Here is a 56,946-nt window from a genome sequence, read left to right on the forward strand (position 1 = left end):
CACAAGCCGTAGATGTCGGTGGATTCAACTATCAGATCGAAAGTTACGACCGCTTCCACGAAGAAAACCCGGACCTACCGCTAACCAGTACGGAAGACGGTTCCGCTTTCATGATCCGTGGCGAATATGTAACAGACAGGTCAAAGAACCTGATGGACTCATACGACACACAGTGTGCCGACTGGGGAGCAACACATCGCAGAGCCTGGAAAGCCGTAGCAGAACGTCCCTGGATGGCCGGTTGCTTCTACTGGACCGGGTTCGATTATCATGGCGAACCCACTCCGTTCAGATGGCCTTCCGTCAGCTCTTTCTTTGGCATTATGGACTTATGCGGATTCCCAAAAATGGCTTATTACCTGCATCAGGCACAATGGGTAAAAGATAAACCTGTTCTGGAACTGGTACCTCATTGGAACTGGCCAGCCGATTCCATCGGAAAGCCCATCAAAGTGATGGCTTTAAGCAACGCCGACAAGGTAAAACTATTACTGAACGGTAAAGAAATCTCCGAACAAACGGTAGATCCGTACGAAATGAATACCTGGTCTGTCCCTTACAAACCGGGAAAACTGGAAGCGATCGGTTACAAAAATGGAAAGATTGTTTCACGTACCAAAGTGGAAACAACCAAAGAAGCCGTTCAGGTTCGCCTGACTCCTGACCGCAACAGCCTGGCAGGTGATGGCCGGGACGCTATGCCTATAACTGTTGAAGTTGTAGACTCTAAAGGTCGCCACGTACCGACAGCCGATAACAGGATCGAATTCACCGTTGCAGGTCCGGCAAAAATCATTGGTTTAGGAAATGGTAATCCGAACTGCCATGAACCGGAAAAAGGAAACAAACGCAGCCTGTTCTATGGTCTTGCCCAGGTTATCATCCAGAGCATGGAAGGTTCCGGGCCGATCACCCTGACAGCCTCGACTCCGGGATTGAAACCGGCAACCATCACGATCAATGCCACCCAGGCAGCCCTTGCCCCATTCGTTCCGGCAGAAAATCCGCCGATGTTACTGAATAAATGGGCGGCCTCTCCCCTTTCTACAGAAAAGCCCGATGCCACTCGCCAGATAGCAGATAACGATATGAATAGCTGGCAGCCTATTTCCGGCGGTGATCTGATTAAGTTGGAGAATGCCAACTTCGTTATTTTACGTGCTACATTCAATCCTTATCAGGCTCATCGGGAAGAAGGCGGAAGTATCCTGTTCAAACAATTGTCAGGGAAAGCCGAAATCTGGCTCAACAGCCAACTGATCGGCTCTAAAACAACAGATAAGGAAGAAGATTTCACGGTTGTATTCCCGGCAGTCAAAGATAGATGCGACCTACGTGTCCTGCTGAATGGTACAGCGGGTGAAGCTGTAGGCTTAAAAGGCAATGTAACAGTCCGGACGAAACGGGCTACAAAATAATAAGTGAAATAAAGGCCTGACGAAACAAATCCGTCAGGCCTTTTTTATATCTATTATAGAACTTATCTAACCAGCTTCAACTCTTCGATCAGACGCGGGCATTTTCCCCATTTGTCGATCATATAAAGTACATATCGGATATCGACGGCAATACAACGTTGCAGATCCGGTTCAAAAGCGATATCACCGCTCATCGCTTCCCAGTTTCCATCGAAAGCAAGGCCGATCAAACGGGCGTTTTTATCGAATACCGGGCTACCAGAGTTACCGCCTGTGATGTCGTTGTTCGACAGGAAGCAAAGCTGCAATTCACCCTTTTCATTGGCATACTGGCCAAAGTCTTTGCTGCGGATCAGGTCGAGGATCTCAGGTTGTACCCAGAACTCGTCATCTTCCGGATTCTCTTTTTCCAGGATTCCTTTCTCTGTTGAATAATAGTCATACCAGGCTGCATCATACGGATGGTATCCGCCGATGGAACCGTAGCTCAGGCGCATGGTAAAGTTTGCATCCGAAGAAAGAGCCTGGTCAGGATACATTTCTTTGAGTCCTGCAAAATAAAGGCGCTCACCTTTTTCAATATCGTAATGAGCGTCTCCCATCAATTGCTGCAACTCGAACAGGGAGATCAATGTAGACAGGCTTAACTCTGCTGCCGGATCTTTCTTCAGTTTGGCATACAATTTCGGATTCTTGAGCATCTTCTCTATATTATCATACGATAAGAGTGAGGTCTTTTTAAAGACATCCGCTGCATACTTAGCGTAGTTTCCTTTGTATTTCTTATCTACTTTCTTATATATGTCCGGAAGATACTGAGCCGGAACACGTTCTTTAGCCACTTTCATCATGGCAGCCAGCACCTTCTGGTCGAGCGCAGCGTCATAATCCTTAAAGAAGGGTTTGATCTTATCTTCCAGGATCAGGTCTATTTCTTCCGGAGTGGAACCGCTCACATCTACACTCTGCACCATACGCGCCAGACGTACAATTTCAGTGCCGCTGACAAATGCTTCCATCAGGTAAGTCGACACATTCTTATATTCGTCGGTCGAAGTATAGCCTTTTTCCAGCAGGCTCAATACCTCACCATACTTTGCTTTACGTTCCGGAGTCTGGTCTACCCACTTGGCAAAAGCAGCTTCTTCCTCCTTCTTACGGTCCAGTACATTCAGGTTTGCCAAGCCACGGTTCATTCCGATCGAGTTTTTCCAATAATTGGAGCTACCTGCATATTTAGAGGCATATTTGATACGCACTTCGTCGCTGGCCGACATGGCTTCTTTCCAGATAGCCTGTTTAACGCCACGAACATCGATACGGGGTTTGTTGCTGTCTTCGATACGCTGTTTCACACCCCATGAAGACAAATAGCGGTCGGTGCTCCCCGGGAAGCCGATCGTCATGGCATAATCCTTATCCTGATATCCCTGAAGAGACACTTCGGCTACATACTTCGGGCTATAAGGTTTGTTATCCTTGTTATATTCGGCCGGTTTGTTATTGGCATCGGCATATACACGGAAAACAGAGAAATCGCCTGTGTGACGCGGCCACATCCAGTTGTCGGTATCACCACCGAACTTACCTACGGAGCTGGGCGGAGCAAATACCATACGAACGTCGTTAAACACATCGTATACAACCAGGAAATACTTATTATTATTATAGAAAGGCACTACATCGGCAGCCTGAAATTCTGTGTTTCCGATAGAATCACAAATAACCTGTCCGATAGAGTCGGCAGCGGCCAGACGAAGATATTCTTCTTCAATATTATTGATTTCACTGTTGATACGATCACTTACATCCACTGTTTCACGCAGGTAACGCACACTTAGCCCCGGAACAGGCAATTCTTCTTCTTTGGCCTGAGAGACGAAACCATCTTTCAAATAGTCGTGCTCAACACTACTCAACTGTTGGATCGAACCGAAACCACAATGGTGATTGGTAAAAACCAACCCTTCTTCCGATACGGTAATCCCAGTACATCCACCACCAAAAATAACAACAGCGTTGGCCACACACGGGTCAGTTTCACTGTAAAGCTGCTTGTAGGACGGGACAAATCCCAGTTCCTGCATTCTCGCCAGATTCTGTTTGTTTAATTCCTTCAGAACCCACATACCCTCATCGGCATATACCTGGCCTGCAGCAATCAGAAGCAGTAAAACTGCCCACACCTTCTTCATAAAATTCATTCTTTTATTTATTCTATTAGTAATTTGATATTCTTCGCGTTCACACGTGCTCCGAGCCACTCCCGGATCTTTTGTTGTTCTTTTTCATTGATACGCTCTTTGCTTTTCAGGTAAACCAGCATGACTGTATCTTGCTTCATGCTATCGGTACTCACAATATAGGTATTTGAACAGGATGCCTCAAGGACAGCCGGGAACAGGACTTTCATTTCAGGGATCAACTCCGAAGTGATGCGTGATGCGGTTTGATACCGGTCTACCGTTCGCTTCAACGAATCGATCTGTATGGATTGCACACGGAGCACTTCTTCACTATTTTTATAAAGATCCCGCATCAACATACTCTTCAGTTCGTTGATATCTGTGGCCTCCTGACCAAAACCTTGCTGGACGACTAACGAAACATCTTTCAAGCCATATTTACGAAGTCGGCTCCGGGCTATTTCAATCATCGGGTCCGGTACATTTTCCCCGATCAATACAACCTTTACCTCTTTTTTCTCACTCGTATCCGTTACCGTTTTGCTCAATATCTGCGTATTCGGGAAAGCTAATTCTTCCGCCACAAAATTGGTAACCCGGTCATTGAAGTAACTGGAGCGGATCAGGTTATAACTCAGAAAAAGACTGGGAACAATGGTAAAAAAGACGATTACACCGACATACCGTGTCACCACTTTTTCCCGTTGCTTATCAAGAAAGATCTTTTTAGGATATTTAAGAAGCCGGACTACCAGAAAAGTAGCAAGACTGATAAATACCGTATTGATAAAATAGAGATAAAAAGCGCCGAAGAAATAATAAAGGTTTCCGCTGGCTAATCCGAAACCAGCCGTACAAAGAGGCGGCATCAAAGCCGTTGCAATAGCCACACCCGGAATAACATTCCCCTTACTTTTTGTCGAGCTAGCTACAATTCCGGCCAATCCACCAAAGAAAGCGATCAGCACATCGTACACGGTCGGTTGCGTACGCGCTAACAATTCGCTTTGTGCTTCACTGATCGGAGAGATAAGAAAAAACAAGGTGGAGGTAATCACACTAAAGACCGTAGCCGTAGCAAAATTGCGGAAAGAACGTTTGATCAGTTCATAATCGTAGATACCCAAACCAAGACCGAATCCCATAATTGGTCCCATCAGCGGAGAGATTAACATCGCACCGATAATCACCGCCGTAGAGTTCGTGTTCAAACCCAAAGACGCGACGAAAGTTGCAAATATTAAAACCCAAAGATTGGTACCTTTAAAGTCAATACCTTTTTTTATGGATTCTACCGTTTCAAGTTCATCTTCTTTTTCCTGACGGACATCAAAATTACGAACAAAGAAGTCTCTTATTTGCTTGTGTAACACTCCTTTTTCCATCCCACTCTCTTGTATTGATAAATACTCCGACTAATAGCCTCACCTTAATCGTGCAAAGATAGAAATTGTATATCGAAATAAAAAATAAGAAGTGTGAACAAGAATAAGTTGAACAAATTCGAAAGACTAGTTGATTTTCATTAACTTTGCAAATAATCGACAAAAGGGTCCCGAAAAGGTGCTTTTCTAAATATTTATATAAAAATGAAACGCTGCTTAATTCTGACATACATGCTTATTAATATGGTCTTTGCTGTAGCCAATAATGCTACGACGAAAGATGCTTTGAGCACGAGCCTAAAGTCCGCATCCTCAACAGAAGAAAAGCTGGAGATATTGACTAATCTGATGGATATCTCTCGGCAGGAGGAACAAGTGGGATACGCAAAAGAGCTATACAAGAAAGCACTCGCCGCAAACAACGATCATTATAAAGAAGTAGCTCTCACAGAAATACTCCGTTTTTATGTCAACAACGACATTAAAGACAGTACCAATGTGTACATGGAAAAAGCCAAGCTGGAATTGAAAGGAAAAGCACGTGACTTTCTGGTGACTTATATGCAAACGATCATCGATGTACGCGTCGTTTTTTACACGGAAGGGGAAGAGAGAAAGAAATTGATAGAACAATACCAACTCAAGCTGGAAACAGATAAGAAGCTTACGTCCCTTGAAAAAATGTCGATCAACTACGTGCTGGGGATGGCTTACAGCAACCGTGTCGAGCCGGGCAATGAAGAAGAGTTACAAAAAATGGTAAGTGAGCGGTTTAAGGAAGTGATCGCCCTTTCGGAAAATATACCGTTACAATACTCATATTTATTCCGCCTGAACTCATTCAGCATTCTGACTCTTTATTCACCCGATACGTCGGAGCAGATAAAGTATGCAATCCGTTATCTGGATATGCAGAAAGAATATGCAGATACAGAAGAGATGAAAAAACGTCCTTACATCACAAAACGGCACCTGTTGAATGCCTATTCTTCCCTGGCCCTTTCTGCCAAAACACTTGGAAAAGATATAGCGACTACCTATTATCGGCATTTCATGGAACTGAACAGTAAATATCCTGAAGATGCCGCATTCTCCGCTGAATACGAACGTTATTATACCTCACTGAATTTTTATCGATTAATCAACGAATACCCTAAAGCAATACGGTATTGCGACTCCGTTATCCATTATTTCCGTAATTCAGGTTTAAAGATCGACCTGTCGGAGCATGTCGTATCGACGCTCAAGGAAAAAATAGATATGCTGGATAGCCTTCACCTGTATAAAGATGCTTTCTATGCTCACAAAGAATACACTGCCTTGTTAGACTCTGCACGAGTGAAGAATATAAAAGACAAACTGGAAGACCTGGAAATCAAGAAGCGGGTGGATGAATTGGTTATTGAAAAGAAAGCACTGGAAATCGATTTACAAAAAAGTCACAACCAGCTTTATCTGTTTTCGTCCTTATTTATTCTGGCTATCAGTTTTGCCGTTTTCGTTGCTTTCCGTTTATGGAAAATCAACTCCTTATATAAGAAATTACAGGAATCGAACCGTCAGGTTATTCTCGCCAGTGAAAAGGCGCAGGAAAGTGAGAAGATGAAGAATGCGTTCATTAAGAACATGTGCCATGAGGTTCGTACACCTTTAAATGCAATCAACGGCTTCGCCGAACTGATCACGACTGAAGACATTTCCCCTGAGGAAAAACAAGAGTTCAGTAAGATTATCTTCGAAAACTGTAATCATATTACTTCCATGATGAACAGTGTGCTGGAGATCGCCCAGTTGGATAGTAATAAAGAAGATATTCCATTGTCAGCAGTTAATATCCACCTGCTTTGTTCCTGTGAAATGGAACAGATTAAAAGACTTTACGGCAAACCGGAGATAGAATACAAACTCGAAGGTAATTGTGAAAAGGATCTGGCTTTCACCAATCAAAGTCATTTCAGCCTGGTCCTGTCGCATCTGCTAAACAATGCAAACAAATTTACAGAAAAAGGAAATATCACACTCTCTTACCACTCGGAAGAAGAGCAAAACCGGATGATTGTAAGCATTACGGATACGGGCTGCGGTATTTCACCGGATAAACGCGAATGGATATTCGAACGGTTCACCAAAGCGGACGATTTCGTACCGGGATCAGGACTGGGATTATATCTATGCCGCCAGATCGCCCACCGGATGAAAGGGAACATCTGCGTAGACCCGGATTACACGACCGGCCTGCGCATCATTCTGACAATCCCGATCAAACCGGAATAAGTCTATTTCTTTTTGGCGAAATAACGTCCTACATAAGGTAGTTCCTGTAACGGAAGATCCCGTTTGACCACAATACCTACAAACAAGCAAAGTAACAAGGTACGGTAACCCAGACGCAAAATCTCCGATTCAATCGTAGGCAACATGCCGGCCAAATAAAAAGCAGCAGCCAGAACGGAATAGATCAAGGCCGACTTAATATCATATTGGATCGGGAATTTCTTCTGCCCGATAATATAGGAAAGTGCCATCATAATCAGGTTACTTGCAAAAGAGGCCCAGGCACATGCCATATATCCGTATGTCCGGGCGAACAGTGCTATGATCAAAATCGTAGTAACACACCCTATCGTAGAGAAATAGGCGCCCCAACGGGTCTGATCGATCAATTTATACCAGAACGACAAGTTAAAATAGATCCCGAAGAACAGTTCCCCCAACATGACAATAGGGACGACACGCAAGCCTGGATAATAGGTAGAAGGTACAAAATGTTTAAATATATCAATATAGAACATTACACCCAGGAATATGATCAAGGCGAAAATAATAAAATACTTCATTGCTTCCGAATAAGACTTTTTACTATCATCGTCTTTGTTCTTCGCAAAGATAAACGGCTCGTAAGCATAACGGAAAGCCTGGGTAAACATGACCAACACGACTGCTATTTTAAAACAGGCACCATATATCCCCAATTCTGTATTTGCCAATTCTTTATCCTCAAACAGGAACGGAAATAATATCTTATCTGCCGTTTGATTGAAAATACCAGCGATCCCCAAAATCAATATAGGAAAAGAATAACTAAGCATCTGCCGAAGTAAAACGAAACTTGCTTTCTCACGCAAACCCGGAACCATATCTGGTATAAGCAAAAGGAAGGTAACTGCCGAAGTTATCACATTAGCAATAAAGATATATCCTACCTGATAATCCGGAATATAGAACCAGTTAACCGAAGCCGGCATATGTTCAGCCAACCACGGACAAGCTATTAAAAAGAAAAGAACCAAAATTATGTTCAGGAAGATATTGAATAACTTTAAAGAGGCAAAACGTATCGCTTTCCCCTGATACCTCAGAAAAGCAAACGGGATACAACAAAAAGCATCTACAGCGACAATTCCCGCCATCATACCTACAAACTCAGGGGTTGAAGCATACCCTAAAGAACTACTGATCGGATTCAGTGCATTAAAAATAATAACTAAAAATAGTACAGAAGTAGAAGCTATACTAAACATCGTCGTCGCATAAACCCGCATAGGAAGCGTTATCTCTTTCTTATTCATAAAACGGAAAAAACCGGTTTCCATCCCATAAGTAAGTATCACCATCAACAATGCCGTCCATGCATACAAATTCGTCACGATTCCATAGTCACTTTGTGTCGTTAGCACCCGCGTGTACATAGGCACCAGCATCCAGTTCAGGAACTTTCCGACAATACTACTAACGCCATAAATCGCAGTCTCTCCTGCGAGCCGTTTCATTCCTCCAGCCATAACTTTTTTCAGTCAAATAAAAATCCTTGTTCTTCGCCCCTTTTCCGTCCGAGATGTGTGTAGGCAAGGTCGGTGACCTCACGTCCCCGTGGTGTTCGTTTGATAAACCCTTCTTTGATCAGGAAAGGTTCGTATACTTCTTCCAGCGTTCCGGGGTCTTCGCCTAAAGCCGTAGCGATCGTTGTCAGGCCGACCGGCCCACCGTTGAATTTGTCTATAATCGTTGTCAGTAATTTATTATCGATCTGATCCAGACCGTAACGGTCAATATTTAAAGCTTCCAAAGCATAACAAGAAATCGCCTTGTCTATTTCGCCCGAACCTTTCACCTGCGCAAAATCACGTACGCGGCGAAGTAATGCATTGGCAATACGAGGCGTTCCACGGCTGCGTGAAGCAATCTCTTTGGCTGCGTTCAACTCGCATTTCACATTCAGGATATCGGCACTACGAAGCACAATCTTCGTCAGCGTCTCCATCTCATAATATTCCAGGTGCATATTGATCCCGAAACGGGCACGCAACGGGCTGGTCAGCAAACCGCTACGGGTCGTTGCACCAACCAGTGTAAAAGGAGCCAGATCTATCTGGATAGAACGGGCGCTGGGCCCTTTATCGATCATAATATCGATCCGGTAATCTTCCATCGCCGAATAAAGATATTCCTCAACGATCGGACTCAATCGATGAATCTCATCGATAAAAAGAACATCATCCTTTTCCAGCGAAGTCAGCACCCCCGCCAAATCACCGGGTTTATCCAGCACCGGCCCGGAAGTGACTTTAAAGCCGACTCCCAGTTCATTAGCTATAATATTCGACAAAGTAGTTTTACCTAACCCTGGAGGACCATGCAGCAACACATGATCCAATGCCTCTTTACGCATACGGGCCGCCATCACGAAAATCTTCAGATTCTCAACCACCTTGGCCTGTCCGCTGAAATCATGAAAAGAAAGCGGGCGAAGTGCATTCTCATACTCACGCTCACTTTCAGGCATACGGGTATCCCTTATATCAAAATCGTCTTCCATATTCTTGCTCATTGACTGGCAAAGATAATAAATATATCGAATACAATTTCCTGCCTTTGTATTTGCATTTACCCTACGTACTAATTTGAATTAGTACCGCAACTAATCAACGGTCGATAACCATCAACCGATTGGCCGACAATTGTCAACCGTATGGCTGATGATTATGAACCATACGGCTGATAATTATCGGCCGCTAAAATATTCCGTTTGTTGATAGATATGTATAGGATAAGCATTGATAATGAAAGGTATGGTTTCATAGCCGAAATATAGGGATAATATCCGTTGGATACAACAATAAAATGAACTTAACGTTTACAAAACAATAAAGACTTATATAGAAAACAATAATTTGATAACAAAATGAAAACTATTAGAAACCTGTTATCCGTGTTTACCCTTTTTGTTTTAACCAGTTGTGCACCCAAAGTCATAACAGACATCGTTAAAGTTTATCCGGTGACGACACCTCCTGAAAACGTGCTCTTATATGAAGTAAATGATACAGTACCGAATACGGCAGAGGTAATCGGAAAAGTATCTGTAGTGGATAATGGTGCCTCAACAAAATGTAACTATGACCAGGTACTGGCACTGGCCAAGAAAGAAACATCCAAAAATGGAGGAAATGCGTTGGCACTTACCGACCATAAAGAACCCTCTATCTGGGGAAGCAGTTGCCATCAGATAGCAGGAATGATGCTCAATATAAGTGATACGGTAATCGATAGCTACCAACCAAACTCATTTATCGAAGCAAAGGAGATACGGACGGGGAAAGAAAGAAGAATGCGTCCCACAACAAATACCATCTACGCCAATATCGGATATGCCGGAATCATAAGTAAATATTATTTACCGTCGGGAGCTTCCGGAAATCCCAAAAGCGGCTTAGACTGGCAGATCGGGTATGAATGGGTTTCAAAGAGCGGTTTCGGTTTCGGAGTGATGTATTCGGGTTACCGGTCTTCCTATGATATATCGAGCAATACGATTAATGTGGGGCTTACCTATATTGCTCCGCAGTTTGTCCTGAAACAAAAGGTTAGTGAGAAATGGCAGTTCCGCGAAAGCGTCGGACTGGGATATTTCGGCTACCGGGAGTCGCTGAAAGGGGAAAGCGCTTCTTTATCCGGTCTCGGCTACAACTTCTCGCTGGGTGTGGAATATTTACTGAGCAGCCATGTCGGCATCGGTGCCAATCTGGGGTATCTCGGTGGTTCATTACCCGAGCAGGACGCGAGCTATAACAAACCGAAGGACGAACGGACGGGTATATTCCGCCTGACGTTCGATGCGGGAATTCGTTTTTACTTCTAAACGGAAGTAAATAAAATTTCCTACATTTGTTCCGGTAGATTTTAAAAACTCCTATATGAATAGTGCATTCCTTCGTTTCCGGCTTCGCCAGTTCGAAAAGTTTATCCGGGAAATACCTGTTATCTATCTGATCCTATTAACAGGTATTTTACTGATAGCCGGGATTGCGCTGTTTGAATTTTCAAAGGAACCGAAAGGGGGACTGACCACAGTCGCAGTCCTGCTGGCTCTTTTATCGCTGCTGCAATTGCGGAGGAAGGACTATCATTTCATTTTACATGCGGAAGAGAAGGCATGGAAAGTGTTTTGTGTGGATTATTTATTGCTATCGCTGCCGGTTATCCTCATTTTACTACTACATTTCTATTGGTATAGCGCGCTTATTATTCCGTTGGGTTGCGTAGGTATCAGTTTCATAAAACAGCCGTTTCATCGGACAAAACAAGGTGTATCCGTACCGAAATGGCTCCCCGCAGAGGCCTTCGAGATACGTTCGGGGATACGACAACACGGCGGCTTGCTGTTGGTTCTTTATATCAGTGCCTGGATCGGATTGTTTTTACCTTTTGCCTCATTGGCTTCACTCTGGTTTCTCACGGTCTTTATCTCTGAGATGTTTCGTTATTCGGAGTCTCAACAGATACTTTTTACGACGGAACTGCCTGCCAGACGTTTTCTGAACCGGAAATTGTTCTTAAACCTGAGACTGATCCTGTATGCGATAGTTCCGCTCTGCGTGGTATATGTCTGTTTATATCCGGCGCATTGGTGGCTGATACTCAGCGTCCTTATAGGGATCACACTGAATATCCTGTTATTCGTTACGACAAAATATGCTTATTACTGGCCGGATACAAAGATAACAGCAGGACAAGTCCCCATTACCATAGCGATGTTGAGTATATTTATGCCGATGCTCACACCTGTTATCCTTTTTTTCCTGATCAGAAACTATCTGGCAGCCTGCCGGAACTTAAATACTTACTTATATGCTTACAATCCGGAATCTGGAAGTTGAATATAAAAAGGAGTCCCTGATACTAAAAGGGATCGATCTATCGATGGAACCGGGTAAAATACACGGTATCGTCGGTCTGAACGGTGCGGGTAAAACCACTTTACTGAATACGCTGTACGGCTTTATTCGTCCGGTGAAAGGTGCTATCCTGTATGATGAAAGTCCTTTACAAAGGCGGGATATTGCCTATCTGGAAGCCGAAAACTATTTCTACCCTTATATGACAGGCCGCGAATATCTGAGTCTTTTCCCGGCTGGGAAAAACGGATTTCAGCCAGATGACTGGCAAAAGCTACTCTGCATCCCACTGGATGATATCACGGAGAACTATTCCACAGGGATGAAGAAGAAGCTGGCCCTGCTGGGTGTCCTCAAACCGGATAAGCCTGTCCTGATCCTGGACGAACCTTTCAACGGATTAGACCTGGAAAGTACCCATATACTGACACTTATCCTGCAACAGCTGCGGGAAAAAGGGAAAACGGTACTGGTCACTTCCCATGTTTTCGAAACATTGACATCCGGCTGCGACTATATCCACCATATCAACAACGGAACAATTGCACACAGTTATACCAAAGATCGATTCGGAATGCTCCAGCAACTGCTCTACTCCACCATAGAGCAACAGACAGGGGAACAGATAAAGGGGCTTATTTGATAGAGAGCACTGCTTAACCATTTAATAGAAAAAGTAGTACCGTAGCACAGTTGCATTACTTTGTCAGGCTGAATAAAAAAGCTGCCGGGCTTTTCGTAAAAAGGACGGCAGCTTTTCCTTAAAAGGGTTGCAGGTTTTATTCGGTAGTGATCGTCAACTGTTTTCCCTGCTTCAATAAATCGTGCGAGATAAACCAACCATCGATCTTCCGACCATCGTAAGAGATGTCCGTTATCTTTTGGCCGTTGCCCTTTTTAACGATCGTGAACCGGGTTTTATCACCCAGCGTAAATTTCACCTGGTCGAACAAAGGAACGGTTACGATGTATTCCGGATCTGCCGGCGAATAGGTGTATAAACCGATTGCGTTGAAGACATACCAGGAAGACATCTCACCGGCGTCATCCATTCCTGAATAAGCCAGTTTGTCCTTACCCATATCATAATAATGATTCATGATACTATCCAGCATACACTGTGCCTTTTCCTGCTTATCGATAAAGTAATAAGTATAAGGAATACTATGTCCGGGCTGGTTACCATGGCAATAATTACCGATGAAACCGGTCAAATTGTGGGCTTCATAGTTTCTCCAGGGCTCGGTAAAGAGCGAGTCGAGCTTCTGTTCAACGGCCTTTTTGCTGGGATAAAGAGCAATCATTCCTTCCGGATCATGGGGAGCAAAGAACAAAGACTGCCAGGCATTCGCTTCACGATACATATAGGCATAATAGGGATAGTAAGGATCGAAATCTTTGATCCAGCTGCCATCGGCTATCTTTCCACGCCAGAAACCGGTTTCCGGATCAAACAGGTTCTTATAGTTGCCGGTACGTTCCATCAACGTATTATAAGTACTTTCGTCTCCCAGTTCTTTGGCTAACAATGCGGTTGCATAATCGTCGTATGCATACTCGACGGTTTTCGTTACCGCAGCTTTGTATTCATCCCAGGTAGGGACATTGGTGGTATCTTTTTCTGCAATCCAGCCTTGTGCGATATATTCGTCCAGATACGGTCTGCCGCCTTTTCCCGGAACAGTCGCATTGTTCACCAACAATTTATAGGCACGGTTCAGATCAAAGTCTTTCAATCCGCGCAGATAGTTACCGGCTACAAAAGCAGAAGCATGATCGCCGTGGAAGAAAGTCGGCATATAGCCACCACGCTTTTCTCCTTTATCGGTAATCGATTTGATCACGTCTACCGTTACATCCGGAGAGATCATTCCCAGTAAGATCAGCTTATTGCGGTAATCGTCCCAGAAAGACGGGTCGGTATAATAACGGAAACCATTATTTACCACATTGCCCTTCACATCCGTATATTCCCCGTTCACATCGCTACGCAACACCGGCCAGAGGAAAGAACGATAAAGGCAGGAATAAAAAATACCCTTCTCACGTTCCGTACCGCCTGTCACTTCTATATTAGACAACAGCTTTTCCCAGGTCTTATCAGCCTCTCCGCTAACCTGTGCGAAGCTTTTATCCATCATCTCCTTCTCCAGGTTCATCTTTGCATTATCGACGCTTACGAAAGAGAAACCGATCTTTAGTTCCAGAGGCTTGTTTCCTTTGCTGTCGGCAAAGTTGACGACCGAAACCTCGTGTTCACCGTTCTTTACCTGTTCGATATCATCGATCTTATAATTAGAAACCGCATAGAAACGGATATTTCCTTCCGCATCCTGATTACCGGAGAAGGTATAATCGTCCACTTTCTGAATGCTCCAGTCTCTCACACCGTTGTTCGTACGTGTGATATCGACCAATACTTTCTTATCGTCTTCCGGACGGAAAGTATATTTATGATAAGCGCAACGAAGCGTAGAGGTCAGCTCTGCATTGACACCGTATCTCTCCAAAAATACCTGATAATATCCGGGGCGGGCCGATTCGTTGGTATGACTGTATTTTGAAGCATAATCGTCGGAAGAGACATCGCCCGTCACCGGCAGGATCGGAAGATGCAACAGGTTCCAATGCCCCTTATTGGTATGCGAGAAGCCATAGATAACGGTATCTTCATACTGGTAACCGGCTCCGCTACGGAACTGGGTGACAGGGCTTAACTGAACCATCGCATTCGGGACGGAAGAGCCGGGAAAGACTTCCGCTCCCCAGGTTCTCGTCTTCAGATGACGTTCGTACCCTAAATCTTTCGTTTCCCAAAGGGTTGCCGTCCCCAGGAAAGGATTCACATAATTTGTCAGTCGTTTATCGGGCTGGCAACTTACCATAAAGGCCAGTGACAGGAAGCCCGCTAAAAAATAGCTTTTCATGTTATTTATTATTTAATAGTGCGGCGGCTTCAATCAGCATACAGCCGCTTAACTGCTCAGTCAACCCGGTAGATGCTCCCGGGGCTGTCCCCCAATAGATTCCGAATAAAACACTCGATTTATTTGTCCCCCGCGTCCAGAGCGCTTCTGCATTTACGTTCAGAAATTGCATATATCGCCGTTTGGCTGCAACATCCAAACGATCCTGTTGGATCAGTTCTACAAAATAACGAATAAAAATCCCTTTAAACAATCCTCCATCCCCTGATCCTTCGTCTTTGAGGATAGAATTATTCACCAATGTGCTGATTGTATAATCGGCTGCTAAAACGGCATCGTTCAGATAGCTTTTTTCTCCCAAGATCTTATACAATTCTACTGCCGAACCGATGAATGTTCCTTCATTGTAAGTAAATATCCAATCTTTCTGTATCTCTCCGGTATTGCTGTTTATATTATCATACACCATCCCGTTTTTACTGTTGAACAAGGTACTTTTCTCCCAGTTATAGATCTTGAGCGCCCACTCCTTGTCGGCTTCGTTTCCGAATTCCTGAAACAGACGGGCTGCCAGGATGCAGGCCGGGCCGTTCGAACAGGCATTTTTACTGTACTCCTTCCCTTTCACCCAGGTTATACCTCCCCCGGCATTCGTATTCCAGCCGACTTTGATATACTCCCAGATCTGCAAGGCCGCTTCTTTGTACTTCTGGTCTTTAGTGACCTGATAGGCACGAAGGATAGCCAGTGCATTCCACTCCATGTCATCATAAAAGTCATTCCTGAAAGTATTGCCGTTCTTTACCTTCACGCCTTCAAACCATTGATCGAAATAGGTCTTGTACTTCGCATCCCCGGTACGCAGGCTGGCATCTACCAACACATCCAATGCGTGGGCCTGGGGCCAGTAATGGAAAGTTTCATTCCCGTTGCTGTCATAATTAAAATACTTTCCTCCGGCATTCCAGAAAGAGTTGACCAATGCAGTGGTACTGCTATCGGCGGCGGCATACCAGTCGATGCCTTCACCTTCATCGGGATTCACCGGATTATTGTCGTCGTCGCCACATGCCCAAAACCAAAGGGGGAGAAATAAGAAAAGGAGAATATTCTTCATGTTATTATCTTTACTCAAGTAAAAAAGAAGAACCGGAAATGAGGTAAACCTCTTTTATTGTAACAGAAATTCCCGGTTCTTCTTGTCTTTTACTCTGGATTATTTAACTATCGTATGTGTATAAGGCTGATCAGCCGTCAGATAAATAGTATAAGTTGCCGGAACACCATCAAAGTCTCCCATCAGCTTCCATTTATTTTCCCACTGGGAAGTCTCATTAAACATTTGCAGGTAGTAATACGTTTCGGGGCTGGACGCCGTCGGACGTGAGTCGGTCTGGTTCAATGTTCCCCAATCGACTTCCTTCTCTGCATCGGCACCATTATTTTCCTGAATAAACATTCTGAACTTATAACGTTCGTCTTTACCCCAGCTCTCTTCCTTGAAGTTCACGGTTGCCTTTGCCTGGAATACACCATAACCTACATAAGGCAGTTCAAACAGGATTTTATCGTCCGGACAGAAATAGAAGCCGATCTTATTGACCAGTGTATAGGTACAAGCACCGGTGTTAAAGTCTAATGTGATCCGGTAGACACCATCTTTAGGAACTGTTGTCGCTCCATTTTCCTTAATAACGCCGTCGGCTGTATAGAATACTCTTGTCGTTCCTGATTTGCCGTCAGTAAAATTGAATGATTTACCGGCTGCCAGCTTGGTATATACTTCAAACTCGCCACCTGCTACCGCTTTCATTTTATGTGCCTTTGCCAGGTCTGCACCGCCTTCGGAAGCTTCACCGGTTACATATACATCGATAGGAACATCTTCAAATCCGGCTAGGCGGGTAACTGTGATCTTGTTTTCCACACTCGATTTCATGCTTTGCATTCCTTTGGTAGAGAATACAGTCCATTTGAATGTGCCTGTATCGGCAGGTTTAATACCTACTTTTCCTGCAATCTGATTCAACATTTTATGAGTAACGGTTGCAAAATTGTTGTACCCGTTATTATTAGCAGACATCACATAAACAGGTTTTGAAAAGTCACCGTCCGCTTTATCAAAAGCAATCTGATAAAGAGCCGTACCGGCTTCTTCCGCATTGGCTGCATTCCATTCAAAATAGACACTGGCCGATGCAGATGCTTCCAGCACAACCGATTTGCCATCCGCAGGTTCGAGCAATGTATTCACACTTGCCAAACGACCGTCAGTGTCTCCCATATTATCATTACATCCCATGAATACCAGCGCAACAGAGCTGACAAGCATCAGTTTTTTTAATATCGCTTTCATAATTCTTCCTTTTTATTTGATTACTAAATTATGAGTATATTCACCTTGCGTATTCAAAGAGAATGTGATATCGTATGTTTTATCGCTCCAACCATCGGTAGCCGGAGTTTTCCAGACTTCATTGTTCGTCCACTGTTCTACATTCGTCTTTTCCGCCATATAATAATACTCATCGTTTCCGGTCGGCTTACTATCGTTGTTGATGGCAGCTCTCCATTCGGTTTCTCCGTCGGAGCTTTCCATTCTGAACTTATACCGGTCGTCTGTATTATCACTGTCCGTCAAACCAGTAACCGTGTAACCGTTCAATGCCCAGACTCCAAGTCCCTGGTAATCGAGTTCGATCTCTTTCTGCGACCAGTTCAGGAACCATTTTACTTTGGTTACTTCTTTAGAGGTAAACGAACCGGCATTGAAATCGATGTAATATTTATAGATACCTGTCTTAGCAGCCGTAACACTACCGCCTTCAACCAATTTCTCACCGTTCAATGAATATTCGGTCGGAGTACCTGTATTGGCACTAACGAACTTGAATGATTTGCCTTCTGTAAGTTTTATGAATACTTCGAATTCACCGTCGGCAACCTTCTTCATAACCATAGCTTTATCCAGATCAGCTCCCACTTCCGTTGCTTCACCGGTGATATACAACTGGCTCGGCACTTCGGCAAATCCGGCCAGACGGGTAAGGGTCAGCGTACGTTCCTCTTCCGCCCTTACGGGGTTGATACCTTTAGAGGCATATACTGTCCATTTCAATGTACCCTGGGCAGCAGATTCGATACCGGCCAAAGCGGCGATCTGGTTTAATTGCTTGTGGGTAATTGTAGCATGGTTACTACCACCATTATTATCGGCTGTGGAAATATAAACAGGGTCTGAAAAGTCGCCGTCTGTTTTATCGAAGACTACTTCATACAACACTACTCCACCGTCTTCAGCCAGAGAGGGTTCCCATTCGAAATATAAAGAAGCGGATGCTGATGGTTGCAGAACGACTGCCTTACCGTTATCCGGTTCGTATAATGTTTTTACTGCGGTCACGCCTAGATCTCTCACTTCGCCGTCACTGCTACAGGCAGTAAAAGCCAGGATGAAAGAAAAAAGCATCGCATATGTTATAGATATTGCTTTCATATCTTTTTCTGAGTAATTAGATTTATAATTTGATTAATATCCCGGATTCTGAGTCAGGTTCTTGTTAATATCCCGTTGTGACTGCGGAATAGCGAACAAGTAATCCCTGTCTTTACTGAACTTACGGGCATCCAGCTCGATATATTGTGTGTTATCGGCTGCGAATTTAGCTCCGTGAGGACGACCGTTCAATACGGTTTCGATGGTTTTCCAACGACGGATATCATATATCCGCAAGCCTTCGATGGCAAGTTCGCAACGACGTTCACGGCGAACGATCGACTGCATATTACCAGAAGCAGGATAATTCAGGGCGGATGCATCGGTAAATCCGGCACGTTCACGAAGAGGTTTGATCGTCTTGTTCCAGACAGCTTCGTTCATCTGGCCCAGCTCCGTTTTAGCCTCAGCATACATCAATAAAACATCTGCATAACGCATCAGCATAATATTCAGTCCTGCTGCAAGTCCTTCCGGAGCAGTCGGGTCGAAATATTTGCGGATATAGTATCCGGTACCTGTCGAGTTCTGACCGGGGCCTGCATATTCATCCAGGTTAGCGACACCGGCATCCGCAGAAGAACCCGGTTTGATGTAGATAGTAGAGGTTACGCCTTTACCGTCTGTCCATTGATAGCCATGATAAACGATCGTAGCTTTAAAGCGAGGGTCTCTGTTTATATAAGGATCATCTTCCTTATAGCCCGAACCGGCTTCATTGATCGCTTTACCGTTCTTCATCAGGTAATCGTCCACCAGTTCCTGGGTAGGTGCAAATGCATTGATACGTCCGCCTACGGAAAGCGGGATTGCGTCGTACATTTCAGCCCATGTTCTCAGGTTCAGCAAATATCCCATATCCAGGATCACTTCACTGTTGTATTCATTTTCCGGCAGGAACAATCCCTCGTAGCTGGGGAACAAGGTATATTCGCCGTATTCTCCGTTGATAATTTTCTTACAAACAGAAGATACATTCTCCCAGTCGCTTTCATACAGATAGGTACGAGCCAGTAACGTCATGGCAGCTCCCTGGGTTATACGGCCATTATCAGCTGCCGTATATTGCTGTTTGGTTGGCAACATCTTTACAATATCGTTCAGTTCCGTACGAACAAAATCGAGCACTTCGCTTCTCGGTGAACGGGCTATTGTATTTGCCTCTTCAATTGATAATCCATAATCGAACAAAGGAACATCACCGTAATGGTTGGTCAAACGGAAGAAAAGGTAAGCACGGATAAAGCGGGCTTCCGATTTCATCCTGTTCTTCAGCGTTTCATCCATATTCGGAACGCGATCTACATTTTCAAGGAAAGTATGGCAGGTTTTAATTCCTTCATAACATCTTTTCCAATCCTCTGAAAAACGACCTAATGCAGCATTAGCCTGGCCCGAAGTAATCAATTTTTCATCTGAGCTGCCACGACCTTCATATAAGTTGTCGGATAGCTTTTCATCTTTGAAGAAATACTCAGACGACATCATTTGTCCATAAGCCTTGCTCAACACAGCAGAGGCTTTTGCTTCAGAAGTCCAATAGTTCAAGTCTGTAAATTTATTGGTCGGAGCCAAATCCAGATCATTACATGATGTAAAGGTTGCGAGTACCAGACAAGCAATACCTGTACTATATTTTAAGAAATTCATTTTCATAATAAACAGATGTATTAAAATTCTATATCTAAACCGAACCCATAATAAGTAAGCGTCGGATAGTTACGACCGCTATTACCGCCTATACCTTTAATACCTCCCATATCACTACCGAATTCAGACGATTCCGGATCGATAAATGAGTTTTTACAGAAAGTCAACGGGTTTTCCGTATTCACACTGACACGCAGCTTCTGAACACCGAACTTCTGAGTCAGCGATTTGGGCAAAGTATATCCGACCTGAATATTCTTTACACGCAGATAAGCCGCATTTAATATATGATTATCACCAGCCAGGCTCCAATTGTTAGTAGCAGATGCAGAGCCAGGAGCTGTCAGGCGCGGCCAGCGGGCGTCCGGGTTAGTCGGTGTCCAGAAGTCCAATTGATGTTCATAGATACAATATGAATAGTTACTATGGAATGGTTCCATTAACTCTCCACGGAGGAACTGAGAACGTTTTCCAACCCCCTGCAACATCAGGTTCAAGTCAAATCCTTTCCAGGCTAAACTGTAAGTAAAACCGAATGTGTAACGAGGAAATGCATTTCCTAATACGACACGGTCTTTCTCATTAATAACCTTATCACCATTCTGATCGACATATTTCACATCTCCCGGTTGAACGGAACTACCTACAGGCAGTGCGCTGTTAGCAATTTCTTCATAGCTCTGGAACAAACCGTCGGTTTTATAACCATAATAAGATCCCAACGATTCACCTTCACGGATCAGCTTGTATAACTCATCAAGTCCGTCGATACGCTCCTGTCCCCCAAAATCTGTGACCTTATTCTTTGAGTCTGAAATATTGAAGTTAAAATTATGGTGAAAATCACCATGATTCAGCTTATAGTTGACTGTCAACTCCCAACCTTGGTTTTTCATTTCACCCGCATTTTCCTTAGCAGTAGTTCCTCCATAAATGGTGGATACTTCGGGAGTCAATAGAATATTAGTTGTTTTTTTATTGAAATAATCGGCGGATACATATAAATTACCATTCAGGAAAGTAGCATCCACACCGATATTGAAGTTGGCAGACTTTTCCCAGGTTAACAAAGAGTTTCCATCCGTAATCTTCGTACCGGCAATAGAGGTGTTATTGAATACGAACTGGTTGTTCTCTATCAAATAAACCGTCTGGTAGGAATAATTATCTACATTCTGATTACCCAATACACCATAAGAAGCACGCAGTTTCAAATCGCCGATGTTGCTCTTATAAGTATCCATAAAAGCTTCTTCCGACAAACGCCAGCCGGCAGAGAATGAGGGGAAGAAACCCCAACGCTGATCTTTGGCAAACTTGGAAGAACCGTCATAACGGAAAGAGACATCTCCGTAGTATTTATCCATATAGCTATAACCTACACGGCCGAATACGGATGTGATACTTGTCTGGTCTGTATCATTATTCGAGTTCTTATTTTCTTTATTCTGCACGGAGTCGTCTGTTGTCGGTAAACCCAGATCTTCGTCTGTATATTCCCAGGCAATACGACTGGCTTGCTTTGTATACGATTCGTTAGAAGCACCGAACAAGGCTGTTACATGGTGGGCTTCTTTAAATGTACGGTCATAATTCAACAGGAACTGGGAACTGAGTGTATATCGTTTTTCATTATAGTCTTCCGTCATTGTATTAGAATGCATATACAATACCGGATTTGTCAGATCGGCAGACGAATATAAAGGCACTTTCTTATCACGACGGTAACGATGATGTTGCGTGAGGTCCAGACCGATCAAACCTGTTGCTTTTAATCCTTCCATGATCTTGAAATCGAGGTTCATGCTACCGATGAAATTATCCTCGTCTTTCTTTTCATAACCGCCATCCTGCAGCAATGCCAGCGGGTTGTCATCACCTACAATATCGTTTACCAGATATTTGTCGCCTTCCATGAATTTATAATAGTAATAAGAAGGTACGCGGGAAGAGTTGATGATCGCATTACCAGTACCTCCGGCAACGGTACGGTCCTTACGGCGGTTGTAGGCCATCAGTGAAGTAAGTTTGAAGCGTCCGTACTCCGTACTTAAGTTCGTGCGGAAGTTATAACGTTCCATGCCGAAATTACCCTTAAAGTTACTTTCCTGATTAAAGTAGCTGGCCGATACCATATAGGTCGTATTCTCGCTACCACCCGATACATTAATGTTGTAGTTCTGCTGAAGACCTGTCTGGATGATCTGATCGTACAGCCATTCTTCTTCATCGCGGTGGTCATATAAGTCGCGAATAGCGGTCGGAGTAAACTGGGGGGAATTACCGACATTCACATTTGCCTGATTTCTCAGCATCGCGTTCTGCCAACCTTCTACCGGAGAGAATAAAATATTCGGGTCCTGCATTCCGATCTGTCCGTTAAATGTAACCTGTGGTTTGCCTCCCTTAGATCCTTTCTTGGTTGTGACCAAGATAACGCCATTCGCCGAACGTGAACCGTAGATAGCCGCACTACCGGCATCTTTCAGGATAGAGACATTCTCGATATCGTTCGGGTTCAGATTATTCAGTGTGGAAGAACTGGAGATCAAACCGTCGATTACAATCAGCGGATCGTTATTACCCATCGTACTTACACCACGTATGTTGATATTCATACTGTTGTCATTCGGATTCATGTTCTTGCTCTGGATAACCAGGTTGGCTGACGCTCCCTGCAATGCCTGAGTTGCATTGGTTACAGGACGATTCTCGAAAATTTCGCTGTTCACCTGATCTACCGAGCCTGTGATACTTTTACGCGAACGGGTTCCATAACCGACAACCACCACTTCATCCAGTTTCTGGCTGTCTTCTTTCAGGGTAATACGGAAATCATTCTTTCCTTTTAAAGAGATTTGCTGTGTCAGGAAACCGATATAAGAGATTTCCAACGTTCCGTTTTCAGGAACTTGCAAGGAGAAGTTTCCGTCAAAGTCGGTAACGGTTCCGCTTGTAGTCCCCGAAACAACTACATTAGCACCGATAACAGGCAAGCCCGTTTCATCGACAATAACTCCTTTTACAGTTTTTTCTTTCTGATCGACTGCATTTTTAGCAGGTGCGGAAATGACAACATAATCTCCTTTAATCGAATAAGTATAACCTGTATCAGCCAAGATCTGCTTTAATACATCCAATACTTCTACGTTCTTTTGATTCAGTTGTACCTTTTTGCTGACATCCAACTGCGTACCATTATAAGCAATTTTGTACTTGGATGAAGCTTCGATCTTCCGGAACGCTTCCTTTAGCGAAACTGTTCCTTCATTAAAGGAGACCTTTTGTGCATTGATCTGCAGACAACCTGCGATCAGGAAACACAGACAATAGGTTCCAATTCGTCTGGATTTGTGTTTATTCTTCATATGTAATTAAAAAAGTTAAACAATAACACGATTTTAAGTGCGTACTCATCTATAATGACAGATGGAAAAAACGTTGCACCCAATCGAAACTAAAACTTTTTTTAATTACATCGTAAAAAAATACTTTTTTCCCTATTTCAGGAAGATATCTTTATTGTCAATCCGATATTCAAGTCCGGGAATTAACTCCTTCAGAAGCATGAATATATTTTCCAACGATTCATTCTTATTAAAATGCACCGTTATTTTATTATTATTATAAATAGATGTCTGCAAATGTACATTTACTCCGTATGTACGTTGCAAAATACGGATGATATCCGAAAAATAGTAGTTGTCAAATAATAAACCTCCTTCGCGCCAGTCGGAATAATCAGCAGAGACTACCTGTTTTATATCCGCTACTCCGGAGTCTATATTATATACCAACTGTTCATCGGGCACCAGATGATATACTTTCTTATCGTTATCCTGCAGACATACCCGTACAGAGCCTTCTTCAAGTGTGGTTGCAATCTGTTTTACCTCCGGATAGGCGAGAATATTAAAGCGCGTACCCAATACTTCTACATTCAATGTGCGGGCTCTCACGATAAAAGGTTGTTCCGTATTTTTTTCAACCTCGAAATAACCTTCACCAGACAGATAAACATCACGTGTCTGTCCTATAAAAGTAGAAGGATAAATCAATACGCTACCGGAATTCAACCAAACCCGGCTACTGTCCGGGAGAATGATCTGCTCACGTTTGCCTGCCGGAACAAAATGCTCGATCAGCGAAACATCCGCCACGGCATCTTTAGCTATATTTGCCTGCCAATAAAAATAAACGGAAGAAGAAAGCATGACCAACGGTAAGAGCCATATAGCCGCCAGTTTCATAACAAATGACGTCGGCCGTAAAGATTTCCGCACAGGTTCTTTTTGTTCTGAGAAACCTAACTGTCTGCTTAATTGAGAAAAAGCCTGTTCTGAGTGATTTTTGTTCATCTCCGGGAACCCCATAGTATCCCAGACCGACAGCAGCGCATCGTCTACCTCCGACCTATCATTTCCCTTTGTCAATCGTTGATGTACTTTCCTTATCGTCTCTTCCGAGAAGTCATGATGAAAGAAATAATCAACTATTTTTTTTATATAACTCATTCTGTCCTTAACATTATATTATAAAGACTCCTTTTGGGCATTTCGCCCCCAATATTTTAACACAAATAAAGCATCAATAGATATAATAAAACTTTTCTCAATTCTTTTAACGCCAAATTCAGGTGATTTTCAACTGTTTTCTTACTTAATTGTAATTTCTCGGCAATCTCCTGGTTGGACAATCCGATCTCACGGCTCAACTGATAGATCAATTTACGCTGTGGAGGCATGCTTTCTACTACCATATCGATCAAAAGCTGCAGATCCTTGGCTATTAAATCTTCATCCGGAGAGTCATTGGTCTCTTCTTCAAATGGTTTTTCTTTTAATCTTTCGATACGTATTTGTTGAGCTTCCAAAAAATTGAAAGTGGTATTTTTAGATAAGATGAATAGATAAGCGCCAAAGTTCTTTACATCGGCAAACTTATCCCGGTTCCCCCATACTTTAGAGAAAACTTCCTGGGAAATATCCTCTGCATCCTGCTCCGATTTAACTAAACCGTATACAAAACCACGGATCTTAGGATAATAGCGCATGAATAGTACCTGAAAAGCTTTCTGGCTTCCCAAGGTCAGTTCCTTCACTAATAGTTCCTCATCGATAGATTTTGTTAGCATGGAGGCAAATATACAAACCTAATGCTTAAATCAGAGCGAAGATTGGCAATTTGTTTTTGCCAAAATTGATTTTTCTGTATTGTCACTTTGGAATCAACATTACAGGCATATCACTAAATTATTTTTAAGCAAATAAAACTGCCGGTATATTAAATTGACAGAGTTCGTGACAGACTCTGGTAAATAAAGATGCAGAAGAGGATTATTTTTATATTTCTCGTTCTTTTCATTATTGCAGATAGATAATACTCATTATTTAAATACTGCGCAAATATAAATAATTTATTTTAATAATAAGCAAACAATAATATATACATTTTTAATAAAATGCAGTATAAATTAAAAACGTTATTAATCTAGGCCATAAATATAAATATTTACAAGTAATACTAAGAGGAAGGATCAAGGTTTTGGTAAATCTGTATAAAAAAGAGAAATTAATATCGTATCATTCCTAAAATTTTACTTCGTGATAACAAGCAAGCTCCCAACACTCCAGCTCGTTCGCCTAGTTTGGACAATCTTATTTCAGTATCCTGACTCACTAAATTAAGGGAGTATTTCCGTATAGCACTCTTTATCGGGAGACTGATGTATTCTCCGGTCAGAGATAATGCACCACCTAAAACAACCAGTTCAGGATTGAATATATTCATTAAACCAGCAATTCCCCTGCCTAAATTCAATCCCATTTCTTCCAGTATTTCAATACAAAGCACATCTTCCTTTTGTATGGCTTCAATCATATCCGCCAAAGTTATTTTCTCATTTTTATCTATTTTAGCCGCAAGGATCGTGCTACTGCCTTCTCTATACCTTTCTAATAATTTACGATGCAAAGCTGATCCCGAGGCTTCAGTTTCAATGCATCCCTTCTTTCCGCAGTGGCAGAGAATTTCGTTATCAAAGAAGCAAAAATGACCGAACTCTCCGGAAAAACCGGATTTACCATAATACAATTCTCCATTAATAAAGATAGAAAGCCCTAGGCCCCAGTTCAGATTAATAAATAAAATATTCTTTTCACCTTTAACAACTCCCTGCATATACTCTCCATACAACATGGCACGAGTATCATTTTCAATATATATCTTAATCTTTATGCGTTCTTCCAATATTTGAGACAAAGGCTTTTCTTCAAAGTAAAAAATACTGTAGCTGTAACCTGACTCTGGTCTAACACGACCGGAAATATTGACTCCGACTGCTAACACTTTTTCACGTGATACAGGCAGAGAACCTATAAAAGTGTTTATCAAAAGACATAATGACTCAAGAGCTGCCGGAGTATTTTCCAAAACGAAAGGTATATTTTCTTCTATTCTTAATTTTTCTCCTTTAAAATCAACGGCTGCGATATTGATCTTATCTCGAAAAATATCCACTCCCACAAAATAACCTGAAGTAGGGTTCAGTCCGTAAATATTAGGTTTACGTCCACCACTGGTTTCTTGCTTTCCAAAATCCAGTATATAACCGTCTTCTTGCAATTCGCCAATCAGCTTAGTTACAGTTGGGATACTTAAGTCCATTTCCTTACAGAGTTCTGCTATCGTAGCATCACCATTAGCTATATAATAATGTATGATTTTCTTTTTAAGAGACTCATTACGGTTATTGTCGGAAGTGATAAGAAATTTTGTATTCATGGCCTTATTTTTTGCTATTTATAGTATGATTGAACAAAAGTAAATAAATATATTTCAAATATAAGCTTGCCAAAATAAAAAAAGCACAATATTTAAACTCTTCACTTGACTTTCCACATAAGCTAATACTTATGAGATATTTTTTACACTCTTTTTTAATCTATTTAAGCCATTATTTACCAGAGTCTGTCACGAACTCTGTCAATATACGAGATAAACTCATATTTATCCGCAAGTTTCAACCTTGGTTATTAACAAATAAAAGTAATTTATTATGAAGAAAAATTTCCTGATTTTAGTGCTTGTTATGCTGCTTCCAGCTTTTGCATGGGGACAAGAGCAGATAACTATCACAGGAACGGTTATGGATGAATCCAATTTCTCCGTGCCGGGCGCCTCTATTGTGGAAAAAGGAACCACAAATGGTACAGTGACTGACCTTGATGGTAATTTCTCCATTATTGTATCTAACAAAAATGCAATCTTGCAATTTTCATTTATCGGCTACAAAACACAGGAAGTTCCATTAGCCGGAAAAACAAAAGTAAATGTTCTCTTACGTGAAGATGCGGAGCAACTGGATGAAGTTGTTGTTACTGGTTACGGTGGACAACAAAAGAGGGCAACCCTAACCACAGCTATTTCCAAGTTAGACAACAGAGCGCTTGAAAATGTGGCAATCTCAAATGCCGGACAATCACTGCAAGGTACAGTGAGTGGTTTACGCGTTGTAAATACATCCGGTAAGCCGGGAGAAGCACCTAACATCGTTTTGCGTGGAGGGGCCACTATTACGGGTGACCCAGCAAACAATCAGGCACTGGTTGTAGTCGATGGTATCGTACGTTCCATGAATGACGTAAACCCCGCCGACATAGAATCTATCCAGGTTTTAAAAGATGCAGCTTCCACTGCTATTTATGGAGCTCGTGCCAACAGTGGTGTTATCCTTGTAACGACTAAAAGAGCCAAAGAAGGAAAGGCAACTGTTTCTTACAAGTTTAAAGGCGGTATGAACTTTGCCCGCAAAGGCTATGAGTTCCTTGGAGCCAGAGACTTCCTGTATTATAATCGACTAGGCAATAAATACATCAATGATGCCGGCTATACCAGAACGTTACAACAAGTAAATAACACAACCGGTTATGGAACCAATGCCGGAAATCATTTCTCTGTTCATTATCTGACAGATGAAAACAAACATCTTCTAAATGAAGGATGGGAGCAAATGACAGACCCGTATGATGGCGAAGGACAGCTGATCTTTAAAGATTACGGTGGTCAAATGATGGATGCAGCATTCAATGATCCTTCATTTACACAGGATCATTATCTCAGTGTAACCGGAGGAAATGACAAAGCAACCTTCCTGACATCTTTCGGATATTATAATGAACAAGGACAGGTTGTCGGTACTTCTTATGAACGTTTCACAGGAAACATCAACGGTTCTTATAAGGTTCGCGACAACATTAAAATCAATGCAGGAGCAACTTATTCATTTTCAAAAAAACCAGGGTTATGGATCAGCGAAGCACAGCTGTTCTATCGCTCCATGAGTTTATGGCCAACCCTAAATCCTTATGATGAAGATGGGAACCCTGCTGCCGGTGTCGGATCTGCTGATGGGAATCCTCTGTATTGGAAGGATAAACTACAACGTATCAACAATGTACGCCGGACAACCTTCAACATTGGCGGAAGCTGGGAAATTATTCCCGGATTGGCATTGAATGAAAATAGTTCAATTTACTACATTGATAACGAACAGGAAGATTTCGATAAACAATATCAGACACAGAACAGCTCAACCCCTAACAATACGCGTAACGCCCGTGGAATGTATGAACGTCAGTTCCAACAGCAACATAGCGCCACATTGACTTACAATAAATCATTTATAGAGAAACATAATCTGGATGCAATGATCGGTGGCGAGTATTTCGACTACAACCGCTTCAAGCTACAGGCAAAAGGGAATAAAGCCCCCAGTGACGATATTCCTACACTGAACGGATCAAGTGACAAAACGGAAGTCTATTCTTATAAAGATGGTTATCGCATGCTATCTGGCTTTGCCCGTGTCAATTACAACTATGAATACAAATATCTGTTCTCTGTTGTTGCCCGCTATGACGGCATATCCAAACTAAGTGATAATCGCTGGGGATTCTTCCCGGGTGTTTCCGCTGGTTGGAACCTGCATGAAGAATCGTTCTTTAAAGATACGGAAGTAGCCAAATATGTATCTACTGTTAAACCACGTGTCAGTTACGGTGTAAATGGTAATGTCGCCGGACTAGGCAATTATGAAGTATATGGAGAATACAACACTATCAACAACAGTTCCAGTATTCCTATTCCTTATAATGGTAACGTTGGTTTCCTGAATACCGGACTGATCAACAGCGACCTTCGCTGGGAAAAAAGTAATTCTTTTGAAGTTGGTCTTGACCTGGGCTTCATAAACAATCGCTTTAACCTGATCCTGGACTATTATAACCGTACCACCAGCGACCTGCTGACCAGTCTGGAATTACCCGGATATACGGGCTTCAGCAGTATCAGAACAAACTTGGGTAGCTTGCGTAATACCGGTTTCGAGGCAGAAGTAAAACTCAATATCCTTTCGAACCCCAAGGCATTCAGTTGGGATTTCTCATTCAACACATCGTTGGTGCATAACAAAATCATTAAGTTGCCTTACAACGGTAACGAAAATAACCGCCAGGGAGGTATGGAAGTATACGATCCTAAATCCGGAAAAGTGATCTGGGTAGGCGGATATCAGGAAGGGCAACCTCTCGGCGAAGTATATGCTTATAAACAAGAACGTATTTTCAAAGACTGGGATGATGTAAAAGCTAATGCCGGTGACAGATATGACGCAGTTGCTGAACTATATGGGCCAAACAAATGGGCGCAGATGAGCGATAAGGAAAAGATTGGTAAAAAGCCTATTGAACCGGGAGATGTTATGTGGGCAGACCTCGACAATAACGGTGTGATCAATGAATATGACCGTGTAAAAGTCGGAAATGTTTTACCTAAATGGACAGGAGGATTTTCTACAAATCTTTCTTATAAAGACATCTCATTATTTGCCCGCTTCGACTATGCATTAGGACATATTATTTACAATGACCTTGCTGCACGTTCACTGGGACAATATCAAGGTTCTTTCAACATAATAAAAGACGTTTATGACACCTGGTCTCCCGAAAATACCAATGCTGACCTGCCTAAATTTTATTATGCAGACCAGTTAGGGAAGAAGAACATAACACGTTCAAACAATGCAAATCCCAATATCAATAATAACAGTTCCCGTTTCTATGAAAAAGGAGACTACCTGGCATTGAGAGAGATCACATTAAGCTATCGTTTACCTAAAACAATTATTGAAAAAGCGACACTAAGTGATGCCTCTATTTACATAACAGGACAAAACTTATTCTATATTACCGGTTATAAGGGAATGTCACCCGAACCGGCGGTCAAGAAAGATAATGCCGGAGTAGACGAAGGTAGATATCCTATGCCGCGAACTGTATTATTAGGTGTTTCCGTTTCATTCTGACAACCACTTTAAATTAAAAGCAATATGAAAAATATATTTTTATCAATAGCCATAATATCATCGCTCTTCATAGGAGGATGTACATCATTGGATATGAAGCCAATCAGTTCCATATCAGATGCGAATTACTGGAAGTCGGCTGACCAGTTCGATGCGTTCATGACCGGATTGCACACTCGCTTCAGAGAACATGCCTATAATTTCTTCCTTTTAGGGGAAGCACGAAGCGACGTTTTTGGTGATTTACCATTCGGTGGTGAAGCTTCACAAGGCATGGAGCGCTTTCCGTATAATACTTTAAACGAAGAAAATCCGGGTATTTCCAATTACGGTAAATTCTATGAGAATATCAATCAGTTAAATCTAATGATACTTCGTACCAGTGAAACTGAAATATTGACCGAAGAACAGAAAAACTATTACCTTGGACAAGCTTATGGTATACGGGCATTCTATTATTTCCATATTTTACGGTCATGGGGAGACGCAGTCATTACAACTGAACCGACATTTACAGTAGATGTTTCCAATATGGCAAAAGAAGCATCTCCGGCAGCCGATGTAATGAAACAAATAAAAGCAGATATTGAAGCTTCTATAAATGCATTTGGTTCAGATTATACCATCAAAGGACAAAAAAGCATGTGGTCAAAAGCGGCAACATTAATGTTAAAAGGTGAAGTATATCTTTGGTCCGGAAAACAAATGGGAGGAGGTAATGGAGATGCAACCATTGCCAAAAGTGCCTTGACAGATATACAGAACAATGTTTCTTCATTTGGTTTGATGGAAAAATTCAGTGACATTTTCGCCTATACAGAGAAAGGAAATAAAGAAATCATTTTTGCATTCCGGAATCAACTCAAAGAATATGATTTGTGGAATGGTTCTTTTGGTGGAAGTTTTCTTCCTCAGAGAAACTACTTATCCACCTATTATGATGCTGCAACCGGAGAAAAATTCGACCTGACAAAAGAAAACAGATTAGGTCTGATCCGTCTGGGCATTAAAAAAGACAATATGGATAGATATGACGATAAAGACAGCCGCAAACTGGCAACATTGAAAGGTGCTTACAATAAACTGGAAAATGGAACACTGGATCTTATAGGCGTATTTAATTATAAATACCAGGGAGTGCAGGATGCAGGTGACAGCCGCTCTTTATGTGATGATTATCCTATATATCGTTACGCAGACCTTTTGCTTATGCTGGCAGAGGCAAAAGCAATGCTGGGAGAAAGTCCGGCAGAAGAAATAAATGCGATACGTCAACGGGCTTATGGGGAGAATTACGATAACAAAACAATCGGTTTCCCCAATCAGCCGAATGATAAAGATATAAACGAAACTATTTTAGAAGAGCGTTTCAAAGAATTTATCATGGAAGGCAAACGCTGGTATGATTTGCGCCGTTTTGGGAATGAATATGTGTTCAAACATACATTGGCTGAAAATGGAAATACTGACAAGTTATTATGGCCGATTGATAAAACAACGCTGACCAACAACCCTGCCTTGAACCAAACTCCTGGTTACAAAGTTGCAGGAGCAAAATAAGTTTCAAAACATTTTCGAATTCCAAAGATGGATAGTTGCTGGATACAGAACAATCCATTTTTGGAATTCTATTTTTCTCTGACTAATACAATTCTATAAATACCCATAGCCACAATAAATCTGAAAATAAATCCTATTTATTAGAAAAATATTTCTCAAATCGATATCATATTATTAAAATATTTTATTTATATTTGCCATGTATTTAAAATACAGTATATAACAACTACTAAAATACTATGTACCATGGAAAGAATTAAAGGTCTTATCGATGCTCCTTTTACTCCGTTTTACGAAAATGGAGAAGTGAATTACGAACCCATTGAAGCTTATGCTAAGCTACTTGTTAACAACGGTTTGAAAGGCGTTTTCATTAACGGATCATCCGGCGAAGGATATATGCTGAATGAAGAAGAACGCATGAAATTGGCTGAAAGATGGGTGGAAGTTGCACCTGAAGGATTCAAGGTGATCGTGCACGTTGGAAGTACTTGTGTAAAGACAAGCCGTAATCTGGCTGCTCATGCTCAAAAGATCGGTGCGTGGGGTATCGGTGCGATGGCTTCTCCTTTTCCTAAAGTGAATCGCGTGGAAGAACTGGTAAAGTATTGCGAAGAAATTGCCTGCGGTGCACCGGAACTGCCTTTCTATTATTATCATATCCCGGCATTCAACGGTGCATTCCTTTCCATGGTCGACTTTCTAAAAGCGGTAGACGGACGTATTCCTAATTTCGCCGGTATTAAATATACGTATGAAAGTTTGTACGAATACAATCAGTGCAGATTATATAAAGACGGTAAATTCGACATGCTTCACGGACAGGACGAAACAATTCTACCCTGCCTGGCTATGGGGGGAGCCCAGGGCGGTATCGGAGGAACTACCAACTACAATGGAAAAGAACTGGTAGGCATTATCGAAGCATGGGAAGCCGGCGACCTGGAAACAGCTCGCGAAAAACAAAACTTCTCACAGGAAGTCATCAACGTAATCTGCCATTTCCGTGGAAATATCGTAGGGGGTAAGCGCATCATGAAACTGATCGGTCTGGATCTTGGTAAAAACCGTACTCCGTTCCAGAACATGACAGATGCAGAAGAAGCCACAATGAAAGCAGAACTGGAAGCAATCAATTTCTTCGAAAGATGTAACAAATTCTAATGTAATATGGACGCAAAGACAAATATTTCCCAGCCGGCCGACTATCTCAGCTACTGGGGCAACGTCTACAAAAACGATTTCCTGAACGATATCATACCTTTCTGGTTGAAATATGGCATCGATAAGGAAAACGGCGGATATTTCACCTGTCTGGACAGGGACGGCTCCTTGATGGATTCAAACAAATCGGTTTGGTTCCAGGGACGATTCGCCTTTGTACTGGCGTACGCTTACAACAACATTGAAAAACGGGAAGAATGGTTACAGGCCTGTAAAAACGGTATCGACTTCATTGAGAAATACTGTTTTGACACAGACGGACGTATGTTTTATGAAGTAACAGCAACCGGTGTCCCCGTACGTAAAAGAAGATATGTATTCTCCGAAACATTTGCAGCCATTGCCATGGCTCAATACGCGATCGCATCAGGTGATAAGAGCTATGCAGAGAAAGCGGTCGAACTGTTCAAGCAGGTTCTTTATTATAAAAATACACCGGGATTACTGGAGCCTAAGTTCCGTGAAGGCTTTGTTGCCAAAGGACATTCCATTTGTATGATCCTGATCGATACAGCCGCTCGCATCCGCGAAGCGATCGACGATGAAATCCTTACAAAACAAATAGATGAATCCATTGCCGAACTCCGTCGCGACTTTATGAAACCGGAGTTCAAAACTATTCTGGAAACCGTTGGCCCGAACGGCGAATTCATCGACTCGATCCCGGGACGCACAATCAACCCTGGCCATTCCATCGAAACTGCCTGGTTCATTCTGGAAGAAGCCAAATACAGGAACTGGGACCCGGAACTGAAACAGATGGGGCTGACTATCCTCGACTGGGCCTGGGAATGGGGATGGGATAAAACCTATGGAGGTATTACCTATTTCAGAGACTGTAAGAACCTGCCTCAGCAGGAATACTGGCACGATATGAAGTTCTGGTGGCCTCAGTGCGAAGCCATCATCGCCACGTTGTATGCGTATGAAGCAACCGGCGACAGCAAGTATCTAGAAATGCACAAAATGATCAACGAATATACCTATGCGCGCTTCCCGGACAGGGAATACGGTGAGTGGTACGGTTATTTCCACTATGACGGAACACTCTCTCAGCGTGCTAAGGGCAATATGTATAAAGGTCCGTTCCACATCCCTCGGATGCTTCTGAAATGTAATCTGCTTTGCAAAGAAATTCTTTCAAAATAATATTAACAGCTTTCAGAAAACTTTGTTTTCCTTTCCAAAATAAACGATATGAATAATAAAAAAATCTATCCCTGGGTAGTTGTCGGTCTGTTATGGGGCGTTGCCTTACTGAACTATATGGACCGCCAAATGCTCTCTACCATGAAAGATGCGATGATGATCGACATCACCGAACTGGAATCGGCGGCTAATTTCGGCCGCCTGATGGCCGTATTCCTCTGGATTTACGGATTCATGAGTCCTGTAGCAGGTATGATTGCCGACAGGGTAAACCGCAAATGGCTGATCGTCGGAAGTTTGTTCGTCTGGTCGTTCGTTACGTTGATGATGGGCTATTGTACCACTTTCAACCAGATCTATTTCCTGCGTGCCCTGATGGGGGTAAGCGAAGCTTTGTATATACCTGCCGGACTATCGCTTATTACCGATTATCACCAGGGAAAGACCCGTTCACTGGCCGTAGGTATCCACATGACCGGTCTTTATACCGGGCAGGCATTGGGCGGCTTCGGTGCAACAGTGGCAAGTGCTTTTACCTGGGAAACAACTTTTCATTGGTTTGGGATTGTCGGAATAGCATACAGTGTTATCCTGATCCTGTTCCTGAAAGATAAAAAAGACCATATCGTTCAAAAGATAAAAGAAGTAGGTGCAGCGGTGGAAAATCCGGTTAAAGGAGCCCTCAAAGGTATGGGGATGCTGTTTACAAACATTTCCTTTTGGATTATCTTACTTTATTTCGCAACACCGAGTTTACCGGGATGGGCGACAAAGAACTGGCTACCGACCTTATTCTCCGAAAACCTGTCGATCGATATGTCTGAAGCAGGACCGTTATCTACTATAACCATCGCCTTGTCTTCATTTATCGGCGTTATCGTAGGTGGTATCTTATCAGACAGATGGATACAAACAAATGTCCGCGGACGTGTTTATACAGGAGCAATCGGACTGGCATTGACCATTCCATCGTTATTATTACTCGGTTTCGGACATAACTTCCTGATGATAGTCGGCGGAGGTCTTTGTTTCGGTATCGGTTTCGGTATCTTCGATGCAAACAATATGCCGATCCTTTGCCAGTTCATTTCACCGCGTTACCGTGCTACGGCTTACGGTATCATGAATATGACCGGTGTATTTGCAGGAGCAGCTATCACGGATCTATTAGGCAGATCGACAGATGCCGGTAATCTCGGACACGACTTTGCGATGCTGGCAGGACTCGTGGCGATAGCCTTGATCATCCAGATCTGTTTCCTTCGACCTAAGGTAGCTAACATGACAGACTAGTTACCTATATTTTACCTAGATCTTGCATAGATTTTACCTAGATTTCACTTAGAATACCTAGATTTTGCATAGATTTGGTTCAGTATTTTAACAAACAACACAATAGAACAATTATCATGAAAAAAAACATCTTTTATCTCTGTCTTCTATTTATCGCACAAACCGCCTTTGCAGCAGACAGCTTGTACGTAAGGGAACAGCAGATTCCTATTCTGATCGACCGTACGGACAATGTCCTGTTGGAAATGCGTATTCCCGCACAGAAGGGGGATGTATTAAATAAACTCACCCTACAGTTCGGCAACGAAACCAACCTGTCGGATATCAAAGCGATACGATTATATTACAGTGGTACGGAAGCTCCTGCCAGAGAAGGTTCCCATTTCAGTCCGGTAGCTTATGTCAATAGCTTTACGCCGGGTAAGACCCGTACGGCAAATCTGTCTTATTCAGTTAAGCAGGACGAAATTACAACACCATCCAATAGTATCACACTGAAGTCGGCACAACCGATGGTAAAAGGGGAAAACTATTACTGGGTCAGCATCGAAATGAAACCGGAGACATCTCTTTTGTCGAGAGTGTCGTTCACTATGCCGGAAGCTACCATCAATAATAAACCGGCCCTTATTGAATGGAAAGGAAAAGCAAATGCTCCCCGCCGTGTCGGTGTAGGAGTACGCCAGGCCGGTGACGACGGTTCCGCGGCTTTCCGTATTCCGGGAATGGTTACTACGAATAATGGTACACTGCTGGGGGTCTACGACATCCGCTATAACAGCAGTGTCGACCTGCAGGAAATGGTCGATATAGGTGTGAGTCGCAGTACCGACAAAGGACAAACCTGGGAACCGATGCAGGTAGCCATGACCTTCGGTGAAACCGGCGGTCTACCGCATGCACAGAACGGAGTAGGCGACCCTTCTATACTGGTAGATGAAAAAACAAATACCATCTGGATCGTTGCTGCCTGGACACACGGAATGGGTAACGGCCGCGCGTGGTGGAACTCGATGCCGGGTATGACTCCCGATGAAACGGCTCAATTAGTACTGGTAAAGAGCGAAGACGACGGTAAAACATGGAGCGAACCGATCAACATCACCTCACAGGTAAAAGATCCTTCCTGGTACTTCCTGTTGCAAGGTCCGGGACGTGGTATCACCATGCAGGACGGAACCCTCGTATTTCCTATCCAGTTCATCGATGCAACACGTATCCCGAATGCAGGTGTGATGTACAGCAAAGACCGTGGTAAAACATGGCATCTGCACAACCTGGCACGTACCAATACTACTGAAGCACAGGTAGCAGAAGTAGAACCGGGTGTATTAATGCTGAACATGCGTGACAACCGTGGCGGTAGCCGTGCAGTAGCCGTCACCAAAGACCTGGGTAAGACATGGACAGAACATCCATCCAGTCGCAGTGCACTTCAGGAACCGGTATGTATGGCCAGCCTTATCAAGGTAGATGCTAAAGACAATATCACCGGTAAGAAACTATTATTGTTCTCCAACCCGAACACAACAAAGGGACGTAACCATATTACGATCAAAGCCAGTCTCGACGGCGGTCTGACCTGGCCTGCAGAGCACCAGGTATTGCTGGACGAAGCTGAAGGATGGGGGTATTCCTGTCTGTCGATGATCGATAAGGAAACAGTCGGAATCTTCTATGAGTCGAGTGTTGCACACATGACTTTCCAGGCGATCAGGATCACTGACCTTATTAAATAAATCCGGATGAAGCAAAAACTGTTCATAACATTTATACTATGTTTATGGCTGCCGGTAGTGTATGCTACCGGTAGTCATAACTTACTTCCCTGGCCACAACAGGTGGACTGGACGAAGCAAGCGTTCTCAGGCAAAGCTCTCTCTCTCTCACTGGCAGGTAATACCGAACAAATGGTGACCGACTGGCTGCAGGAAAGCAATATCAAAGTAAATCCTGCCAGTAAAAAGGTTTTCCGAGTAACATTGGTTGCAAGCCTGCCGGAAGCAAAAATAAATGAGAATGAAGCTTACAAATTACAGGTTTCACCACAAGGTATCACGATTGAAGCAACCACCGAACAAGGCGTTTACCGGGCCATCCAAACCCTCCGCCAGCTGACAGACAAAAAAGGAGACAGAGCTTATATTACAGGATGTAAAATAACAGACTGGCCAGCCTTCCGTATCCGCGGATTTATGCAGGATGTGGGACGCACATACACCTCGATGGAGGAACTGAAGCGGGAGATAGCCAAACTGGCACAATACAAAATCAACGTATTCCACTGGCACCTTACTGAAAATCAATCGTGGCGTCTGGAAAGTAAAATCTTCCCGATGCTCAACGACAGTATCAATACCACCCGTATGCCGGGTAAATATTACACACAGGAAGAAGCTAAAGAACTGGTTGAATACTGCAAGCAGCACCAGATGTTGCTTATCCCGGAATTCGATATGCCAGGACACAGTGCCGCTTTCATCAGCACCTTCCGCCACGACATGCAGAGTCCGGAAGGGATGAAAATCCTGAAGCTCCTGGTCGAAGAGGTATGCGAAATATTCGATGTGCCGTACCTGCATATCGGCACAGATGAAGTGGAATTCACCAATCCTCAATTCGTACCTGAAATGGTGGCCTTCATACGGTCAAAAGGCAAAAAAGTAATCTCATGGAACCCAGGATGGCAGTATCAACCGGGAGAGATCGATATGGAGCAGATGTGGAGTTACCGGGGAAAAGCACAACCGGGAATACCTGCCATAGATTCCCGTTTCCATTACCTGAACCACTTCGATACCTTTGCCGACATCCGTGCTCTATACAATAGCACTATCTATCACCATACCGAAGGAAGCGACGATATGGCCGGTGTCATCATGGCTATCTGGAACGACCGCTGGGTAGAACCGGAAGAAAAGATCATCAATGAGAATTTCCTTTATCCGAATATGCTGGCAATAGCCGACCGTTCATGGCGTGGGGGAGGTTATGAATACTTCGATAAAGAGGGGACGAACCTACCATCGGAAGACAGTCAAGCATACAAATCCTTTGCTGAATTCGAGAAACGGATGCTTTGGCATAAGGAGCATAACTTTAAAGGCTATCCGTTCTCATACGTAAAACAAACAAATGTAAAATGGCGCATCACCGATGCATTCCCCAATAACGGTGACCTGAACAGTGTATTTCCACCGGAAACAGAGCTGAAAGACAGTTATACCTACGACGGAAAAACCTACGGAACAGGCGAAACCATCGGAGCCGGTATCTATTTGCGTCACGTATGGGGGAATACCATTCCATGCTTCTACAATGATCCGCAGGAAGATCATACCGCTTATGCCTGGACCTGGGTCTATTCACCCAAAGACCAGGAGGTCGGTGCCTGGATCGAATTCCAGAATTATGGACGCTCGGAAATGGACCTCGCCCCGCCACAAGGACAATGGGACTATAAAGGAAGCCGTGTATGGCTGAACGACCGGGAGATATTACCGCCCGTATGGACAGCTACCCACAAGGAAAAAACAAACGAGATACCGCTGGGAAATGAGAACTGCGTAGGTCGTGACCCGGCTAAAGTTCACCTGCAAAAGGGATGGAACAAGGTATTTATGAAACTGCCGGTCGGTAAATTCCGTTTACCGGAAGTACGGCTCGTCAAGTGGATGTTCACCTTCGTATTTGTCACTCCTGACGGTGAAAAGGCGGTAGACGGACTGATTTATTCACCGGATAAAAAGAAATAAGCAGATTATAGATCATTATACAATGAAAAAAATTCTTTTATTATTATGCCTGTTACTCTGCACAGCGACCTATGCCCAAAAGAAGGTAAAGGTTGCCTGCGTAGGTAATAGTGTGACATACGGCGCAGGCATAGAGAACCGGGAAGTAAACGCTTATCCGGCTCAACTTCAGCGCATGCTGGGTGATGGCTACGAGGTGGTGAATTTCGGAAAAAGCGGTGCTACGTTACTCAACAAAGGACACCGCCCTTATTGCGACCAGGAGGAATACAAAGCGGCACTCGACTTTGCCGGCGACCGGGTAATCATCCATCTCGGATTGAATGATACCGATCCGCGCAACTGGCCAAATTACAGGGATAACTTTGTAAGCGATTACCTGGCCCTGATCAATTCTTTCCGTCAGGCAAATCCCGATTGCCGGATATGGATCTGCCGGATGACACCGATCTCACACCGTCATCCACGCTTCAAGTCGGGCACACGCGACTGGTACTGGATGGAACAGACGACCATCGAAGAGATAGCCCGTCTGGCTAACACCGGACTGATCGACTTACAAGCCGGCTTGTACAACCGTCCCGACCTGCTGCCGGATGCCCTTCATCCGACTGCGGAAGGAGCCGGTATCCTTGCCAAAACGATCTACCAGGAGCTGACAGGCAACTACGGAGGCCTGCAAATGCCAGTCACTTACTCTGACAATATGGTTCTGCAACGTGAGAAGCCGCTGCTCATCTCCGGAACAGCCAACGCTGACGAAAAAGTAACCGTACAGATTGCGGGACAAAAGAAAGAAACCGTAACTGCTTCCAACGGCAAATGGTCGGTCACACTCGCCCCGATGCAGGCAGGAGGCCCTTATGAACTGACCATCGAAGCCTCCTTACCGACAGAGAAAAAGAACAAAAAGAAAACTCCGGCATCCCAAAAACTGGTTTATAAGGATGTACTGGTTGGTGAAGTATGGCTCTGTTCCGGCCAGTCGAATATGGCTTTCCGGGTAGACGAACTGGTAGACAGCCAGCGTAAGGATTTGACCGGATATGCCGGTAAACAACCGCAAATACGTCTGTTCAACATGGAGCCACGCTGGTTCACGAATGCGGAGGAATGGGACGCATCGGTAATGGATTCACTCAATCGCCTGCAATATTACCATGACACACAATGGACGGTATGCAACACACAGACAGCCGATAAATTCTCGGCTGTAGCTTTCTCCTTCGGACGAATGTTGTCGGACAGCCTGCAGGTTCCGGTCGGACTCATACTAAATGCGATAGGAGGTTCGGGTACCGAAGCATGGATAGACCGGAAAACATTGGAGTTCGATTTCACCGACATACTGTATAACTGGACACAGAACGATTTTATTCAGGACTGGGTGCGCGGCCGTGCCGCCCTCAACATAAAGAAATCGACCAACAAACAACAACGGCATCCGTACGAACCCTGTTACCTGTATGAAACAGGCATCGAGCCGTTACAGCAATATCCGATCAGAGGAATCATCTGGTATCAGGGTGAATCGAATGCACAGAATATGGAGACACACGAACGCCTGTTCCCATTGTTGGTGAATAGCTTGCGGGAGAACTGGCAAGAAGAACTACCGTTCTACTATGTTCAACTGTCGAGCATCGACCGTTCGAGCTGGACCTGGTTCCGTGACAGCCAGCGCCGGATGATGCAGGAAATTCCCAATTGTGGCATGGCGGTAAGCAGCGACCGGGGAGATTCGTTGAATGTACACCCGAGATACAAACGTGAAATAGGGGAGCGACTCGCACGTTGGGCTTTAAACCGAACCTACGGACATCGGATCATTCCGTCAGGCCCGCTCTTCCGTTCGGTTGAGTTCAAGGACGGTGCTGCCTATATCACCTTTGATTATGCGGAAGGCTTGCATACTTCTGACGGACAGCCAATACGGACCTTCGAAATAGCCGAATATGACGGGTTATTTGTTCCGGCACAAGCTGAAATAGTCGATGGAAAGGTCAAAGTCCGGAGTGATAAGATCGCCTGTCCCCAATTAGTCCGCTACGGATGGCAACCTTTCACCCGGGCCAATCTGGTGAACGGGGACGAACTTCCGGCTTCCACATTCAGATCTCAAAAATAACTTTATAGTAATAACAAGATGTACGACAAATCAATAGTAACCGGATGGTTGATCCTGCTCCTCTTTTCATTGGCAGGATGTAACCATTCTACATCTGAAAAAACAGCAAACATCATGATCAACTGGAATAAATTACCCGACCTGCCGGGAATGGCAGACACAGCATCACTGGGAGTTTCGGCTCCGTTTACCGGCATCAGCAACGGAATGTTACTGGTAGCCGGTGGTTGCAACTTCCCCGACAAACCTGTCACTGAAGGCGGTGCAAAAAAATACTACAGCGACATATTCGCCCTCGACCTTTCCAATCCGGCTAGCGGATGGAAAAAAGCCGGTAATCTACCTTTCCCTGTAGCATACGGCGCAACAGTTACTACTCCCGACGGTATTATCTGCATCGGAGGCAACAATAGCGACACATTCTTCCCGGATGTATGCCTGTTATCCTGGAATACTACCGATGAAAAGGCGGAAGTCAACACACTGCCATCTCTTCCGGCACCCATGGATAATCTTTCTGCAACCTATACAGACCACACGGTATATGTGGCCGGAGGAAACGAAAATACGCTTCCATGCAATAGTTTCCTCTCCATGGATTTAACAGCAGGAAGCAATTGGGTAAACCTGCCAGATTTCCCTGGAACAGCCCGTGTTCAGCCTGTTTTAGCAGCTCAAAAGTCAGCAGACGGTGTACGTATCTACCTGGCCGGAGGTTTCCAGCCCATTCAGAACGATACGGAAGCGATCGTACCTCATAATATGCTCTCATACCATCCGGCAACAAAAACGTGGAGAATGGAAGCAGAGCTGCCTTTATTCAAAGATGGAAAACATCGCACCTTCACCGGAGGTTGTGCAGTCTCTTATAGGGACAGTTCCATCCTGCTGATGGGTGGTGTCAACTACAATCGTTTCCTTGCCGCCGTCAACCGTCCAAAGTTGATCGAAAAAGCCGAAGCAAATGGCGACACGACTTTGGTCAATACGTTACAGGAGGAAGGCAAAGCCTATATGCATCATCCGGTGGAATGGTACAAATTCAACACGGCTTTGTTGCAATACAACACGTTCACTAAAGAATGGACCGATCTGGGCGATTACGAACCATTAGCCCGTGCCGGAGCAGGAGCCATACTCAAAGGCGACAGCCTCATCATCGTCAACGGCGAATTAAAGCCGGGTATCCGTACCCCACAGGTCAACCTGGCCATCATAAAATAAACGCTTTCTACATAAAGTTTCAGAAAAGTATTTGTCATTTGCAATATCCCGATGTAACACACAATTATTCAAGGGATAAAGGCATGGCAAATACTTTTTTTATTTGCAATGGCGTTTGTCATCTGTCATAATATACACAAAGTTTTTAAAAAGTATCTGTCATCTGTCACATCGCAATGTAACAAGCAGGTTTACAGGCAGTAAAATATGGCAGACGTTTCTTTTTATCTGCAACTGCATCTGCCATCTGTCACCAGTATGGCAGGGGAAAGTTTATCTGTTAATAGTCAGGCAATTACCTGTTAAGTCGGGAGAAACAAATACAAAAGTCGTTACTCAGTAAAACTACCCTGTACAGGGTAGCCAGCTAGGGTGTAGAGGGTAGCCATGCAGGGCGTACAGCGTAATCGGGTAGGGTGTACAGGGTAAGAATAATGAGTCAGGACTTAACAGGTAGTGCCTCCCTTATTAACGGGTAGATCCCCCCTTATCAACGATTAAAAAGAGCTGGGAGGACTGTTATATTGGTTCAAATCTGAAAAATCATGAACCCACCGATGAATGTAGCATGAATGCAAGAATGAAAGATCACTCATAAGCATAGCTGTCGGAATATCAGCCACATATTGAATTAGAATGAATGATGAACCCTCGTACGGCAGAAAAAACTTTTTTCTTTTTGTTTGCTTTATCCAACACTTCTCCATACTTTTGCCCACGTACCCCGGTATAGCGTTATCGGTCAGTACGTTTTAGTGATTACAAGAGCGTTTTAAGATATTATCCTTTAAATGAAATCTCGACAATTTCAAACCAACTGGATAATAGGCAGCAAAACGCTCACGTACCTTTTTTTGTTATACCCATTCACAGGCATTGTTGTATACATATGTCTAGTATGGATGTACAAGATAAAAGGGCGTGAGCTGTTGTTTATATCAGTTGGTTGGGCAGTCGAGAGCCTCATTTAAAGATATATCAACAGTCTCCACGCCTCTTTTATTTTTAAAACCATCCACTCGGGGATTGATGGATACCCAACAGTATTAATATGAAAAGGGTAAATTTACATGTAACCGACCAGCCATTGTCGGAAAGTAAAATGGCAACGACCGGACAGTCTACAACCAGTATGAAACGAACCACGGTCTTGAACAACCGATTCTCCCACTTAGTATTCCTCTTCGGTGTTTTATTGATTACGCTGCTGACGTCGGGGAAGGCGATGGCAGATAATTACACAATTACATTATCAGGAAATAATCTGACAATTACTCCGGCTACGATCGCTGGAGGTATCGGAGAAAGCAGGGAACTTACTCTTACTGTAGCTAGTGGCGCTTACAAATTACCGGTTTCAATAGATGGTATTGCCATTGCTAGCGGAGAGTCACTGACACAAGATGGTGAGGAAGCTAATAGCTTTACTTACAACAATCAAACTGGTGTTATTACATTGAATAACGAGGTAAACATCACCGGTATTGTCACAATTACAGCTGAAGCTGTGGCAAAGAGTTCTAATGCGACTTTGAGTGCACTGACATATGCTAATGATAATATCAGCGGCGGTGCTCCTCAAAATGTTCCGGACTTTAGTAGTGCAGAAATCCCTGACATCACACTAGATTACAATAGTAGCTTAGAAAATTCAACAATCACTATGTCAGGAACTTGTACTGATGGAAACGCTTCTGCACCAAATGCTACGGCTACAATCAGCTCAGGTGAAGCTACAGTAACCGTAACAGTAACAGCCGAAGATGGACAAACAACAAAAGAATACGTTGTCAACTTCAAGGTAGCCAACGACAAACTGGCTTCAATCACTGTACCCACAGTCACTTTGAGCGAAAGAGTTACTACGGCTGAGGAGGCTCTTGAAATCTTGAATGCCAGTCCTAATAATCAATTTACTTTAGTTACAGTAGGTGGTCAGAATATCACTGTTGAGGGTACATGGAGTTACGAGGGATCGTTTGATAACAAGGGCGGAGCCAATAACGACTTTACCTGGACTATCGACAGGATTAAACTGGCTGAAAAGAAATTAGATGAAAATAACGTTGATCTGTCAGCGAAAGCAACTATCACCAATGTAGTTGCCAGTACCGATGCCATATTAAAAACATTGACTTATACAGTAAATGAAGAAGGATCTGTAACTGTTACTGGCTTTGATGCAGGAGATGCAGAAACTCATAAAAACTATATCGTTGAACTTCCTTCCTCTACTCCAAAAGGTGCAATTATCACTGTTGTAGCAGAAACAAACGATGAAATGGCGGAAATTGAAAAGAAGGAATTAACGGCAACTTTAGATACGAAAGGCGAAGCAACCATCACTTTCACAATTACACCGGAAAGCGGCGATGCTGCCAAACGTACCATAACTATTGATTTTAGACGTTCTACCAGTCATATTATTACCTTATCTTCTTTAAAATATAAAATAGGAGATGGTGAAGAAAAGACTGTGGATGGCTTTAAGCCGGAAGATGACAAAGGAATCGGATATAATGTAACATTACCTTTTGGAACCCCTGCAAATGCTGTTATCACTATTATTGCTATTCCGACGGATGAGAATGAAACGATTACGCCGGATAACAGAACTATTACTCTTTCCGATGGATACGGCAGGATGACTCTCCATGTAAATGCAGAAGATGGGATCTCAGGTCAAAATATAACTATTGTCTTTACTACTGGTAAAGAAAAGATCACCTCCATTACTGTACCTACAACACCGGTACTGGAAGCCGAGAAAACTGAAGAAGAAGTAAAGGCGATCGTAGATGCGATTGATAAAGTAGCAGTCACTTCCGAAGGCGGCACACTAACCGAACTTCCGATTACGTGGGCGTTGGATGATGAATTCGATGCAACACCTGGTAAGAAAAACTCCTATACCTGGACAATCACAGCTGGTAGTTATGACGCTTACGAGATAGATGGTCAGACCACAGAAGGAAAAGAAGTGACACTGACTGTCGCTGCAGAATCGACAAGCGGAAACGTAACCTACCAATGGCAGGAATATTCCGGCAGCTGGGAAAATGTAAGCAGTAAAGAAGCTAGTCTGACAATCACTAAAGTAGGAGACGGCACAACGAAATACCGTTGCGAAGTGAAGAGCACAAACAAGGATAATGGAGCAAAGACTACCACCCTTTACACCCCGGCAGCATCCGTTACTTTCCGAACAGCCAGTACTGGTGGCGACGATACGCCAAGCATTCCGTCTACAAAAACTTACACCGTTAAGTTGGCAAAAGTAACCGGCGCCACTTTCAGCAAAGGTGAATCGACAACGGTAGACGAAGGCAGCAGCTTCTCATTCTCTATCACATTGGATAAAGACTATGACCAGTCGAAACCGATCGTAACAGTCGACGGTAAAGCCATCGAAGCCAACGCCGACGGTAGCTACACGATCAAGAACATCCAGGAAGATACGGAAATCATCGTAACCGGCATCGTAAAGAATACGGCTACCGGAACAGAGGATGCCATCGTAGATGCAACCCGCGTTTGGAGCAACGGTTCCACTTTATATATTCATACGGCAAAAGCAGCCACTGCCTATATCTTCAACGGCAACGGAGCCTTGCAACGTGAATTGTGTGTATCCGGCGACCAGAACCTGCAGTTGCATGCCGGTTTCTACATCGTACGCATCGACGATTATTCCGCTAAAGTAATCATTCGCTAAGCGGTAGTTATACCTGATCCTAAAAAGGATGTGTCAAAATACCACTCTGTCATAGCGGACTCGATCCGCATGGCAGGGTGGTTAACACTCCACTTGCCTCCGGTTTGAAACAAATATGTATATTTGCAATTGTAAATCAGTCACATATACAGCCATATTCAAAAGAGATATCGAGAACTCGCTTCACTCTTTTATAGAATGTGGAAATACCCGTTATCAATTAGTGCCGGGCTTTCCTGTATTCTTGCCTTTCAACCGTTTTATATCTTCATCCAATTCTTTAATACTGTTTAAGCGTTCCAATGAGCGTTGTATCTGTTTATACTTATCGTATTCTTGTCCTGCCTTTTGAACGGCTAGTTGATGAGAAATACAACTGGCATCCTCCAAAATACTCTTTTCATTGAGAGTCAAAACGAGCTTCAGTTTTTCTATCCAGTCCCGCATATACATCGGCTTGTGAGCCATTGCCTGTGCTTCGGCATAAGCCAGAAACTGTTCGACAATCAGCTTCAACATATTTATCTCGTCTTCACTCAGATAGTTTTTACCAATGGAAATATCCGCTTTATGCACTTTATCAGGCTGAGAAGTATTGGTCAAGCCCATCATTGGCAAGGAGGCATTAACACGATAATAAATTAACTCTGCGGCTGTTTTTCCACTAACTGCCCATAATAGCTTATTTTGTACCTCTTTGTAGAAGGCAAGTGTTACCTCTGCGGACGGGTCATAATCGATACTTGTCGCATAAATATCTTTGATCTGCTGATAAAAGACCCGTTCGGAAAGCCGGATCTCCCGGATACGATCCAGCAATTCCTTGAAATAATTCATGGAAGAGCCAGTCTTGAAACGTTCGTCATTTAGAGCAAAGCCCTTAATGATGTAATCGCGAAGTCGCTGGGTGGCCCAAATACGGAACTGAGTGCCTTGTTGAGACTTGACACGGTAGCCGACGGAGATAATAACATTGAGGTTATAGAAGTTGGTTGGCTTTGTAGAAAAATCGGAAATTCCGATTTTTCTCATACTATTATCTTCTAATAGTTCTCCTTCCTGATATATATTTAAAATATGCTCATTAATGGTAGAACGAGATTTCCCAAATAACGTACTCATTTGGTCTATTGTCAACCATACCGTTTCTCCTTCAAACAAAACATCCACCTTGATCGTTCCGTCCTGAGATTGATATATTAATACCTCGTTGTTTTTATTTTCCTCCATATACCTGCAATGATTATTGAATATTACTGCTTGCTACGCCAAATATACAGATTTATTTATGTATAATGAAAGAAAAGACTTACAACGTTTTCCTATTTATATCATACCCAAACAGCGCAAAATCCCCCAAACACGGATCATCGGGAAAGACCTCTTTCAAAGCTTCGGTTATCTCGATGGCTGTTTTTAAGGTGGCATTCTTTTGAGCGGTCAATCCCAGTTCCAAGGATATCTGATGGACATGTGTATCTAAAGGGATGATCAGTTCATGGGGGCATATCGAGGTTCCCCAGATTCCGAAATCGACAATACCGTCTTTCCGGACCATCCAGCGAAGGAACATCGCCAGACGTTTGCAGGCGGATGTACCGGTCAATACCGGAATACCTTCGATACCCGAAAAGACATCCTGTATCTTCGTAATCGGATTGGGGTTTGGACTGGCAGCCAAGGCATCTTCCAGCGATTCATGTTCTTTATAGATACTTTTCAACCGCTCGCACAATTGCCGGAGATGGGAGTAGGTGTAGAAACGGTAAAAAGTATCCCTTTTGCCCGGTTCCATCGCATTTCCCGGCAAGTATTTATAACCTTCCTCCATAATCCAGCGGTACGGACTGACACCCATCGCCGCATGCAGTTCGTTTGCCTTCCGCAAGATCAGTTCCCGTCGTCCGTAAGAGATCCAGGAGGTGAGAAAGGCGGAGACTTCTATGTCTTTCTTTTCGGTGTACCGGTGCGGAAACTGTACCGGATCGTCCGGAATAAAGGTATCTACGTTATATTCTTTTGCCCAATGGCGGAGCTTTTCTTTTATCTGTTCATCCATCTGTTATTTCTTCTTCAGGAAATACTGACGCTGATCCTCCGGGTAATGCTCGATGGCATAGCGGAGCGCTGTGCGGGGGAGACGGGTGGCGTACTCTTCCAGGAAGGCGGTCAGCGTCTCCCGGTCTTTCTTTCCGACCTCACGAAGCATCCAGCCCACAGCCTTATGCATCAGGTCATGTTTATGCGACATCAGTTTTTCCGCCAATGCCAGCGTATCGGTATATTCACGGTTACGGATAAACGTCACCGTCGAAACCATTGCGATGCGTTGTTCCCACAGGCAATTGCTTTCCGCCAGTTCATACAACCGAGAACGGTCTTTATCCAGCAAATAAAGACCCACCAGATGCGGACAAGTTACATCCACCAGATCCCAGTTATTGATCCGGCGGGCATTGCCGAGATAGAAATCGTACAGTTTCTTCCGGTCGGCTTCCGAAGCCTTTTTGAATTGCTCGACAGCGATCAAAAGGGCACAAAGGCGTGCTTCGTGATATTCGCTATCCATCAGTTTCTGCAATTCCGCCAAAGGTGTTTGCTTGTTCGCCTTTGCGATGCTGCGGGTGAGGGGAACGACCAGTCCGAGGAATACATCGCCTTCGGCATACTGTCCCGGCCCCGTTTTAAAGAAACGTTGCAGGAAAACAGCCTTCTCCGGATTCGCCATCGAGAGAAGTTCGCTCAATATAAACTCCGCCGTCATGGGCGCATGACACGTGACACAGGACGGTCGCCTTCCAGGAATCCGATGACGTTATTACAAACCGTACGAGCCATCACAATACGCACATCCATCGTCTGGGTACCGATATGGGGAGTTAATACGACGTTATCCATTTCCAGCAACTCAGGCAGAGGATAATCGCCGAACTCAAATACATCGAGACCGGCACCGTGAATCGTCCCGTCCTGCAAAGCTTTTACCAGCGCATGTTCATCTACCAGCGGACCACGGGCAGTGTTGATCAGGATAGCCGATGGTTTCATCTGTTTCAACTCTTCTTCACCGATGATATGATAGGTGTCAGGGGTATAAGGAGCATTCAGGGAAACGAAGTCGGACTTTGCCAACAGCTCTTCCATAGAAGCATACGTTACGTTCAATTTCGTTTCTTCATCCACATATAATTGGCGGCGGTTATGATAGATCACTTCCATGCCGCAGGCATTTGCACGTTTGGCCAATGCTTTACCGATGCGGCCCATACCGATAATACCGAGTGTCTGTCCGGTGATGTTAACGCCCAGGTTTTCCAGAACGCCGATCTTCATTTCTTTGCCGAGAGTACGCAGTTTGCGGTCGCATTCGGTGATACGGCGGGCGGTATCGATCATCAGACCCAAAGCCAGGTTGGCCGTAGGGGCGGTGACGGGGTCGGGAGTATTGGCGACAGTGATACCTTTTTCAAGGCAGTAAGCCACATCGATGTTATTATATCCCACCGCATAGTTGGCAACCAATTTCAGGTTGGGAGCCTGATCGACAAGCTCTCTGTTTACCGGGAAGTCGAACATGGAGCATAACACATCATACTCCGGGATCATCCCCAGCACTTCTTCATACGTAAAATCTCTTCCTTCGGGAAAAGTTACATCATATTTGCTTTCCAGCTCGGTAAACCCTTCCCGGAACATGTCGTAAGTGACTAATATCTTCATATTCTTGTGTATATTATTTTCTTTATCAGCCGTCAAATTTAAACAAACAGCCCTTTAATACAAAGAAGAATTGCTACTTTTGTCAAAACATTTAGTAAAATAAACGACTATTGATCTATGGTTTTAAACTATATCTGGATTGCCTTCTTTCTTATCGCTTTCGTTGTCGCGCTGGGGAAACTGATTTTTGCCGGAGACACGGCGGTATTTACCGAAATCATCAATTCATCTTTTGCCTCTGCCAAAACAGGGTTTGAGATATCTCTCGGATTGACGGGGATCTTATCGCTCTGGCTGGGTATCATGAAGATCGGTGAAAAGGGGGGAGTGATCCAGTCGTTTGCCCGGCTGGGGGCACCGGTTTTCAGTAAGTTGTTTCCAGGCATACCGAAAGAGCATCCGGTGACGGGCTCGATCTTCATGAACATCTCTGCAAATTTACTGGGGCTGGATAATGCGGCAACGCCAATGGGCTTGAAGGCTATGCAGCAGCTACAGGAACTGAACACCGAAAAGGACTCGGCCAGCAACCCGATGATCATGTTCCTTTGTATCAATGCGTCAGGACTAACACTGATCCCGATTACCATCATGATGTACCGGGCACAGATGGGGGCAGTCAATCCATCAGACATTTTCCTGCCGATCATGCTGGCTACGTTTTCATCTACACTGGTAGCTATACTGGCCGTCTGCATCAAACAACGAATCAATATTCTTCAGAAGAATTTATTACTTTTCTTCGGTGGATTGGCAGTTTTTATAGGCGGATTGGTCTGGCTGTTCAATTCGTTGGAGCAGGAACAGGTGTCGCTTTACTCGACTTTGTTTGCAAACACTTTGCTGTTTACGATCATCTGCGGTTTTATCGTTAGCGGCATCCGTAAAAAGATCAATGTATATGACACGTTCATTGAAGGGGCAAAAGAAGGATTTAAGACAGCGATAACGATCATTCCCTATCTGGTAGCCATACTGGTCGGGATAGGGGTGTTTCGTGCTTCAGGTGCGATGGATTTTATCATCGAAGGCATTCGGGTGGGTGTCGGTGTGCTGGGTCTCAATACTGATTTCGTAGGCGGATTACCGACCATCCTGATGAAGCCGTTAAGCGGTAGCGGGGCACGCGGGATGATGTTGGATGCGATGAATACGTACGGTGCCGACTCGTTCGTGGGACGGCTGGCTTCGATCGTACAGGGTTCGACAGATACGACTTTTTATGTCGTGGCTCTGTATTATGGAAGTGTCGGCATACGCAATACGCGTTATACCATACAATGTTCTTTACTGGCAGACTTGATAGGGGCTATTGCAGCCATTTCGCTAACCTATCTGTTCTTCGCCTAACAGGATTCACCAACTATCAAAATGATATTAGTATAGCGGGTAATTGGGATTAATATAACGACTAATTGTAATTAGTATTAAGACTAATATTTTTTAACATATCATTTAGAGTAAGAAATAAGAATAACAATAGCAATATGGCAATATCATTTTACGCAGAGGATATCGAACTCCCTGCCATTAAGAAAAGAGCAGTAGGCAACTGGATAAAGGCCGTTGCAGAAACATACGGTAAAAAGACTGGAGATATCAGCTATATCTTTTGCTCTGATGAAAAGATACTGGAAGTAAACCGCCAGTACCTGCAACACGATTATTACACCGATATCATCACCTTCGATTACACCAGCGGCAACAAAATATCGGGAGATCTTTTCATCAGCCTGGATACGGTAAAGACGAATGCGGAAACATTCAAAACCGACTACAACGAAGAGTTACACCGTACCATCATCCACGGAATTCTCCACCTGTGCGGCATCAACGACAAAGGACCGGGAGAGAGGGAGATCATGGAAGAAAATGAGAATAAGGCTTTGGCTATTTTGCCGGAGGAATGCCGGGAGAGTTGAAGAGAAGTTTGAAATAGATTTACCTTGGGAATGAAACAAAGGATAAGCAAACTATTCTTTGTGACAGATTCTCACCCAAACCCTCCATTCACTCATTTCCCGGCCATTCGGAAGTCTTTCTTTCTACATTTGGTCTGTAATCTGATTTTTCATCTTAAATTTACAGTTATGAAAGCAAGACTCTTATTTCTATTCGTATGCCTGGCGTGGAGCGGATGGGCGGAAACATTCACTCCTTACAGTCCCGATTCTCTTAAAAAGGGGGATTGGTTAACTTTTGAGTCCGTTCATTATTATCCCTATGTAGCACCGGGGATTAAAGAAGAAATTCCCTGGAGAGCAGAGAATATCCGAAGGGTCATTATCCGGGCAACAGTAACGGATAGAACAGATAAATCCATTTCTATCGACTATACGCTGGATAACCTGTATGATTGTTACAATGACAAAGAGAAACAGGGATTTTATTATTTCGACAGCCGTTACCAGCAGGATTTCGGTTTTAAAGACAGCGCCTCAGACAAACAGATTCTACATGTCACATACGATCGGAAAAGCGGAAAAGCACTCACATTCGACAGAACGAACTCACTCTACTCCTATTCGAAAACGTATATTCCTTTTGGAGTAAGGCAAGAAGGATTATCAGCCAATACGGATATATCTGTTCAGGATTCTTTAAATCTGGACAAGCTGGTTACTTCGACAGCCAACGATCTTCTGACCGGATGGAAAGAGGATCTACCTAGCTTTCCGACACCCAATACACGAATTATCGAAGCCTCCTTCCCTCTTCCACCGAATACGGAATTTACCTGCTGTAATTTAGATCTCGACACATCCGGAGATTCAACTGTTCATAAAAAAATATTTATCCCCTACCCGACAGAATACAAAGTCGGAGAACAAAAAACTCTACTACTAACTCCCGGAGATTCGATTGTTCAGGACAAAAAACTATATATAGATACACATCGCATCCGTTACGAAGGACGAGGAAACGAGCAAAACAACTTCCAATACGGCTATCGACGGTTCGCCAATCTCTATGAGTCCGACATATTTGTTTTCGATCTCAAACAACCCGAACAGATGGAAAAAGCCTTCCAGTCCCGTAATGCCCTTTTTCAAATTGTCTTAGAGAAAGATTTTGGAAAGATAGACCCCTATTGGCGAAAGGTATTCGAACGCACGGAACAGTATTTCAAAGGAGAAGCTATCCTCACCTACTATATGCATGCCACCGACAAAGAAACGTGGCATAAAAGCGGTTTACTTAACTGGCAAGCCCCCCACTTTGCATCGCTCAATCCACTTATCGATTATGCATACAGCTTGAAAAAAGTGAATGCTGCAAATTATTATTATTTTTTGTATAGGTATTCAATCTACAAAAAGCAAGAACTCAAATCAGATAACCTACGCTTGAACAAGCAGAAAGAATTAACCCCACAGGAAGACTATCTATTAACGAAACAAATCCTTTCCGGTTATCCAAAATATCAAGTAAACAAAGTTAATCTAAAGGTTTTAATGGGTGAAAAAATGCTATCCGAATTGGAAGCGGATTATAACGATTTTATCAACTCCTGCCCGGATACCAGCCTGACAAACGACCTGAAAAAAACATACAACAAACTGTTGCCTTTTGAAGCCGGAAAAGATATCAGGGAAACCGATCTTATTATAGCCGACAGCCTTCATCTGAAGAAAGGAAGCGACCGGAAATACATCCTGTTACAACTATTGACATGGGATGGTCTTCCCGCCAATAATCTTCAAAACGCACTCGACTTGAAACAGCGTATTGAAGCGGAAGGACTAACTTCGACCATACAACTCGAACTATATTCAAAGTTCTCCTCTCATAATGCAGAAAAGGTAAAGCCATACAAAGCTATACCCAGCCAGCAAGTACAAGATTTAAAGTCTAAGGGTATCTACCCACTCACCATTCTGATGCGCGAAGACGGAACTATTCTCTATCGGAGACTCTGGGATTTTGACATAGACACAATCATCGATTTAGTAAAAAAAGACCTGAGCAGAGAAGACAAATCCTTCAACGATTTCATAAAAGGATTCAAAGAAGGTGTCTTAGGCGCACTTCTACTCGCTGCCATCGTCGGTATTATTTTCTATTTCCGGAACAAAAACAAACAGAAGCAAGAACTCAACCGCCGCCGTATCCGCGAACTCGAGCTCCGTGCTATCCGCTCCCAGATGAACCCGCATTTCATCTTTAATGCACTAAGCTCGATACAGAATCTAATCAATCGCTCCGCCAATCAGGAGGCAAATAAATATCTGATCGACTTCTCCCGCTTACTGCGAAAGGTGCTGGCCACATCCGAAAAGAAACTTGTTCCCCTCTCCGACGAGATCGAGCAGCTACAGTTATATTTGAAACTCGAACAACTTCGTTTCCCTTTCTCCTACTCCCTGACAGTAGACGAAAACATTCAGCCGGATACGATCGAGATTCCGGGAATGCTGATACAACCCTTCGTTGAAAATGCAGTTAAACACGGAATAGCTCCACGCGGTACCGGAGAGATCACAATTCGATTATCTTTGCAAAACCAGTTATTGATAATCGACATTACCGACGATGGTCCCGGACTGAAAACAGAAGAGAACGGAGGTTTCGGTATCCGTGCCGTCAGCAGCGAGTTTGAAATATTAAAGACTTTGTACAATACGGAAATCGGCGTTACAATCGAAAACAGGCAGGAAAAAGAAGCTGTTTCCGGTTGCCATGTCCGGCTATCCATTCCTTTATAACGCAAAATATGAACACGAAAATAACCGCAGCAATTGTAGATGACGAGCAGGGTAACCGAGAGAACCTGCTCCGTATGATCGGGACCTATTGCCCCCAAATCAGCATATCAGCCATCTGCAGTTCCGTTACGGAAGCTCTTACCGTCCTACCCGAAGCAAAACCGGATATCCTCTTTTTGGATATCCGGCTGGGTGACGACACCGGTTTTTCCCTTCTGGAAAGTCTGCCTGATATTCCTTTTGAGGTGATCTTTGTAACCGCCTACGACAGCTATGCGATTCAGGCAATCCGTTTCAGCGCACTCGACTATTTATTGAAACCAATCGACCCGGAAGAACTGACACATGCCGTAGACAAAGCCGTCCAGGTAGTCTTGCGGAAACAGGAAAACAAACGGATGCAGAACCTCCTGCAGAACACACGGGCGATAGACAAACAAAAGAAAATAGCACTGTCTGTCGCCGATAAAATAGAGTTTGTAGAGATCGGCTCCATCATCCGTTGCGAATCGGAGAGCAACTATACGACTTTCTATCTAAAGACAGGTGAGAAACTGATTGTCTCCAAAACATTAAAAGAATTTGACGAACTATTAATCCCCTATCATTTTTTGCGCGTACATCAATCCCATCTGATCAACCTGGATGAGATTAAAAGTTTCATCAAAAGTGACGGAGGATATATCCGCATGAAAGACGGATCATCCATTCCTATCTCTCGGCAACGGCGAAACTACGTGATGGATGTTTTAAAGGAATTATGACCGAAACCTTTAACGAAACAAAGCATAAGCAAAATATCCTTTGGGATGATGACTAAAAGGCGGAGTATAACTATCTTTGCAGAAGAAACAAAGATAATTACGACAATGACTTTCAATTACGATGTGATCGTGGTAGGTGCCGGTCATGCAGGCTGTGAAGCCGCAACAGCTGCCGCCAACCTGGGTTCAAAAACGCTTCTTATCACAATGGACATGAACAAGATTGCACAGATGAGTTGCAATCCGGCCGTAGGCGGTATTGCCAAAGGACAGATCGTTCGTGAGATTGATGCACTGGGAGGGTATATGGGTATTGTTACAGACCGTACCGCTATTCAGTTCCGTATGCTGAACCGAAGCAAAGGACCAGCCATGTGGAGCCCGCGTGCCCAAAGCGACCGTGCCCGCTTCATCGACTGCTGGCGGGGGATCGTGGAAAACCTTCCGAATCTATATATCTGGCAGGATACCGTTCAGGAGCTATTACTTGCCGGGAATACCGTTTGTGGCGTTAAGACCAATATGAACGTTGAATTTCGAGCTAAAAGCGTGGTTCTAACCAACGGTACATTTCTAAACGGATTGATGCATATAGGACGCACGCAATTACGTGGCGGACGTATCTCCGAACCGGCAGCCACAGGACTCACAGAACAGTTGGTTTCCGCAGGCATTAGATCTGAAAGGATGAAGACAGGAACACCCGTCCGGATCGACGGTCGTAGCATACATTTCGATGAAATGGGGGAACAACCGGGAGAAAATGACTTCCACAAATTCTCATACCTCGACTTCCAGCCGCGTCCTTTAAAACAGCTTAGCTGCTGGACGACATTCACCAATGAAGCTTGTCATGAAATCCTTCGCGAAGGCCTCCCCGACTCTCCCCTGTATAATGGACAGATCCAGAGTATCGGCCCGCGCTACTGTCCGAGTATAGAAACAAAGATCGTGACCTTCGCAGATAAAACACAACACCAGCTGTTTCTGGAGCCGGAAGGTGAAACGACACAGGAATATTACCTGAATGGCTTCTCCTCCTCTCTCCCATTAGACATTCAGCTGCGTGCATTACAAGCCATCCCGGCATTCAGGGATATTCAAATTT

General features: G+C 43.7%; 37 protein-coding genes. 20 read left to right on the forward strand and 17 right to left on the reverse strand.

Annotated elements, in window-relative coordinates; translation table 11 throughout:
- Positions 1-1,418 (forward strand): DUF4982 domain-containing protein (locus tag QZ076_RS12050; protein ID WP_293713556.1); only part of this gene is annotated, 1,418 nt, incomplete at its 5' end.
- A gap of 62 nt (positions 1,419-1,480) precedes the next feature.
- Here QZ076_RS12050 and QZ076_RS12055 read toward each other — a convergent pair.
- Complete coding sequence (locus QZ076_RS12055; RefSeq protein WP_365325520.1) at positions 1,481-3,613, reverse strand: S46 family peptidase; 2,133 nt, start codon at positions 3,611-3,613, stop codon at positions 1,481-1,483.
- 17 nt (positions 3,614-3,630) lie between these two features.
- Positions 3,631-4,989, reverse strand: a complete 1,359-nt coding sequence (locus QZ076_RS12060; protein WP_293713558.1) for a TIGR00341 family protein — start codon at positions 4,987-4,989, stop codon at positions 3,631-3,633.
- A 204-nt stretch (positions 4,990-5,193) separates the two neighbouring features.
- Between QZ076_RS12060 and QZ076_RS12065 the strand changes: the two genes are divergently transcribed.
- Entirely contained in the window at positions 5,194-7,263 is a 2,070-nt protein-coding gene (locus QZ076_RS12065; protein ID WP_293713559.1) for a HAMP domain-containing sensor histidine kinase, read from the forward strand.
- Between the two features lie 2 nt (positions 7,264-7,265).
- Here the strand turns inward: QZ076_RS12065 and QZ076_RS12070 are convergent, their stop codons facing one another.
- Both QZ076_RS12070 and ruvB read right to left on the reverse strand, forming a co-directional pair.
- Positions 7,266-8,771, reverse strand: coding sequence for an oligosaccharide flippase family protein (locus QZ076_RS12070; RefSeq protein ID WP_293713560.1), 1,506 nt, complete (start codon positions 8,769-8,771; stop codon positions 7,266-7,268).
- A gap of 8 nt (positions 8,772-8,779) precedes the next feature.
- Positions 8,780-9,805 (reverse strand): Holliday junction branch migration DNA helicase RuvB, encoded by a 1,026-nt coding sequence (ruvB, locus tag QZ076_RS12075; RefSeq protein ID WP_293713589.1) that lies wholly within the window; start codon positions 9,803-9,805, stop codon positions 8,780-8,782.
- A gap of 366 nt (positions 9,806-10,171) precedes the next feature.
- Here ruvB and QZ076_RS12080 point away from each other — a divergent pair, with 366 nt between their 5' ends.
- From QZ076_RS12080 to QZ076_RS12090, 3 genes are read left to right on the forward strand one after another with little or no spacing between them, the layout of a single operon-like run.
- Positions 10,172-11,128, forward strand: coding sequence for an outer membrane beta-barrel protein (locus tag QZ076_RS12080; protein WP_293713561.1), 957 nt, complete (start codon positions 10,172-10,174; stop codon positions 11,126-11,128).
- Positions 11,129-11,183: 55 nt separating this feature from the next.
- Positions 11,184-12,146 (forward strand): hypothetical protein, encoded by a 963-nt coding sequence (locus QZ076_RS12085; RefSeq protein WP_293713562.1) that lies wholly within the window; start codon positions 11,184-11,186, stop codon positions 12,144-12,146.
- Entirely contained in the window at positions 12,118-12,807 is a 690-nt protein-coding gene (locus QZ076_RS12090; RefSeq protein ID WP_293713563.1) for an ATP-binding cassette domain-containing protein, read from the forward strand. Before QZ076_RS12085 ends, QZ076_RS12090 begins: the two co-directional genes overlap by 29 nt.
- Before the next feature lie 136 nt (positions 12,808-12,943).
- Here QZ076_RS12090 and QZ076_RS12095 read toward each other — a convergent pair whose 3' ends face one another.
- From QZ076_RS12095 to QZ076_RS12135, 9 genes are all read right to left on the reverse strand, one after another.
- Positions 12,944-15,091, reverse strand: a complete 2,148-nt coding sequence (locus QZ076_RS12095; RefSeq protein WP_293713564.1) for a GH92 family glycosyl hydrolase — start codon at positions 15,089-15,091, stop codon at positions 12,944-12,946.
- A 1-nt stretch (position 15,092) separates the two neighbouring features.
- Positions 15,093-16,208: a glycoside hydrolase family 76 protein gene (locus QZ076_RS12100; RefSeq protein ID WP_293713565.1), complete on the reverse strand. Its 1,116-nt coding sequence runs from the start codon at positions 16,206-16,208 to the stop codon at positions 15,093-15,095.
- 99 nt (positions 16,209-16,307) lie between these two features.
- Positions 16,308-17,447, reverse strand: a complete 1,140-nt coding sequence (locus QZ076_RS12105) for a SusE domain-containing protein (RefSeq protein ID WP_293713566.1) — start codon at positions 17,445-17,447, stop codon at positions 16,308-16,310.
- 12 nt (positions 17,448-17,459) lie between these two features.
- Entirely contained in the window at positions 17,460-18,587 is a 1,128-nt protein-coding gene (locus QZ076_RS12110; RefSeq protein WP_293713567.1) for a SusE domain-containing protein, read from the reverse strand.
- Positions 18,588-18,620: 33 nt separating this feature from the next.
- Positions 18,621-20,243, reverse strand: coding sequence for a RagB/SusD family nutrient uptake outer membrane protein (locus QZ076_RS12115; protein WP_293713568.1), 1,623 nt, complete (start codon positions 20,241-20,243; stop codon positions 18,621-18,623).
- Between the two features lie 14 nt (positions 20,244-20,257).
- The gene (locus tag QZ076_RS12120; protein WP_293713569.1) at positions 20,258-23,605 is read right to left on the reverse strand and encodes a TonB-dependent receptor; all 3,348 of its coding nucleotides are present in this window, start codon (positions 23,603-23,605) and stop codon (positions 20,258-20,260) included.
- A gap of 132 nt (positions 23,606-23,737) precedes the next feature.
- The gene (locus tag QZ076_RS12125; protein ID WP_293713570.1) at positions 23,738-24,751 is read right to left on the reverse strand and encodes a FecR family protein; all 1,014 of its coding nucleotides are present in this window, start codon (positions 24,749-24,751) and stop codon (positions 23,738-23,740) included.
- A gap of 56 nt (positions 24,752-24,807) precedes the next feature.
- Entirely contained in the window at positions 24,808-25,371 is a 564-nt protein-coding gene (locus tag QZ076_RS12130; protein ID WP_293713571.1) for an RNA polymerase sigma-70 factor, read from the reverse strand.
- A gap of 437 nt (positions 25,372-25,808) precedes the next feature.
- Positions 25,809-27,020, reverse strand: coding sequence for an ROK family transcriptional regulator (locus tag QZ076_RS12135; RefSeq protein WP_293713572.1), 1,212 nt, complete (start codon positions 27,018-27,020; stop codon positions 25,809-25,811).
- A 274-nt stretch (positions 27,021-27,294) separates the two neighbouring features.
- Between QZ076_RS12135 and QZ076_RS12140 the strand changes: the two genes are divergently transcribed.
- The 10 genes from QZ076_RS12140 to QZ076_RS12185 all read left to right on the forward strand — a co-directional run bounded on the left by QZ076_RS12140 (position 27,295) and on the right by QZ076_RS12185 (position 46,648).
- Complete coding sequence (locus QZ076_RS12140) at positions 27,295-30,600, forward strand: TonB-dependent receptor (RefSeq protein ID WP_293713573.1); 3,306 nt, start codon at positions 27,295-27,297, stop codon at positions 30,598-30,600.
- Positions 30,601-30,624: 24 nt separating this feature from the next.
- Positions 30,625-32,160 carry a SusD family outer membrane lipoprotein NanU gene (gene nanU, locus QZ076_RS12145; RefSeq protein WP_293713574.1) on the forward strand — a complete coding sequence of 512 codons (1,536 nt, stop codon included), beginning with the start codon at positions 30,625-30,627 and terminating at the stop codon, positions 32,158-32,160.
- Positions 32,161-32,406: 246 nt separating this feature from the next.
- Positions 32,407-33,324: a dihydrodipicolinate synthase family protein gene (locus tag QZ076_RS12150; RefSeq protein ID WP_195370614.1), complete on the forward strand. Its 918-nt coding sequence runs from the start codon at positions 32,407-32,409 to the stop codon at positions 33,322-33,324.
- A gap of 6 nt (positions 33,325-33,330) precedes the next feature.
- Entirely contained in the window at positions 33,331-34,533 is a 1,203-nt protein-coding gene (locus tag QZ076_RS12155; protein WP_293713575.1) for an AGE family epimerase/isomerase, read from the forward strand.
- A 48-nt stretch (positions 34,534-34,581) separates the two neighbouring features.
- Positions 34,582-35,826, forward strand: a complete 1,245-nt coding sequence (locus tag QZ076_RS12160) for an MFS transporter (RefSeq protein WP_293713576.1) — start codon at positions 34,582-34,584, stop codon at positions 35,824-35,826.
- 116 nt (positions 35,827-35,942) lie between these two features.
- A complete protein-coding gene (locus tag QZ076_RS12165; RefSeq protein ID WP_293713577.1) occupies positions 35,943-37,565 on the forward strand; it encodes a sialidase family protein in 1,623 nt (540 codons plus the stop codon).
- The gene (locus QZ076_RS12170) at positions 37,566-39,581 is read left to right on the forward strand and encodes a family 20 glycosylhydrolase (protein WP_293713590.1); all 2,016 of its coding nucleotides are present in this window, start codon (positions 37,566-37,568) and stop codon (positions 39,579-39,581) included.
- 22 nt (positions 39,582-39,603) lie between these two features.
- Positions 39,604-41,709: a GDSL-type esterase/lipase family protein gene (locus QZ076_RS12175; protein WP_293713578.1), complete on the forward strand. Its 2,106-nt coding sequence runs from the start codon at positions 39,604-39,606 to the stop codon at positions 41,707-41,709.
- A gap of 18 nt (positions 41,710-41,727) precedes the next feature.
- Positions 41,728-42,933: a cyclically-permuted mutarotase family protein gene (locus tag QZ076_RS12180; protein WP_293713579.1), complete on the forward strand. Its 1,206-nt coding sequence runs from the start codon at positions 41,728-41,730 to the stop codon at positions 42,931-42,933.
- Positions 42,934-43,984: 1,051 nt separating this feature from the next.
- Positions 43,985-46,648, forward strand: a complete 2,664-nt coding sequence (locus QZ076_RS12185; protein ID WP_293713580.1) for a cadherin-like beta sandwich domain-containing protein — start codon at positions 43,985-43,987, stop codon at positions 46,646-46,648.
- 216 nt (positions 46,649-46,864) lie between these two features.
- Here QZ076_RS12185 and rhuM read toward each other — a convergent pair whose 3' ends face one another.
- From rhuM to QZ076_RS12205, 4 genes are all read right to left on the reverse strand, one after another.
- Entirely contained in the window at positions 46,865-47,878 is a 1,014-nt protein-coding gene (rhuM, locus tag QZ076_RS12190) for a RhuM family protein (protein ID WP_293713581.1), read from the reverse strand.
- A 79-nt stretch (positions 47,879-47,957) separates the two neighbouring features.
- On the reverse strand, positions 47,958-48,707 hold the full coding sequence (locus QZ076_RS12195) for a TIGR02757 family protein (RefSeq protein ID WP_293713582.1): 750 nt from the start codon (positions 48,705-48,707) through the stop codon (positions 47,958-47,960).
- A gap of 3 nt (positions 48,708-48,710) precedes the next feature.
- Positions 48,711-49,412 (reverse strand): DNA alkylation repair protein, encoded by a 702-nt coding sequence (locus tag QZ076_RS12200; protein ID WP_293713583.1) that lies wholly within the window; start codon positions 49,410-49,412, stop codon positions 48,711-48,713.
- Positions 49,409-50,368 carry a 2-hydroxyacid dehydrogenase family protein gene (locus QZ076_RS12205; protein WP_293713584.1) on the reverse strand — a complete coding sequence of 320 codons (960 nt, stop codon included), beginning with the start codon at positions 50,366-50,368 and terminating at the stop codon, positions 49,409-49,411. The genes QZ076_RS12200 and QZ076_RS12205 overlap by 4 nt, the downstream gene beginning before the upstream one ends.
- A gap of 117 nt (positions 50,369-50,485) precedes the next feature.
- Between QZ076_RS12205 and QZ076_RS12210 the strand changes: the two genes are divergently transcribed.
- The 5 genes from QZ076_RS12210 to QZ076_RS12230 all read left to right on the forward strand — a co-directional run.
- Positions 50,486-51,718, forward strand: coding sequence for a spore maturation protein (locus QZ076_RS12210; protein ID WP_293713585.1), 1,233 nt, complete (start codon positions 50,486-50,488; stop codon positions 51,716-51,718).
- A 137-nt stretch (positions 51,719-51,855) separates the two neighbouring features.
- Positions 51,856-52,290, forward strand: coding sequence for an rRNA maturation RNase YbeY (gene ybeY / locus QZ076_RS12215; protein ID WP_293713586.1), 435 nt, complete (start codon positions 51,856-51,858; stop codon positions 52,288-52,290).
- 168 nt (positions 52,291-52,458) lie between these two features.
- Entirely contained in the window at positions 52,459-55,074 is a 2,616-nt protein-coding gene (locus tag QZ076_RS12220) for a histidine kinase (RefSeq protein WP_293713587.1), read from the forward strand.
- An 8-nt stretch (positions 55,075-55,082) separates the two neighbouring features.
- On the forward strand, positions 55,083-55,838 hold the full coding sequence (locus tag QZ076_RS12225; RefSeq protein WP_293713588.1) for a LytTR family DNA-binding domain-containing protein: 756 nt from the start codon (positions 55,083-55,085) through the stop codon (positions 55,836-55,838).
- A 105-nt stretch (positions 55,839-55,943) separates the two neighbouring features.
- The coding region (locus QZ076_RS12230; protein ID WP_293713591.1) for an FAD-dependent oxidoreductase at positions 55,944-56,946 on the forward strand (1,003 nt) is incomplete at its 3' end.

Origin of the sequence: uncultured Parabacteroides sp. (assembly GCF_905196875.1) — a bacterium.
Classification (GTDB): domain Bacteria; phylum Bacteroidota; class Bacteroidia; order Bacteroidales; family Tannerellaceae; genus Parabacteroides.

Bases quoted from the DNA above. Each gene is read 5' to 3' on its own strand.
- QZ076_RS12055 (WP_365325520.1), bottom strand. From the start codon at position 3,613: ATGAAGAAGGTGTGGGCAGTTTTACTGCTTCTGATTGCTGCAGGCCAG.
- QZ076_RS12060 (WP_293713558.1), bottom strand. From the start codon at position 4,989: ATGGAAAAAGGAGTGTTACACAAGCAAATAAGAGACTTCTTTGTTCGT.
- QZ076_RS12065 (WP_293713559.1), top strand. From the start codon at position 5,194: ATGAAACGCTGCTTAATTCTGACATACATGCTTATTAATATGGTCTTT.
- QZ076_RS12070 (WP_293713560.1), bottom strand. From the start codon at position 8,771: ATGGCTGGAGGAATGAAACGGCTCGCAGGAGAGACTGCGATTTATGGC.
- ruvB (WP_293713589.1), bottom strand. From the start codon at position 9,805: ATGGAAGACGATTTTGATATAAGGGATACCCGTATGCCTGAAAGTGAG.
- QZ076_RS12080 (WP_293713561.1), top strand. From the start codon at position 10,172: ATGAAAACTATTAGAAACCTGTTATCCGTGTTTACCCTTTTTGTTTTA.
- QZ076_RS12085 (WP_293713562.1), top strand. From the start codon at position 11,184: ATGAATAGTGCATTCCTTCGTTTCCGGCTTCGCCAGTTCGAAAAGTTT.
- QZ076_RS12090 (WP_293713563.1), top strand. From the start codon at position 12,118: ATGCTTACAATCCGGAATCTGGAAGTTGAATATAAAAAGGAGTCCCTG.
- QZ076_RS12095 (WP_293713564.1), bottom strand. From the start codon at position 15,091: ATGAAAAGCTATTTTTTAGCGGGCTTCCTGTCACTGGCCTTTATGGTA.
- QZ076_RS12100 (WP_293713565.1), bottom strand. From the start codon at position 16,208: ATGAAGAATATTCTCCTTTTCTTATTTCTCCCCCTTTGGTTTTGGGCA.
- QZ076_RS12105 (WP_293713566.1), bottom strand. From the start codon at position 17,447: ATGAAAGCGATATTAAAAAAACTGATGCTTGTCAGCTCTGTTGCGCTG.
- QZ076_RS12110 (WP_293713567.1), bottom strand. From the start codon at position 18,587: ATGAAAGCAATATCTATAACATATGCGATGCTTTTTTCTTTCATCCTG.
- QZ076_RS12115 (WP_293713568.1), bottom strand. From the start codon at position 20,243: ATGAAAATGAATTTCTTAAAATATAGTACAGGTATTGCTTGTCTGGTA.
- QZ076_RS12120 (WP_293713569.1), bottom strand. From the start codon at position 23,605: ATGAAGAATAAACACAAATCCAGACGAATTGGAACCTATTGTCTGTGT.
- QZ076_RS12125 (WP_293713570.1), bottom strand. From the start codon at position 24,751: ATGAGTTATATAAAAAAAATAGTTGATTATTTCTTTCATCATGACTTC.
- QZ076_RS12130 (WP_293713571.1), bottom strand. From the start codon at position 25,371: ATGCTAACAAAATCTATCGATGAGGAACTATTAGTGAAGGAACTGACC.
- QZ076_RS12135 (WP_293713572.1), bottom strand. From the start codon at position 27,020: ATGAATACAAAATTTCTTATCACTTCCGACAATAACCGTAATGAGTCT.
- QZ076_RS12140 (WP_293713573.1), top strand. From the start codon at position 27,295: ATGAAGAAAAATTTCCTGATTTTAGTGCTTGTTATGCTGCTTCCAGCT.
- nanU (WP_293713574.1), top strand. From the start codon at position 30,625: ATGAAAAATATATTTTTATCAATAGCCATAATATCATCGCTCTTCATA.
- QZ076_RS12150 (WP_195370614.1), top strand. From the start codon at position 32,407: ATGGAAAGAATTAAAGGTCTTATCGATGCTCCTTTTACTCCGTTTTAC.
- QZ076_RS12155 (WP_293713575.1), top strand. From the start codon at position 33,331: ATGGACGCAAAGACAAATATTTCCCAGCCGGCCGACTATCTCAGCTAC.
- QZ076_RS12160 (WP_293713576.1), top strand. From the start codon at position 34,582: ATGAATAATAAAAAAATCTATCCCTGGGTAGTTGTCGGTCTGTTATGG.
- QZ076_RS12165 (WP_293713577.1), top strand. From the start codon at position 35,943: ATGAAAAAAAACATCTTTTATCTCTGTCTTCTATTTATCGCACAAACC.
- QZ076_RS12175 (WP_293713578.1), top strand. From the start codon at position 39,604: ATGAAAAAAATTCTTTTATTATTATGCCTGTTACTCTGCACAGCGACC.
- QZ076_RS12180 (WP_293713579.1), top strand. From the start codon at position 41,728: ATGTACGACAAATCAATAGTAACCGGATGGTTGATCCTGCTCCTCTTT.
- QZ076_RS12185 (WP_293713580.1), top strand. From the start codon at position 43,985: ATGAAAAGGGTAAATTTACATGTAACCGACCAGCCATTGTCGGAAAGT.
- rhuM (WP_293713581.1), bottom strand. From the start codon at position 47,878: ATGGAGGAAAATAAAAACAACGAGGTATTAATATATCAATCTCAGGAC.
- QZ076_RS12195 (WP_293713582.1), bottom strand. From the start codon at position 48,707: ATGGATGAACAGATAAAAGAAAAGCTCCGCCATTGGGCAAAAGAATAT.
- QZ076_RS12200 (WP_293713583.1), bottom strand. From the start codon at position 49,412: ATGACGGCGGAGTTTATATTGAGCGAACTTCTCTCGATGGCGAATCCG.
- QZ076_RS12205 (WP_293713584.1), bottom strand. From the start codon at position 50,368: ATGAAGATATTAGTCACTTACGACATGTTCCGGGAAGGGTTTACCGAG.
- QZ076_RS12210 (WP_293713585.1), top strand. From the start codon at position 50,486: ATGGTTTTAAACTATATCTGGATTGCCTTCTTTCTTATCGCTTTCGTT.
- ybeY (WP_293713586.1), top strand. From the start codon at position 51,856: ATGGCAATATCATTTTACGCAGAGGATATCGAACTCCCTGCCATTAAG.
- QZ076_RS12220 (WP_293713587.1), top strand. From the start codon at position 52,459: ATGAAAGCAAGACTCTTATTTCTATTCGTATGCCTGGCGTGGAGCGGA.
- QZ076_RS12225 (WP_293713588.1), top strand. From the start codon at position 55,083: ATGAACACGAAAATAACCGCAGCAATTGTAGATGACGAGCAGGGTAAC.